Source organism: Gottfriedia sp. ABJ_BB2_2 (assembly GCF_055484705.1).
Map to the genome: position 1 here is coordinate 57,672 of NZ_JBVFKR010000005.1, position 57,671 is coordinate 115,342.

47 protein-coding genes (2 of these 47 cut by a window edge) are annotated in these 57,671 nt (G+C 33.6%); 27 read left to right on the forward strand and 20 right to left on the reverse strand.

From position 1 onward, the window contains the following. Together ACX6U0_RS12850 and ACX6U0_RS12855 are read left to right on the forward strand one after the other, a co-directional pair. Positions 1-498: the 3' portion of a sensor histidine kinase gene (locus ACX6U0_RS12850; protein WP_464960320.1), read on the forward strand. 978 nt of this gene lie to the left of the window's left edge; 498 of the gene's 1,476 nt are visible here — the last part of the coding sequence; its start codon lies off the left edge, out of view; its stop codon occupies positions 496-498. Next, positions 495-1,184, forward strand: coding sequence for a response regulator transcription factor (locus ACX6U0_RS12855; RefSeq protein ID WP_464960321.1), 690 nt, complete (start codon positions 495-497; stop codon positions 1,182-1,184). Before ACX6U0_RS12850 ends, ACX6U0_RS12855 begins: the two co-directional genes overlap by 4 nt. Positions 1,185-1,299: 115 nt before the next feature. Here ACX6U0_RS12855 and ACX6U0_RS12860 read toward each other — a convergent pair whose 3' ends face one another. Further along, positions 1,300-2,208 (reverse strand): Gfo/Idh/MocA family protein, encoded by a 909-nt coding sequence (locus ACX6U0_RS12860; protein WP_464960322.1) that lies wholly within the window; start codon positions 2,206-2,208, stop codon positions 1,300-1,302. Positions 2,209-2,378: 170 nt separating this feature from the next. On the opposite strand from ACX6U0_RS12860, the gene ACX6U0_RS12865 reads away from it, so the two are divergent. The 5 genes from ACX6U0_RS12865 (at position 2,379) to ACX6U0_RS12885 (ending at position 7,891) form a co-directional block, all read left to right on the forward strand. Next, positions 2,379-3,365, forward strand: a complete 987-nt coding sequence (locus ACX6U0_RS12865) for a LacI family DNA-binding transcriptional regulator (RefSeq protein WP_464960323.1) — start codon at positions 2,379-2,381, stop codon at positions 3,363-3,365. Between the two features lie 130 nt (positions 3,366-3,495). Next, positions 3,496-4,782 (forward strand): histidinol dehydrogenase, encoded by a 1,287-nt coding sequence (hisD, locus tag ACX6U0_RS12870; protein ID WP_464960324.1) that lies wholly within the window; start codon positions 3,496-3,498, stop codon positions 4,780-4,782. A 7-nt stretch (positions 4,783-4,789) separates the two neighbouring features. Further along, a complete protein-coding gene (locus tag ACX6U0_RS12875) occupies positions 4,790-6,103 on the forward strand; it encodes a GntP family permease (RefSeq protein ID WP_464960523.1) in 1,314 nt (437 codons plus the stop codon). Between the two features lie 70 nt (positions 6,104-6,173). Beyond that, complete coding sequence (locus tag ACX6U0_RS12880) at positions 6,174-7,127, forward strand: 3-hydroxyacyl-CoA dehydrogenase family protein (protein ID WP_464960325.1); 954 nt, start codon at positions 6,174-6,176, stop codon at positions 7,125-7,127. Beyond that, positions 7,124-7,891 (forward strand): SDR family NAD(P)-dependent oxidoreductase, encoded by a 768-nt coding sequence (locus ACX6U0_RS12885; RefSeq protein WP_464960326.1) that lies wholly within the window; start codon positions 7,124-7,126, stop codon positions 7,889-7,891. Before ACX6U0_RS12880 ends, ACX6U0_RS12885 begins: the two co-directional genes overlap by 4 nt. A gap of 94 nt (positions 7,892-7,985) precedes the next feature. Here ACX6U0_RS12885 and ACX6U0_RS12890 read toward each other — a convergent pair whose 3' ends face one another. Beyond that, a complete protein-coding gene (locus tag ACX6U0_RS12890; RefSeq protein WP_464960327.1) occupies positions 7,986-9,503 on the reverse strand; it encodes a DHA2 family efflux MFS transporter permease subunit in 1,518 nt (505 codons plus the stop codon). 183 nt (positions 9,504-9,686) lie between these two features. On the opposite strand from ACX6U0_RS12890, the gene ACX6U0_RS12895 reads away from it, so the two are divergent. Further along, positions 9,687-10,589 (forward strand): TetR/AcrR family transcriptional regulator, encoded by a 903-nt coding sequence (locus ACX6U0_RS12895; protein ID WP_464960328.1) that lies wholly within the window; start codon positions 9,687-9,689, stop codon positions 10,587-10,589. 123 nt (positions 10,590-10,712) lie between these two features. Here the strand turns inward: ACX6U0_RS12895 and ACX6U0_RS12900 are convergent, their stop codons facing one another. Further along, positions 10,713-11,381 (reverse strand): YdeI/OmpD-associated family protein, encoded by a 669-nt coding sequence (locus ACX6U0_RS12900; RefSeq protein ID WP_464960329.1) that lies wholly within the window; start codon positions 11,379-11,381, stop codon positions 10,713-10,715. Between the two features lie 233 nt (positions 11,382-11,614). On the opposite strand from ACX6U0_RS12900, the gene ACX6U0_RS12905 reads away from it, so the two are divergent. The 4 genes from ACX6U0_RS12905 (at position 11,615) to pdxA (ending at position 16,821) form a co-directional block, all read left to right on the forward strand. Beyond that, on the forward strand, positions 11,615-13,381 hold the full coding sequence (locus ACX6U0_RS12905; RefSeq protein ID WP_464960330.1) for a PrpR N-terminal domain-containing protein: 1,767 nt from the start codon (positions 11,615-11,617) through the stop codon (positions 13,379-13,381). 122 nt (positions 13,382-13,503) lie between these two features. Further along, positions 13,504-14,466, forward strand: coding sequence for a 2-keto-3-deoxygluconate permease (locus ACX6U0_RS12910; protein WP_464960331.1), 963 nt, complete (start codon positions 13,504-13,506; stop codon positions 14,464-14,466). A 52-nt stretch (positions 14,467-14,518) separates the two neighbouring features. Beyond that, positions 14,519-15,823, forward strand: a complete 1,305-nt coding sequence (locus ACX6U0_RS12915) for a four-carbon acid sugar kinase family protein (RefSeq protein WP_464960332.1) — start codon at positions 14,519-14,521, stop codon at positions 15,821-15,823. Beyond that, entirely contained in the window at positions 15,823-16,821 is a 999-nt protein-coding gene (gene pdxA, locus ACX6U0_RS12920) for a 4-hydroxythreonine-4-phosphate dehydrogenase PdxA (protein ID WP_464960333.1), read from the forward strand. The genes ACX6U0_RS12915 and pdxA overlap by 1 nt, the downstream gene beginning before the upstream one ends. A 42-nt stretch (positions 16,822-16,863) precedes the next feature. Here the strand turns inward: pdxA and ACX6U0_RS12925 are convergent, their stop codons facing one another. From ACX6U0_RS12925 to ACX6U0_RS12940, 4 genes are all read right to left on the reverse strand, one after another. Then, positions 16,864-18,810 (reverse strand): FtsX-like permease family protein, encoded by a 1,947-nt coding sequence (locus ACX6U0_RS12925; protein ID WP_464960334.1) that lies wholly within the window; start codon positions 18,808-18,810, stop codon positions 16,864-16,866. After that, a complete protein-coding gene (locus tag ACX6U0_RS12930) occupies positions 18,800-19,561 on the reverse strand; it encodes an ABC transporter ATP-binding protein (RefSeq protein ID WP_088001575.1) in 762 nt (253 codons plus the stop codon). Before ACX6U0_RS12930 ends, ACX6U0_RS12925 begins: the two co-directional genes overlap by 11 nt. 103 nt (positions 19,562-19,664) lie before the next feature. Beyond that, positions 19,665-20,669 (reverse strand): sensor histidine kinase, encoded by a 1,005-nt coding sequence (locus ACX6U0_RS12935; protein ID WP_464960335.1) that lies wholly within the window; start codon positions 20,667-20,669, stop codon positions 19,665-19,667. Then, complete coding sequence (locus tag ACX6U0_RS12940; protein WP_464960336.1) at positions 20,666-21,355, reverse strand: response regulator; 690 nt, start codon at positions 21,353-21,355, stop codon at positions 20,666-20,668. Before ACX6U0_RS12940 ends, ACX6U0_RS12935 begins: the two co-directional genes overlap by 4 nt. Positions 21,356-21,838: 483 nt before the next feature. Here ACX6U0_RS12940 and ACX6U0_RS12945 point away from each other — a divergent pair, with 483 nt between their 5' ends. Further along, positions 21,839-24,937 carry an Ig-like domain-containing protein gene (locus ACX6U0_RS12945; protein ID WP_464960337.1) on the forward strand — a complete coding sequence of 1,033 codons (3,099 nt, stop codon included), beginning with the start codon at positions 21,839-21,841 and terminating at the stop codon, positions 24,935-24,937. A gap of 123 nt (positions 24,938-25,060) precedes the next feature. On the opposite strand, the gene queF is transcribed toward ACX6U0_RS12945, so the two are convergent. Genes queF through queC form a run of 4 tightly spaced genes read right to left on the reverse strand, consistent with a single transcriptional unit; the run spans position 25,061 to position 27,407 of the window. Further along, the gene (gene queF, locus ACX6U0_RS12950) at positions 25,061-25,558 is read right to left on the reverse strand and encodes a preQ(1) synthase (RefSeq protein WP_088001569.1); all 498 of its coding nucleotides are present in this window, start codon (positions 25,556-25,558) and stop codon (positions 25,061-25,063) included. A 5-nt stretch (positions 25,559-25,563) separates the two neighbouring features. Next, positions 25,564-26,280, reverse strand: a complete 717-nt coding sequence (gene queE / locus ACX6U0_RS12955; RefSeq protein WP_464960338.1) for a 7-carboxy-7-deazaguanine synthase QueE — start codon at positions 26,278-26,280, stop codon at positions 25,564-25,566. Then, positions 26,273-26,749, reverse strand: a complete 477-nt coding sequence (queD, locus tag ACX6U0_RS12960) for a 6-carboxytetrahydropterin synthase QueD (protein ID WP_464960339.1) — start codon at positions 26,747-26,749, stop codon at positions 26,273-26,275. The genes queE and queD overlap by 8 nt, the downstream gene beginning before the upstream one ends. Then, the gene (queC, locus tag ACX6U0_RS12965; RefSeq protein WP_464960340.1) at positions 26,742-27,407 is read right to left on the reverse strand and encodes a 7-cyano-7-deazaguanine synthase QueC; all 666 of its coding nucleotides are present in this window, start codon (positions 27,405-27,407) and stop codon (positions 26,742-26,744) included. Before queC ends, queD begins: the two co-directional genes overlap by 8 nt. 850 nt (positions 27,408-28,257) lie before the next feature. On the opposite strand from queC, the gene ACX6U0_RS12970 reads away from it, so the two are divergent. After that, positions 28,258-29,439 carry an Alp7A family actin-like protein gene (locus ACX6U0_RS12970; RefSeq protein WP_464960341.1) on the forward strand — a complete coding sequence of 394 codons (1,182 nt, stop codon included), beginning with the start codon at positions 28,258-28,260 and terminating at the stop codon, positions 29,437-29,439. 9 nt (positions 29,440-29,448) lie between these two features. Beyond that, positions 29,449-30,012: a hypothetical protein gene (locus ACX6U0_RS12975; RefSeq protein ID WP_464960342.1), complete on the forward strand. Its 564-nt coding sequence runs from the start codon at positions 29,449-29,451 to the stop codon at positions 30,010-30,012. A 60-nt stretch (positions 30,013-30,072) separates the two neighbouring features. Here ACX6U0_RS12975 and ACX6U0_RS12980 read toward each other — a convergent pair whose 3' ends face one another. The 3 genes from ACX6U0_RS12980 to ACX6U0_RS12990 all read right to left on the reverse strand — a co-directional run bounded on the left by ACX6U0_RS12980 (position 30,073) and on the right by ACX6U0_RS12990 (position 32,500). After that, positions 30,073-30,486, reverse strand: a complete 414-nt coding sequence (locus ACX6U0_RS12980; protein ID WP_088001558.1) for a CBS domain-containing protein — start codon at positions 30,484-30,486, stop codon at positions 30,073-30,075. Between the two features lie 218 nt (positions 30,487-30,704). Beyond that, positions 30,705-31,613 (reverse strand): EamA family transporter, encoded by a 909-nt coding sequence (locus ACX6U0_RS12985; protein WP_464960343.1) that lies wholly within the window; start codon positions 31,611-31,613, stop codon positions 30,705-30,707. Positions 31,614-31,678: 65 nt separating this feature from the next. Continuing rightward, on the reverse strand, positions 31,679-32,500 hold the full coding sequence (locus ACX6U0_RS12990; protein WP_464960344.1) for a purine-nucleoside phosphorylase: 822 nt from the start codon (positions 32,498-32,500) through the stop codon (positions 31,679-31,681). Positions 32,501-32,803: 303 nt separating this feature from the next. Here ACX6U0_RS12990 and ACX6U0_RS12995 point away from each other — a divergent pair, with 303 nt between their 5' ends. The 5 genes from ACX6U0_RS12995 to ACX6U0_RS13015 all read left to right on the forward strand — a co-directional run bounded on the left by ACX6U0_RS12995 (position 32,804) and on the right by ACX6U0_RS13015 (position 39,663). Beyond that, on the forward strand, positions 32,804-34,021 hold the full coding sequence (locus ACX6U0_RS12995; RefSeq protein WP_464960345.1) for an ROK family protein: 1,218 nt from the start codon (positions 32,804-32,806) through the stop codon (positions 34,019-34,021). A 298-nt stretch (positions 34,022-34,319) separates the two neighbouring features. Next, positions 34,320-35,738, forward strand: a complete 1,419-nt coding sequence (gene treP / locus ACX6U0_RS13000) for a PTS system trehalose-specific EIIBC component (RefSeq protein ID WP_464960346.1) — start codon at positions 34,320-34,322, stop codon at positions 35,736-35,738. Between the two features lie 68 nt (positions 35,739-35,806). Further along, positions 35,807-37,468: an alpha,alpha-phosphotrehalase gene (treC, locus tag ACX6U0_RS13005; protein WP_464960347.1), complete on the forward strand. Its 1,662-nt coding sequence runs from the start codon at positions 35,807-35,809 to the stop codon at positions 37,466-37,468. Between the two features lie 35 nt (positions 37,469-37,503). Next, on the forward strand, positions 37,504-38,226 hold the full coding sequence (gene treR, locus ACX6U0_RS13010; protein WP_464960348.1) for a trehalose operon repressor: 723 nt from the start codon (positions 37,504-37,506) through the stop codon (positions 38,224-38,226). Positions 38,227-38,463: 237 nt separating this feature from the next. Then, positions 38,464-39,663 carry a class I SAM-dependent rRNA methyltransferase gene (locus ACX6U0_RS13015; RefSeq protein WP_464960349.1) on the forward strand — a complete coding sequence of 400 codons (1,200 nt, stop codon included), beginning with the start codon at positions 38,464-38,466 and terminating at the stop codon, positions 39,661-39,663. A 265-nt stretch (positions 39,664-39,928) separates the two neighbouring features. On the opposite strand, the gene pepT is transcribed toward ACX6U0_RS13015, so the two are convergent. The 4 genes from pepT to ACX6U0_RS13035 form a co-directional block, all read right to left on the reverse strand. Further along, positions 39,929-41,161, reverse strand: a complete 1,233-nt coding sequence (gene pepT / locus ACX6U0_RS13020; protein ID WP_464960350.1) for a peptidase T — start codon at positions 41,159-41,161, stop codon at positions 39,929-39,931. Positions 41,162-41,265: 104 nt separating this feature from the next. After that, positions 41,266-41,901, reverse strand: a complete 636-nt coding sequence (locus ACX6U0_RS13025) for a lysoplasmalogenase (protein WP_464960351.1) — start codon at positions 41,899-41,901, stop codon at positions 41,266-41,268. 179 nt (positions 41,902-42,080) lie between these two features. Continuing rightward, positions 42,081-43,661: a L,D-transpeptidase gene (locus ACX6U0_RS13030; RefSeq protein WP_464960352.1), complete on the reverse strand. Its 1,581-nt coding sequence runs from the start codon at positions 43,659-43,661 to the stop codon at positions 42,081-42,083. A 357-nt stretch (positions 43,662-44,018) separates the two neighbouring features. Next, positions 44,019-45,203, reverse strand: coding sequence for a NupC/NupG family nucleoside CNT transporter (locus ACX6U0_RS13035; protein WP_464960353.1), 1,185 nt, complete (start codon positions 45,201-45,203; stop codon positions 44,019-44,021). 274 nt (positions 45,204-45,477) lie between these two features. Between ACX6U0_RS13035 and ACX6U0_RS13040 the strand changes: the two genes are divergently transcribed. Continuing rightward, the gene (locus tag ACX6U0_RS13040) at positions 45,478-47,658 is read left to right on the forward strand and encodes a DNA topoisomerase III (protein ID WP_464960354.1); all 2,181 of its coding nucleotides are present in this window, start codon (positions 45,478-45,480) and stop codon (positions 47,656-47,658) included. A 28-nt stretch (positions 47,659-47,686) separates the two neighbouring features. On the opposite strand, the gene ACX6U0_RS13045 is transcribed toward ACX6U0_RS13040, so the two are convergent. Next, positions 47,687-48,184: a precorrin-2 dehydrogenase/sirohydrochlorin ferrochelatase family protein gene (locus tag ACX6U0_RS13045; RefSeq protein ID WP_464960355.1), complete on the reverse strand. Its 498-nt coding sequence runs from the start codon at positions 48,182-48,184 to the stop codon at positions 47,687-47,689. 312 nt (positions 48,185-48,496) lie between these two features. Between ACX6U0_RS13045 and ACX6U0_RS13050 the strand changes: the two genes are divergently transcribed. From ACX6U0_RS13050 to ACX6U0_RS13060, 3 genes are all read left to right on the forward strand, one after another. Beyond that, positions 48,497-50,800, forward strand: coding sequence for a glycoside hydrolase family 65 protein (locus ACX6U0_RS13050; RefSeq protein ID WP_464960356.1), 2,304 nt, complete (start codon positions 48,497-48,499; stop codon positions 50,798-50,800). Positions 50,801-50,886: 86 nt separating this feature from the next. Beyond that, entirely contained in the window at positions 50,887-51,555 is a 669-nt protein-coding gene (gene pgmB / locus ACX6U0_RS13055) for a beta-phosphoglucomutase (RefSeq protein ID WP_464960357.1), read from the forward strand. 467 nt (positions 51,556-52,022) lie between these two features. Continuing rightward, positions 52,023-52,562 carry a PTS sugar transporter subunit IIA gene (locus ACX6U0_RS13060; RefSeq protein WP_464960358.1) on the forward strand — a complete coding sequence of 180 codons (540 nt, stop codon included), beginning with the start codon at positions 52,023-52,025 and terminating at the stop codon, positions 52,560-52,562. Between the two features lie 78 nt (positions 52,563-52,640). Here the strand turns inward: ACX6U0_RS13060 and ACX6U0_RS13065 are convergent, their stop codons facing one another. After that, the gene (locus ACX6U0_RS13065; RefSeq protein WP_464960359.1) at positions 52,641-53,693 is read right to left on the reverse strand and encodes an acyltransferase family protein; all 1,053 of its coding nucleotides are present in this window, start codon (positions 53,691-53,693) and stop codon (positions 52,641-52,643) included. 309 nt (positions 53,694-54,002) lie between these two features. On the opposite strand from ACX6U0_RS13065, the gene ACX6U0_RS13070 reads away from it, so the two are divergent. The 3 genes from ACX6U0_RS13070 to ACX6U0_RS13080 all read left to right on the forward strand — a co-directional run. Then, positions 54,003-54,932 carry an ABC transporter ATP-binding protein gene (locus tag ACX6U0_RS13070; RefSeq protein ID WP_464960360.1) on the forward strand — a complete coding sequence of 310 codons (930 nt, stop codon included), beginning with the start codon at positions 54,003-54,005 and terminating at the stop codon, positions 54,930-54,932. After that, a complete protein-coding gene (locus ACX6U0_RS13075; RefSeq protein WP_464960361.1) occupies positions 54,929-56,023 on the forward strand; it encodes an ABC transporter permease in 1,095 nt (364 codons plus the stop codon). Before ACX6U0_RS13070 ends, ACX6U0_RS13075 begins: the two co-directional genes overlap by 4 nt. Positions 56,024-56,185: 162 nt before the next feature. Beyond that, on the forward strand, positions 56,186-57,671 hold the 5' portion of the coding sequence (locus ACX6U0_RS13080; protein ID WP_464960362.1) for a YhgE/Pip family protein. 659 nt of this gene lie beyond the right edge of the window; 1,486 of the gene's 2,145 nt are visible here — the first part of the coding sequence; its start codon is at positions 56,186-56,188; the stop codon falls past the right edge of the window.

Consider the following 57,671-nt stretch of genomic DNA (forward strand, 5'->3'; position numbering starts at 1 on the left):
ATACAATTTAATTTTGAAGAAATAGATATGGTACGATACATTAACTATTTTATGGATGAACTTAGCTGGGATTTTGAAGAACAGGGTATCGAAGTACGGTTTCATGTGAATGAATACAACTACGAGTTTGTGATAGCAGATAGAGAGAAACTAAAGAGAGTATTTGTTAATATCATTCAGAATTCGATTAAGCATATGAAAAATCATGAGAAAATTATAGAATTCTCAATAGAGAATCTGAAAGAATTTATGAAAATTGAAATAAGGGATAATGGAAATGGAATAGAACCTACTGCTCTACCGCATATATTTGATCGATTCTTTCGGGCAGATAATGCTAGAAATGCTTTAACAGGTGGAAGTGGACTAGGATTAGCTATCTCTAAACAAATCATTCATGAACATGGTGGAGATATCTGGGTAGAAAGTGAATTAGGGAAAGGAACGAGCATATTTTTCACACTTCAATATGCAAAAAAAGTGAGGGAAGTTAATTGAAAAAGATATTAATTATTGAGGACGATCCAAGTATCGGAGAACTTCAAAGAGACTATCTTGTGATAAATGGATTTAACGTAGAATTGGTTGCATCAGGAAAGGAAGGGCTTAACAAAGCTCTTTCGGAAGATTACGATTTAATCATTTTAGATTTAATGTTACCTCACGTAGATGGATTTGAGATTTGTCGTCAAGTTCGAGCTGTAAAAGAAATTCCTATATTAATCGTATCTGCTAAAAAAGAAGACATCGATAAAATCAGAGGTCTAGGACTTGGAGCTGATGACTATATCATTAAGCCCTTTAGTCCAAGTGAACTTGTTGCAAGGGCAAAAGCACATCTTTCACGTTATGAAAGATTGAGCGGCAACAAGCCAGTCGAAAAAAAAGAAATTCGGATTAGAGGACTAATTATAGAGGAAGCATCAAGGAGAGTTTATGTTAATAATAAGGAAGTTAATCTAACTGCAAAAGAGTTTGAACTATTAACCTTTCTTGCAAAGCATCCTAATCGGGTTTTTAGTAAGGAAGAATTGTTTGAACTAATTTGGGGATTCGACTTAGCGGGTGACATCTCTACTGTTACAGTACACATTCGAAAGATTCGTGGGAAAATCGAAATAATTCCTGCTAATCCACAATATATTGAAACAGTTTGGGGTGCTGGATATCGTTTTACTATTTAAAAGTAAAAAAATTGAAATTCTTGTGGGGCGGGATTGGCAAGACCACGCAAGGCACAATCGCGCGAAAGGTGCCTCCTTTAATAGCCCCACAGAATCCATCTACATTGTCCCAAACTTAAACGCGAGCTTCAATATACTCAACAATTTTTTCGCAGATATCATGTGTAATCAATGAGTCATCAATAGAAGGATAAGGTGTTTTATTATGACTTATACTATCAATAAAATGGTCGACTATTTGATAAAATCCACGCTTATAAAGGGTAGGTTCCCAATCTCCAAATTTCGTTATATTTACATCTTTGTGATGAAAATGTGTTGTTTCCACAAGGCTGTTTACAACAAATTTATGCTGATTGGACATATACTCAATTGTTTCTTCTGTTACTCCGCTATTTCTATTCATAATTCCGATAGCAGTACATTGTTCTCCGATTAGTTGAAGTACGACATGCTCAAGCTTTTCGTCATTTTTTAGATACTCAATTTTTATATCTTTCACTGGTGTATCCATCAAATATCTAAGTGTGTCCACAACATGAATAAAGTCCTCTACAATAAATCTTCTAGTATAGTCAGGGGATGCAAATCTATTTTTTTGCATAATAACTAAGCTTGGTTTTCCATGCTCTTTCAGCTCTTTGACCCTAGGTATGAATCTTCTGTTAAAACCGACCATTGCGATTTTACCTACTTTTTTTGAAAGCTCGACTATTTGTGTAGTTTCATCATAGTTCATCGAAATAGGTTTATCTATGTATACATGAATACCATTTTTAAGTAATGTCTGAGCTAACTCAAAATGAGCATCTGTAGCGGTACTGATAAATGCAGCATTGATATTTTTTGTAAGTAACTCTTCAACTGTCTGGGCTGTTTCCTGAATTCGGTATTTTTTTGCTAATTGGTTTAACGTTTCCGCATTTCTAGTACAAAGCACCAACTCTAGATCCTCTCTTTCAGTTAGAACAGGTAAGTAAGCTTTTTTAGAAATATCGCCTAACCCAATGACGCCAATTTTCATTTTTTCACCCCACATAATATGTAATGAAACTATTTTACTATAAGTACAGTTACTTTACTAAAAGGAAGAAAGAGTCAGTAAATAAGTAGTCTGAACACTCTATTATTTTAGCCCTTTATGATAGTATAATGAATAATTATATGTAATTTAAGATAAGGTTGGGAATAATCATGATAAATGGGGTTAATGCAAAAGATGTTGCTAAACTGGCAGGTGTTTCACAATCTTCTGTTTCAAGAGTGTTTTTTGGCGGAACACCGGTTTCTGAGAAAACCCGTAAAAAGGTTTTATCTGCAGCAGAAGAATTAGGATATAATCCAAATGAATTTGCACGTAGTTTAATCACAAAGAAAACTAGAATTATTGGTCTTGTCATGAAGGGTGTAGAAAATCCTTTTTACCCACAGGTTTTAAAAGAGTTTACGACAGCTTTTAAAAAGTTAGGTTATAGCATTCTATTTGTTCAAACAAATAATGAAGAAATTCAAAAAGAAGATATAGATATGCTATTAAACTATAATGTTGCAGGTATCATTATTACAGATGCGATGCTTTCTTTAACGGTGACAAACGATATTAAGAAAAATAAAATTCCACTAGTATTGTTTAATCGAAAAGCAGAAAAAAATGATTTCTTGTCTGTTTGTACAAATAATTTAGATGCAAGTCGCCAAATAGCTAATTTTTTACAACAAAAAGGCTGCTCAAACATGGTGTATATTTCAGGAGACAGAAACACATCAACAAGCAGGGATCGTGAGCAAGGTTTTACTGAAACGTTGGATAAGCTGCAAGTAGAATATAAAATATATGAATCTGATTATTCTTATGAAGGTGGTTATCAAACAGCGAATAGTATTGTACAAAAAGGTGAGATCCCTTCAGCATTTTTCGTTGCGAACGATATCATGGCTATGGGTGTATTAGATGCGCTCCGTAAGCATTCTATCGAGGTTCCTTTAGCAACGAAAGTAGTTGGTTTTGATAATATAGCGATGGCAAATTGGCCAATTTATAATTTAACAACGTGGGAACAACCAATTTCTAAAATGGTTGAAGAAACGGTAAATTATGTGATGGAGGAAATTGATAATTATACTGGCATAGCTGGAAATATAGAAATTGAAGGTCAATTAATTGAAAGAAGTACAACATAAAGTGTTGACTTTTTGTTATTTTTAGAATATTCTCTACATATAGTTTTTGCATACGTATTCAAAAATGAATGCGTTTTCTTTTATCGAAAAATGAATACGTATGCAAAGAATAATAAAGGGGGTATTTGTAATGGTAAAGGTAATTAAAGCTGGTAAATCAAAAGAGGAAGTATCAAAAAATGATTTGGAAGTTTCTAGAATAGTAGCAGAAGCAATCAAAGAGATTGAAACGCGTGGTGATGAAGCAGTTCGTGAGTTTTCGATTAAATTTGATAACTGGTCACCAGAATACTTCCGTTTATCGAGTAAACAAATTGAAGAGATTATCTCTGAAGTACCACAAGCAGTAATTGACGATATAAAATTTGCACAAAAAAATATTCGCGAATTTGCTGAGGCACAATTGGCATCACTGCATGATGTTGAAGTTGAAAATATTCCAGGCGTTATTTTGGGACATAAAAATATTCCTGTTAATAGTGTTGGGTGTTATATTCCTGGCGGACGATACCCGATGGTGGCATCAGCACATATGAGTGTATTAACGGCAAAGGTTGCTGGGGTGAAACGAGTGATTGCATGTACACCACCAATAAATGGAGAAATCCCACATGCGACAATTGCAGCAATGTATTTAGCAGGTGCAGATGAAATCTATTTACTAGGTGGAATTCAGGCAATGGCTGCTATGGCAATTGGTACTGAAACAATTGATGCAGTAGATATGATTGTAGGACCAGGCAATGCATTTGTTGCAGAGGCCAAACGTCAATTATATGGACGTGTAGGGATTGATTTATTTGCTGGACCTACTGAAACATTAGTGATTGCAGATGAAACTTCAGACGGGGAGATCATTGCAACTGACCTTCTTGGTCAAGGTGAACATGGCCCAACTTCACCATGCGCTTTAATTACGACTTCAGAAAGAATTGCATATGAAACTCTTGAAGAAATTGAAAAACAGCTTAAAACTCTACCAACTGCTGATGTAGCGAGTGTTTCATGGCGAGATTATGGTCAAATTTTATTAGTTAATAGCATTCAAGAGGCTGTAATTGAAGCAGATAAACTTGCATTTGAACATGTTGAGGTATTAACAGAGGATCCAAATTATTTCTTAGAAAATATGACGAATTATGGTTGCTTGTTTTTAGGTCCTGAAACTAATGTTGCATATGGAGATAAAGTAATTGGAACAAACCATACCCTTCCAACAAAAGGCGCTGCTCGTTATACAGGTGGACTGTGGGTAGGGAAATTTATCAAAACAGTAACTTATCAAAAGGTGAGCCCTGAAGCGACTGCTTATATTGGGGAATACGCTGCACGATTATGTATGATTGAAAACTTTGCAGGTCACGCAGAGCAAGCATTACTCCGCGTACGAAGATATGGAAACGGTGGGGAGAAGTGATGAAATGATTCTTGGATTTATTGGTTTGTTTGGTGGATTAGGTTTGCTAATCTATTTAACAATGAAAGGCATGAATCTGCTGATAGTAGCACCTCTTTCTGCAGTATTTGTATCAATTTTAAGTGGTCTTCCGCTGCTTCCCCAACTTGCTGAGGAAGGTACTGCCAACTTTGTGACAAATTATATGAATGGTTTTGCAGGATTTATAACCTCTTGGTATCTCATGTTCTTAACTGGAGCTATTTTCGGCAAGGTAATGGAAGATAGCGGTGCAGCAGACAGTATATCAAAATGGATTGTTGATAAAATTGGGATGAAAAGAGCCGCTTTAGCAGTTGTATTGGCATGTGCTGTATTAACATATGGTGGAGTCAGCTTGTTTGTAGTAGCATTCTCAGTTTATCCAATGGCGATTAGTCTATTTAAGGAAGCTAATTTACCTAGGAGATTCATTCCAGCGGTACTAGGCTTTGGATCAACTACTTTTACAATGACATCAGCTGGGTCACCTGAAATTCAAAACTGGATTCCAATTGAATTTTTAGGAACAAATGCATATGCAGGATGGGAAGTAAGCTTAATCGTTGCAGCGTTTATGATGATCTTTGGTTACTGGTGGCTGATGAAAGCTATTAAAAAAGCTATTCACAATGGTGAAGAATTTATTGAAAGAGAATCAGATCATCGAGATCACCGAGAGAATTTACCAAACCCAATTTTAAGTTTAATTCCATTACTAGTTGTTTTAGTAATTTCGTATATTTTCCACGATTCGTTAAAACAATCAGCTTTAATTATTTCTTTAACAAGTGGAATCATAGCAACGTATCTCATTAATCGCAAATATTTTGTAAATATCGGAAAAGCCATTACAGAAGGGGCAGCTGGAGCTGTTATTGCTATAGCAAATACTGCAGCAGTAGTAGGATTTGGTGGTGTCGTAAAAGCTACTCCAGCATTTGAAAAAGCAGTAGGCTTTATGACAGACATCCCTGGCAGCCCTTTAATAGGTGGCGCATTAGCCGTAGCGATCATTGCTGGACTGACTGGTTCATCTTCTGGCGGTCAAGCCATTGCATTACCTTTACTTGCTCCACATTATTTAGATTTAGGTGTAAACCCAGAGGCATTACACCGTGTTGTTTCGATCTCATCAGGCTCACTTGATTCTTTACCACAGGGTGGATATGTTGTAACAACTATTCGTTCGATTGCTGGTGAAACGCATAAAGATGCTTATCCAATGTTTGGAGCGTTAACAGTAATCGTACCTGCTCTCGGTACGATTTTAGCGGTTATTTTATTTTCATTAGGACTGTAACGCAGAAAATACCCAACGAACATATCAGTTGTTGGGTATTTTCTACATATTCAATTAAGGGGTGTACAAAATGGAGAATCTATCAATCATTGGTTGTGGAACGATGGGACATTCAATTGCACTATCAGCAGCCTGGGCAGGAATGAATGTTAAAGTTTCTGGGATAAATGAGCGTGACATTGCCATAGCAGATAAAGGTTTAGAAGATAAAATAAATGTCATGATTGAGAATGATTTGTTTAGTGAAGCAGAAGGTAGAAACATTAGAGGTCGAATCACACTGGTCACTTCCATCAAAGAGGTTGTAAAAAATACGACATTTATTATAGAAGCGATTCCTGAAGTCATTGAATTGAAGCGGAATTTGTATCAAGAACTTGAACGAATAATAAGTGAGGATGTCATTATTGCTAGCAATACATCAGGATTTACCCCTTCATTATTAGCGGAAGAAGCGATCCATCCACATCGTTTTATTGTGACTCATTTTTGGAACCCAGGTCATCTAATTCCACTAGTTGAGATTGTAAAAGGGACGAAAACAAATGAAGATACAATAAATCGTTCAATGAACCTAATTAAACTGATGAATAAAAAACCTATTTTAATTCAAAAAGAAATTTTAGGTTTTATCGGTAATCGTTTGCAGTACGCATTATTCCGTGAAGCACAAGCACTGTTAGATTTAGGTGTCGCGACGAAAGAAGATATTGATGCAGCGGTAACATATAGTATTGGTCGAAGATTACCGGTTACAGGGCCTTTAATGACAGCGGATATGGGTGGACTTGATGTATTCTCTGCAATTTCGAACTATTTATTTGGAGATTTAAGTTCAGAGAAAAAATCTGGAAGTACGTTAACAGAATTAGTTGAAGCGGGAAAGCTTGGACATAAAAATGGAGAGGGCTTTTACGTCTGGGATGAAGAAAATTCTAAGAAATTAAATGAAGAACGTGAAGAAACGCTTATACATTTTCTTAAGCTCGATCAAAAACGAGAAGATAAGGTATTGAATAAATGAACACATACTTTGCAGATCTTCAAAATAAAACAGTAATAGTGACAGGTGGAAGCAAAGGAATTGGAAAAGAAATTGCTCTTTCATTTGCTAGACTAAATGCAAATGTCATTATATTAGGTCGCAATCAAAAAGCTCTTGACCACGCTCTCAATGACTTACAAGCAATACATAAAAATAACAAAGCATTTCAAGTGGATGTAAATGATCTCAAAAATGTTAAAAATATAGTTGCAGAGGTCATAGATTATTATGGAACTGTAGATGTGCTAGTAAACAATGCTGGTATCAATATTCCAAAGCCGGCAATTGAAGTGACAGAAGAGGAGTGGGATCAAGTAATTGATACAAATTTGAAATCTTTATTTTTTATTAGCCAGGCTGTGGCAAAACAGATAATCAAACAAGAAAGTGGTGGAAGAATCATTAATATTGCTTCTCAAATGTCTTTTGTGGGCTATTATAAAAGGGCAGCATACTGTTCGAGTAAAGGTGGAGTTGTACAGCTCACAAAAGCTTTAGCAGTGGAGTGGGCAGCTCATAAAATAAATGTGAATGCTGTTGCTCCCACGTTTATTGAAACTGAATTAACATCAAAAATGTTTGAAGATGAGGATTTTAAAAAGGATGTAGAGAGTAGGATTTTATTAGGAAAGCTTCCAAAGGCAGAAGACATATCTGGTGCTGTTCTATATTTAGCTTCTAACTTAGCTAATTTTGTAACGGGAGAAACAATTAAAGTTGATGGTGGTTGGACTGCGATTTGATTCAAGGGAACGCCAGTATACTGATATGCTTCGAAAAAAGCTGCTAATAGAACCAAAAAAAGTTCAACCATATATTGGTTGAACTTTTTTCTTTTTAATTTTCAGCTAGTTTTTTATTTAATGTTGTATTGGGCTGTTCGATTATCTCTTCAGCTGGCGTTGCTCGCTTAATAAAGAACGCAAGAACAAATGCGACAAGAGCAACAAATACTGTTACATAAAATGAGAAGTTAATTCCTTCTAACATTGCTTTCGCTGTAATTTCTTGTTTTATTTGAGCTAACATTTCAGGTGAAGGTTTACCTGTTACATTTTTCATTGCATCGGCTGCTAAATCCTTAGCATATGATTCAGTACGGTTAGACATAATTGTAACTAATAACGCAGTACCAATTGCACCAGATACTTGCTGAAGTGTATTATTCATTGCAGTACCATGCGGATAAAATTGTTTTGGTAATTGATTTAATCCGTTCGTTGAAACAGGCATCATTACCATAGACATACCAAACATACGTAAAGAGTATAGGATGATTAAGTGTGTATAAGTTGTATCCAGTGTTAATTTGCTTAAGAAGTAAGTTGTTACGGTCATAATAGCTAAACCAATAACAGCGAGTATTCTACCACCAATTTTATCAAATAACTTACCTGTGATTGGTGACATAATTGCCATTAAAAGAGCACCTGGTAGAAGCATTAAACCAGCGTCAAATGGCTTAATTCCACGAAGTGTTTGAGTGTAGATTGGTAAAAGCATCATTGCAGAGAACATTGCCATCGTAACAACAATCGAAATCGCTGAAGATAAGGCAAACATTGGATACCGATAAATCTTAAAGTTTAGCATTGGTTTATCAAGTTTTAATTGGCGAACGATAAATAAAACTAATGAAATTGCTCCGACGATTAACGTTACATATACATACGGACTATCCCAGCCTTTACTACCAGCAGAGCTAAATCCATACAGTAATCCACCAAACCCTAAACTTGATAGCAATACAGATAAAAGATCTAAGTGACTAACCACTTTTTCTTTTTTATCTTTTAGTAAGAAAAAGCCAATAATTAGTATGACTAGGGCAATAGGTGTTACGAAATGGAATAACATTCTCCAATCATAATGCTCAATTAACCAACCCGATAATGTTGGACCAATTGCTGGTGCACCCATCATAACTAGCCCGAAGAATCCCATTGCCGTTCCTCTTTTTTCAATAGGGAAACTTGTTAACATAACATTCATTAACAAAGGCATTAAAATTGCTGAACCTGATGCTTGAATCATACGCCCAGCTAATAATAGAGGGAAAATATGTGCAAATCCTGCAGCAAGTGTTCCAATATTAAATAAAAGTAATGCTACAAGAAATAAATGTCTAACAGAGTATTTATGAATTAAAAATGCTGTAGTTGGAATTAAAATTCCGTTCACTAACATGTATCCAGTAGATAGCCATTGAACTGTCGAAGGCTCTACATCTAAGTCCTTCATAATTGAAGGTAATGCGATATTCAGTAAAGTATTATTTAAAAATGCGATAAAAGCACCAATCATCAAGATTGTTATAATCCCGTATGGTGGACGTTTTTCCATGGACTGTACCATGAATTCCCCTCCTTTGTACCTCTAGTATATTTTTTTGAACTGTATTTCCATTTAAGTTTATATGATATACCATTGTTACAAATGTTTCAATTAAAAATCTCTAATGTTTCTACTAGTTTAATTTGAAAAAATAATGTACTATGTGTCTTAAACAGAAATTTATTGGGAATTAAAGGTGATTAAATGAACGATAGAAAGCAACGTGTCGTAAAAATAGCCCATGAATTATTTATTGAAAAAGGATACCAAGCAACATCGATACAGGACATTTTAGAATACAGCGGTATTTCAAAAGGAACTTTTTATAACTATTTTTCTTCTAAAAGTGATTTATTAATCGCGCTTTTTCAAATGATTTACTCAAAGCTTGAACAAGAAAGAAATGAATTGTTGATTGGTCAAGAGCCTTCAAATATTAATATTTTCATTAAACAAATGGAATTAATCCTGCAGACAAATAGAAATAATAAATTATTTACTCTTTTTGAAGAAGTAATCTTTATTAACGATATAGATTTAAAGCATTTTATTAAACAAGGTAATTTTAAAATGCTGAACTGGTTGTACTCTCGATTTTTAGATATTTTTGGTGAAAGTAAGGAGCCATATCTATTAGATTGTGCAATTATGTTTATCGGGATTTTACATCACAATATAAAGTACTATGATTTAGCTGAAGAGTTAGATTTAAGTGTTCACGAAGTAGTAAAATATAGCGTTGAGCGAGTAGTGAATATCGTTGAAGAAGTCTCATTGTCTGGGGTGCAGTTAATTAAGCCTGAAGTACTAAAAAATTGGGTTCCTGCTTGTAAGACAAGTGTTACAATTCAACAGGAATTAAATGACTGCATTTGCACAATGAAAAAGAAGCTCATACAGTGTGAGGAGCAGGCAAAATATCAGGAGCTATTGGACTTTATTCATAATGAATGTAACCATACAAAAATTCCACGTAAATTTTTGATTGAAAGTACACTGTCTACTTTAAATAAAGCACAATCGTTCTTTGGAGAAAAGGAACTTCAAAAATTGCATCAATTGGTAGCTTTAAATATAAAAAGTAAAAATCCAAATCCATCAGAATAGTCTAATCTTGAATTTGAACTGCTGGTACAAAATTAAGGTAATACAGTAATAAAGGGTGTCCCTTGGTCAATTATGTTGACTAAGAGACACCCTTTATATGTTTTAAGAAATTTTTACTCTTGTTTATTTATTACGTTTATACAAGTCCACACTTTTGAAACCAAAGCCTAAAATCATTTTCATTTCTTCACGTCTTTTAGCTTTAGTACTTTCTTGTTTCGCGCTATAAACATATCTAGCCCAATCTTTTTGATAACCAGGAGTAAGAGTTTGGAAAAATGTAAGTAAATCTGGTCTTACTTGTAGATCTTTTTCAATAAAAGGAATCATTTCAATATAATCATCTACACATTGACTTGGCTTTGTAGAAGCCTGGACTTTAGTACGAGAATCTTCTTTAAAACCTACAACAGTAAAGATTTCATCCAATCCTACCATTCGGGCAAATTTAATATTACTTGTCCCTATAAAACCAGCTTCGTCTGCTCCCAAACCTTCAAATAAATCATCTCGATGTATGTATGTTGGATATACTTTATTGCCTTTTTTAGGATAAGCACAATATAAATAGCTATTTTTATGTAAGTAATTATGTTCAATAACTTCTGTTACGAGTGCCTTCAAAGACTCCATATCAAATACAAATGCAAAAATTAAGTCATAGGATTCTTCAGTTAAGCTTGTGTCATAATCTGCTAATTGTTCGAAATAATTTGCTCCGCTAGGTAATTGTAATACAGCTATTTTTTTATATTTTTGCAAGTTTAATTTTTCTACTATTGTTTTGTTCACCAGTATCCACCTCGTATTGGTCCGCGTCATTTTCATTCTTCATAAAACTATTATAAAGCTGTTATTAGATTTAATGTATCGGTATATTTACATTTTTTGTAGAGAAGAATCATATTAGATTAGAAATGGTTCAATTTTATCCAATTGTTATCTGTTATTTTGTTAATTTATAGCGATTATTGTATAATTTTCACATACTGTTTCAAATAGAAACACTTTTGGAGGAAGCCTGAATGAAAATTAAAGTGAAAGGGATTGCGCCTTATCCTGGACTTCGTGATCTATTATTACAAGTTGTTGGTGAAGATAATAGATTTGAAATAGATGTGGAAGTTGCAGATTTAGAAGCTGCTCTCCCAATTGTATTAAGTGCTCAAGAACAGAATTATGATGTCATTATTAGTCGAGGTGGTACGGCTTCTTTTATTAGGAAACACGTTTCGATTCCTGTTGTGGATATACCTGTTTCAGGATATGACATTTTAAGAGTTTTAACATTAATAAAGGACTCTAATAGTAAGTTGGCAATTATCGGTTTCCCTAATATTTGTCAGGGTGCACTAACAGTTTCTAGTTTATTAGATTTTGAAATTCCAATTTACTCGATTAACCATGAAGCGGAAGTGAGAGTAAAGCTTGAAAAGGCAGTCAAAGAGGGAGCACAAATCGTACTTGGTGATGTGGTAACGGTCAAGACAGCCCAAGAAATGGGACTTCATGGAATCCTTATTACATCAGGTGTTGAATCGATACAGGATATGTTATCAGAAGTGAAATCTGTACATGATATATATTTAAAGAGTCATCAAGAAGCTTCTTTTTTCCAGCATATACTTCAGAACTTTCCAACTGGTACTTTAGTATGCGATCCAAAAGGGAAGGTTCTTTATTTAAATGACACATGTCAGCAGTTATTGGGAGAAGTAACGATGTTGCCTAATGACTTAACATTTCTACTGAAAGTTAATGGGATTCATTCAGATAAAATTCATTTTGAACATGTACTGATTCAGAAAAAATCATACAATCTTAAAACTGTGCCTTACGGTGACGATGTTTTCATTTATATAGAGCCTAATAAAACACCGTATATGTCGGAGTTAGATATTGTTCAGATGCCTGCACAAATTGCTTCTTTCGCTCAAATTATTGGTTCGAGTTACGAGATAACAAAAACAATTAAACGTGCTATTGCATATGCAAAAACGGACAATCAAGTATGGATATCTGGTGAAGTTGGAACAGGCAAAGCTGTGTTTGCAGAAGCTATTCATTCAGCTAGTTCACGTAATAGAGGAAGATTTTATCATGTAGCTTGTCACTCAATTAATGAATCAAAATTAGCAACAGAACTTTTTGGAACTGATTCAAAGGTAGGTCTACTTCAAATTCCATCTAATGACACCTTATATCTAGAGTATATTGAAAACCTTTCAATTCAAATGCAGGAACGATTGGCAAATGAACTTCGAAAAGGAACTAATTTGAGAGTGATTAGTTCATCTAAATTTACATTTAAACATCTATTGAAAGATCCAAATATACATCAAGAGCTACTTCACTTACTTGGGGAATATCAGCTAGTTATACCACCTCTTCGCGATCGAACTGAGGATATAGAGGAGATCGCTAGAGTATTAATTGCAAATCACAATTCAATATACGGTAAGCAGTTTGTAGGAATGAGAGAAGAGGTTCTAAATCGATTAATGGAGTACAATTGGCCAGGTAACTTAAAGGAATTAGAAAATATCGTTAGTGAATTACTAGCACTAGCAAAAGGTCATTATATTGGGATAGAAGAATGGGATCTAGTTTGGGAAAGATATAGCTTTACTGAAGTGAGTTCTTCTGCTCAAAGAATTGATTTGAATAAAACATGGGTTGAAATCGAAAGACAAATTTTAGAGGAAGTATTAAAAGATGAAGGAATGAACCAATCAAAGGCTGCTAAAAGATTGGGAATTAGTAGAGCAACTCTTTGGAGGAAAATGCAATAATTGTTTCATATTTAAACAATACCAGTGTTGTATTTAGAATTTTCTAGAAGTATAATCAAAATTGTAAACGCTTTTAAAATTTAATGTTTCAAAATAAAACACATACAAGGGGGATTATTTTTATGAAAATCAAAGCAACACTGGACCGTATTCCAGGTGGAATGATGATTGTTCCATTATTATTAGGTGCTATTATTAATACACTTTTTCCAACTGCAGGAGCGACATTTGGATCATTTACAGGAGCGTTAATGACGGGGGCATTACCAATCCTGGCGGTGTTTTATGTATGTATGGGAGCAACAATTGATTTCAAAGCAACTCCTTATATTATGAAAAAAGGCGGATCATTACTTGCAACTAAAGTAGGTATCGCAGCATTAGTAGGATTTATTGGAGCAAAAGTATTTGGCGACGGTATGGTTGAAAGCGGATTCTTTTTAGGCTTATCAGTTCTAGCAGTAGTTGCTTCAATGAATGATACAAACGGTGGATTATATATGGCCTTAATGGGTCAATTTGGGAAAAAAGAAGATGTTGGTGCTTACTCAATTATGAGTTTAGAATCTGGACCTTTCTTAACGATGGTTACACTAGGGGTTGCAGGGCTTGCAGCGTTTCCTTGGCAGACATTAGTAGGTGCAATTATTCCGCTAATCGTTGGTATGGTTCTAGGAAACCTAGATAAAGATATGCGAGATTATTTAAGCAAAGCAGTGCCAGTATTAGTACCATTCTTTGCATTTGCATTAGGTGCTGGTATGAGTTTACAAAACGTTTGGAAAGCAGGTATCCTAGGAATTTTACTAGGGGTTGCTGTAGTAGCAATTACAGGTACAGCGTTATTTATCGTTGATAAATTAATTGGTGGAAATGGTATTGCAGGATTATCAGCTGCTTCAACAGCGGGTAATGCAGTAGGTGTACCAGCGGCTGTTGCTTCGGCAAACGCAGTGTATGCACCTTTTGTACCATCTGCAACAGCTCTAGTTGCTTCTTCTGTTATCGTAACATCTATTTTAGTTCCGATTGTGGTTGCATGGTATGCAAAACGAATCGGTGTAAAAGGAAATACGGTCGAATAAATACTAATTACCAGATTAGTATCATCGATAGGAAGAAGGGATAGGGTACATCATGAATAAAATCGGAATGATTGCAGATGATTTAACAGGAGCTAATGATAGTGGTGTACAGCTAGTAAAACAAGGATTACGTTCATCTGTCATCTTAGATATAAATGCATTAGCACCCGAACAAATTACAAGCGACGCCATTATCATTGATACCGATAGTCGCGCAATAAGTAAAAATGAAGCATATGAGGCTGTACGAAGGGCTTCAATCTTTTTAAAAGACAATCAATATACTCATATTTTTAAAAAAGTTGATTCAACGTTAAGAGGAAATCTTGGTGTTGAAATAAAAGCAGTAACGGATCATTTCGAATATGATTTTTGTATTATTGCTCCAGCATTTCCACGTATCGGAAGAACGACTGATAAGGGAGTTCATTACCTAAATGGGAGGCCTCTTTCAGAAACAGAAATTTCAAGAGATCCAAAATGTCCTGTTACAGAGTCGTCTATTAGTAAGTTAATTGAAAACCAGACAGGTGTGACTGTTGGACTTGTAAGTACTGCTGCATTAGGTACAGATTTAAGTATATGGAAAGCTGAGTTACAAAAATGGCAAGAAACAGGTATTAAATGGTTAGTATTTGATGCAACGACGGATAATCATCTTGAACAAATAGCTAAGAATATCTCGCAAATTACGAAGCATGTCATTTGGATTGGTTCAGCAGGTTTAGCGGAATTCTTACCGAAAGAACTAGGGCTTACGAAAGTAACTGAAAGTCAAAAACAGATTGCAATAAGAAATAAGAGTGTTTTAGCTGTTTCAGGTAGTCTCTCAAGTGTGACGAGACAGCAAGTAAAGAGATTAATAGAGATGGATGGAATGAAAGCTGTTGAGGTTAATCCTTTGGAGATGTTTGAAACGTGTGAGCAATGGGAGAAGCAAAAAAATCACTATATCAACCAGCTTGTATCAACGTATGAACAAGGATTTAATGCGGTACTATATGTAGATTCAAGTACTGAAAATCGTGAAAATACAGCTAAAGCTGGAAAGCAGTTAGGTTTAACACCTTCTGAAGTTAGTAACCGCATTTCAAAAGGGTTAGGTGAAATTGCAAGTGAGCTTGTAAAAAATTATTCTTTTGTTTCAGGACTTGTATTAACGGGTGGAGATACCGCAAAGGATGTTTGCCTTCAAATTGGAGCAAGTGGCTTAGAGTTGTTGAAGGAAGTTGAAGCAGGTATTCCATTAGGAAAATTAGTAGGGGAACACGAGTTGTTCGCAATTACGAAAGCAGGCGCTTTTGGAAATGAATTTTCCTTAGTTAATGCAGTGAGAGAATTAAAAGGAGGACAATAATGAGTACATTACCAGTAGTTGGCATTACAATGGGTGATCCCGCAGGAGTAGGGCCAGAAATTATTCTAAAGAGCTTAAACAATAAAGAAGTTTACCAACAATGCAGACCAATTGTCATTGGGGATGCTAAAATTTTAAATCGTGCTCAACAATTTGTGAATACGAACTTAGAGATTATCACGATTGAAGATATCGAGGAAGCAACGTATGAAGCAGGTAAAGTATATTGTTTAGATATGAACCTTGTGCCGGCTGATTTACCAATAGGTCAAGTTTCAGCAGAAGCAGGGCATGCTGCATTTGAATTTTTAAGAAAAGCAATAGAGTTAGCAAATGAAGGAAAAATTGATGCGATTTGTACTGCACCTTTAAATAAAGAGGCATTGCATAAAGGTGGTCACATTTACCCTGGACATACTGAAATTCTAGCAGAATTAACGAACACAAATGACTTCTCAATGATGCTATCAGCACCTAATTTAAAAGTTATTCATGTAACTACTCATGTCGGAATTATTGATGCAGTGAAAATGATTAACCCAGAGAGAGTTTATAAAGTCATTAAACTTGCCGATGAAACACTTAAAAAAGCAGGCTATACAAGTCCAAAAATAGCTGTATGCGGTATTAATCCTCATGCAGGAGAAAATGGATTGTTTGGCTATGGTGAAGAGGAAGAAAAAGTAATTCCAGGAGTAGAAAAAGCAGCATTAGAAGGAATTAATGTAGTAGGTCCATTACCAGCGGATACACTATTTTTCCGTACGGTTCGTGGAGATTTTGATATCGTTGTAGCCATGTACCACGATCAGGGTCATGGTCCAGTTAAAGTACTAGGATTAGATGCAGGTGTAAATATTACAGTTGGATTGCCGATCATTCGTACTAGTGTTGACCATGGAACTGCATTTGATATCGCAGGAAAAGGCATCGCTGACGAAAAGAGTTTACAAGAAGCAATTCGTCAAGCAATAGAGTTAGCACCAAAAAGAGCGTAAAAAGTAAAAGCTCCAGTCATTTTTATGACTGGAGCTTTTTATTTATAAAGCATCTTTTATGACTTTTTTATAGTAAAACACTGATAAGATACCAAAGATTGAGTATAACACTGTATAGAGTACCATAACGATAATCATAGGTGTCCAAACTTCCGTTCCAAATAGGAACCAACCAGATTGAACTGCAAAGTAGCTATGAAGTAAGCCAACGACTAATGGAATACCAAAGTTAAACACTTGCTTTGAGCGAATACCTTTAATTAAGTCTGAACGTGAGAATCCAAGCTTTCTTAAAATCGTATAGTTTGGTTTCTCATCAACACTTTCGTCCATTTGTTTAAAGTATAAAATACAACCAGAAGTGATTAAGAATGCTAAACCTAAAAACCCAACGATAAACATAATTAATCCCATTGTTTGTTTTTGCTGATTACTTATTTCAAGTCGTGAGCTATTTAAATAACCATCATTTATCTTATTTTCATTAAAGATTTCGTTTGCTTTAACGAGATTTTTTTCATCCTTAATATCAATACCGATATAGATTGTCGATTCTCTTTGAATAGATGGATCGATATCTGCTTTTAATTTGTTAAAAACCTTCTCATCAACGATTGCTGTTGGAAACCCACCACTCGTAAAATAATTAGAGATAATATAGTCTTTCTTTAATCCAATATATGTTTGTGGAATCTCTTCATGTTGAGTATTAAATGTAATGTGACCACTTTCTTTTAACGACATAAATCGTTGTAATAAATCATTGTAGCCTGTAAAAACTGTTTCATCTTCAGATAAGTTCATTTTAACCGATCTTTCACTAATGACTGGAATTGGTAAAGCATCTGAACTTTTCATAGCAGATGCATCAAGCTTAGATTCTAAAATGCTATCTAAATTTGCATTAACTTGAATGACTTCAATCTTCTTTTCATTAAATTTAATATTATTTTTTGATAAAGCGTCCGTGAATTGATCAGCGTCCTTTATAGAAGTAATAGAGAAATTATTAGGTACATTGTTTTCTGCAGTTTTTTCGGCAGAATAATAAGAAATATAACTCAGAGATAATAAACCGATTGCTAATCCAGAAACAGTCGTGATAATTGTTAACAATAGTGCATTTGATTTCATTCTGAACATAATTGACGATAGTGACAATACATTGTTGATCGTTAAATATCCATTCTTACTCTTACGGATAATATTTAAAATAAATCGTACTGAACCTTTGTAAAATAAATACGTTCCGATAATTACAGAAGCTAATATAAAAATCATTGCTAAAAATAGCTCTGCTGTTGAAGAAAAGTCCCCGCCAAATAACTTCGAGGAAACAAAATAGCCTGAGATGATTGAGATAATTCCAACAATTCCAATGATAATTTCAAAAACAGAAATTTTCTTTACTTTACCTTCAGTTAAAGAAATCACTCTGAATAAAGATAAAATGGTTTGTCTTTTAATAAAGGTATAGTTCATTAACATAATAAATAAATAGATAACCAAAAAGACAATAATAGTTTGGATTAATGCGCGACCCGAAAAGTGAAGTGTTGCAATCGCATTTATGCCTGTAACTTTAAATAAAATCATAATAATTATTTTTGAAACTGAAAAACCTAGAAGAACCCCTAAAATTAATGAAGTAAAATATAGGATGAAGTTTTCAATTGTTAAAATTCGAAAAATCCTATCTTTTGTCATACCAATTAACTGAAATAGCCCAATTTCTTTACTTCTTCTTTTAATAAAAATGTTGTTAGCATATAGAAGGAAAATAGATACAATTGCTACTAACAAAACTGATGCTGATTTAATTGCCGCAGCACCTTTAATTGATCCCTTTGTTTCATTCATTGAAGGATCATATTGCAAAGTAACAAATGCAAAATATAGTGCTGCACTAAATATCAAAGCAAATACATATAAGTAGTAGTTTTTAAGGTTTTTCTTTAAGTTACGGAATATGAGTTGATTAATGCTCATTTTGCACCCCACCTAACACACCTTGCGTTTTCATGATGTCTTTGAAGAAGTTTTGTCTTGTATCATTGCCTTTGTGTAATTGAGTATAAATTTGTCCATCTTTTATAAAGATGACTCTGTGACAATAACTTGCAGCTACAGGGTCATGGGTAACCATAACGATTGTTGCTTTTCGTTTTTCATTAAGTTCACTTAGTTTATTTAGTAAATCTGATGCAGATTTCGAATCTAGTGCACCTGTTGGTTCATCGGCAAAGATGATACTAGGCTCATGAATAAATGCTCTTGCAGCAGAAGTACGTTGTTTTTGTCCTCCAGAAATCTCATTAGGATATTTATCTTTTAACTCAAAAATACCTAATTCTTTTGCAACTGCTTCAAATTTTTGATCGGCTTCAGCTGGTGTTGCTTTTGTAATAGTTAAAGGTAACAGTATGTTTTCTTTGACTGTTAATGTATCAAGTAAGTTATATTCTTGAAATATAAATCCTAAATAATTTTTACGAAATTCTGCTAATTGTTTTTCTTTCATTCCAGAAATTTCTGTACCTTCGATCGTAATTGTTCCTCCATTTATTTTATCAATCGAAGAGAGAACATTTAGTAAAGTCGTTTTACCTGAACCAGATGCTCCCATGATACTGACGAATTCACCTTTTTCAATCGTAATATCTAAACTCTTTAATACTTCTTGTTTATTAAATTTATTTCCGTAACTTTTATGGATTTTCTTAGCTTCTAAAATACTCATTCATCTCCACACTCCTTTTATATCGATAAACCTAGTATAGAAGTTTTTTTAAGTTGTTTCCTTTGATTAAGCGAACAATCAATAAAAGCATGTGACAATTTTGTCACATGCTTTTAATATTTACAAATTCATTTTGCTTTGGAAACGATAAAGTGAAAACTGTTCCTTTTTCCAATTCCGAACTTACATCAATTTGAATTAATAATGATTGTGCAGCTTTCTTCGCCAAATATAATCCCATTCCTGTAGCAGCATTGTCTTGATGCCTAGTAGTAGAAGTAAAACCTCTATCAAAAATTCTTGGTAAATCTTTAGGATCAATCCCACGACCAAAGTCTTTAACCGTAAGAATCATATGATCATTTTTTAGTTTGCTACTAATCATAATATCTGATGCATTACTATATTTAACCGCGTTAGTTACTAGTTGTCTAATTATGAAAGAAAGCCATTTTACATCACTTAGCACTTCAGTTTCTTCAAGTTGGATATCAAATCCGATTCCTTTTTGAATACACCATGATTGTAATGTCTTTATCTCAGTAAATATGACAGGCTCTAACTGTATTTTTTCAATATATAAGTCATTTTCTATAAAAGGAATTCTTTTTTGATGTAGCTGTTGATCTAGTAAATAATGAATACGGAGCCACTCATAAGTTATATGTGTTTTTAATTTTTCGTCTTGTAATCGATCAATCATTAAATGCATTGCAGTTAATGGCGTTTTTACTTCATGAATCCAAGACAAAAGCTCATCCTTTTCTTGCTCTAATGCAGTTTGATTGTATAATGCAACTTTTTTTAGCTGTTCAGTTTGATTCGTAATACTTGTCTCAACCAAATGCTCAAAAGGACTATCAGGTTCAGCTAACCCTGTTAAATCAAGATTATCCTCGCGTTCTACAAGACTTCTATAGAATCTTGTTTCTCTTGGATATCGTATAAACAAAAAAAAGATGAAAATAACAATTGATAAAAAGACTATATAAAGAATTGGGGTAAATGGAATAGCTGTATCAATAAATGCAACAAATAGTAAAAAAAGCTGAAGAAAAACGAATAAAGCAATCCAACTAATTCTTTCTAAGAGAAAGTTCTTAATCATTGGTAGTCCTCTTCAAGAGCGATATAGCCCTGTCCTACCTTGGTTTCAATAAATCGCCCTAAACCAATTTCATCCAATCTTTTTCTTAATCGGTTTACATTCACAGTAAGTGTATTATCACTAATAAATCGCTTATCGTCCCATAAGTCATTGATAATGTCTTCACGGCTAACGATTTTATTCTTTTGCTCAATTAACAGCTTTAAAATAAATATCTCATTTTTTGTTAGCTCAATTAACCCTGTTTCATTTGAAATAGTATTCTTCTCATAGTCAACAGTGGCACCACACCATGTTTTTAATGCAACTTTCTCAGTATTATAGTTATATACTCGTCTAAGTGTCGCTTGTATTTTTGCAATTAAAACATCAAAATGAAACGGTTTCTGCATAAAATCATCCGCACCTAATTGCATAGACATCACCATATCAGACGGATGATCCCGAGAAGATAAAAAGATAATTGGAATCTTTGAATGAGATCGAATCATTCGACACCAGTGGAATCCATCATATTTAGGTAATTGAATATCAATGATGACTAAATCTGGTTTAATTTCAGTAAACTCTTGAAACACTTTACTAAAATCAGATATTCCGTGTACTTCATATGACCATTGAGATAATCGATCTTTTATTTCATTAAAAAGAGACGAGTCATCTTCGATTAATAAAAGTTTAAACAAAAGGTTCACCACACTTTTTAAATCTTTTCCATTAATTGTAAAGTAAAACCAATTTGATTGCCATAAACGGTTAGTATTTATGGTGAGGTAGACAACTAAATGTGAATGACTAAATTGAGGTGGAAATAATAAAATCTAGTTATTATTTATCATTATTCAAATTAAGTAGGAGAAAAGCAATATGCTCATTTTTATATGTGAATATCATTTATCCTCAAAAATGGGATAAATATCATCCTATCTACCTAAATACCCTCGATCCATCTACTAATTAAATCATAACAATCTAAAATCCTGTATTGTTAATATTTCTGAATACTCATAATATTAAGTCGTTGAACTTGTCAATCATGTACTTATTAAAAAGTTTAAGCTGATTCTAATTGTTTGTAAGATCGATAATTCTCTAAAGTACTAGTAATTTGATATTAACTAGCCTAAATATCGGCTTGGTTTAATATAACAAAATTAGGAGGAGAACGGATGAGGATTCAGAGTATTAATCGGGTATTTACATTAACAGTCATCTTTACACTATTTATCTCTCTATTTAGTAATTTGGCTTTTGCGTCAACGAAATTGTTAGAAACGAAGAAAATGTCAGATAAGAAAATTGTCAAAATCACACCTAGTGAATCGACAGTTGCGTTTGCAATATCTGAAAAAAGCTATGAATTGGCAATTGAGGCAGAATACGAAGATGGTACGACAAAAGATGTCTCAAAAGAGGGGCAATGGGTCTCAGCCGATAAAAGCGTTGTAACTGTAACAAAAGGAATATTAAAAGCTGTTTCAACAGGAACTACACAAGTACAGTTTAAGCTTGGAACAACTGTATCAAGCATTGATGTTTCGGTAACTGAACAGAATGAAAAGCCGAAACCTCCAAAAGGACCAAAAATTGTAACATTAATGTTATCAGCTTATCGTACTACTTATGTAAATAAAGGAGAAAAGAAATCCATCGAATTAAAAGCGCTTTATAGTGATGGTTCTGTAAAAAATGTAACGAAGTCAGCTACTTGGAAATCGAGAGATACTTCTATTGTAAAAGTGTCTGATGGGGAAATAAAAGGTATTTCTGTTGGAGATGCTTCCTTAAATGTTCAATATAAAACATTTCCGGAGATTAACTTTTTTGTTTCTGTTAAAGAGGTACTTGTTGATACGAAATCACTTTTACTATCTGCTGGACAGTTAAGATTAGAGGCAACTGATCAGCCAGTCCAAGTGGAAGCTTATATTCAAAGTACAATAAATGAAGGTAAAGATGTAACATCTATTGGAAAATGGGAAACGACAAATTCTAATGTCGCAACTGTAAATGGTAGCGGTCTCATTACACCAGTTGGCGTAGGAGAAGCATATATTTATTTTAAATATGATAAATTTGTAGATGCTGTGCGTGTCAACGTTGTTAAGCCAAAAGAACTTGTAACAGATACACCTAATATTGAAATTTTACCTCATGCATCATTCGAGGCTACATTAAATGAAGTATTTAATGATGGTAACTCTGAGGATGTAAAAAGTAAGGCAACTTGGACTAGTGACGATGCTAGCATTGCGACGGTAACTGACAGTGGTTTAATCATTGCGGGAAGTAAGACAGGAAAAACAAAAATTAGAGCTTCATATCGTTCTGAGCTACATCCACCTGTTGAAATGAATGTCGTCATTACAAATAAATTAACTGTACCAAGACCAATTGGCTTAGCAGCTACACCATCTAACTTCATATTAAAAGACGAGGAAGAAGAGAAGGTTTCAATTAAGGCAATATATAGTGATGGGACGACAAAGGATGTAACTACTTCTGTAGATTGGCAGTCTAGTAATCCTTTTGTAGCAATGGTTGATTATGATAAAGTTAAGAGTTATTCGAAGGGGACAGCTGTATTAACTGCTATTTATGAACGACAAACAGTTAATATTCCAGTCATTGTATCTGGACCAAATGATTCAGCACCTCCTCTTTCAAAAAAATTGACCGTTACCCCTAATGTAACGAGTATGATTGTAAACGAGCAACAACAATTAAACGTAAAAGTAGATTATACTGATGGGACTGAATTGGATGTAACTTCTTATGCGACCTATACTTCTACTAATCCAAATATTATTTCTATCGATAAGAATGGTCTGATTACCGCTAATGGTACTGGGACAGCAAAAGTTACCGTATATAGTATGGACTACACAGAAAGATTTGAAATTGTTGTATCAGATAAAAAAACAATCAGCCGAATAATTGATTTAGAACCAAGTGAAAAGGACATTACATTTAAATTAAGTGAACGTACTCATTCGTTCACTGTTGATGCAAAATATCAAGATGGTTCAAGAGCGGATGTTACCTCACTAGGAAGATGTACATCATTAGATCCGGAAATTGTTACAGTAGAAAATGGAGCACTAACTGCAGTTGCACCAGGTACTACCCAAGTGCTATTACATCACGGTACAAGTATAGAGATACTTGATGTAACAATTCTACCTGAGAATCAGCAGCCAGATCAGGATTTAAAACTTGAGTCAATACTAGTCAATACATTCAATGTTGAAGTTCAGAAAGATAAGCTTTATCCTTTTCAAATTTCAGGGCAATATAATGATGGTGCTCAAAGAGAAATTAAAGAATTAGTAAAATGGAAAACAAAGAATCCAACAATTGCTGTCGTTTCAGACGGAAAGATAATAGGTAAAAATATTGGGAAAACAACCATGATTGCCAAAATAGATGGATTCCCTGAAATTGAAATTCCTGTTAATGTAACTGAAAAGAGTGGACCAATGGGCGTTGTAGGAATCAGATTAAGTCAAGGCTTCCTATTAATGCAGCCAGGAGATGAGCCTGTAGATATCATGGCATTTGCCGAATATCCAAATGATAATGTTGTAGAAGTCGATCAAGAAGGAAAATGGGAGTCTACAGATGAGAGTGTAGCTACTGTTGATCAAAACGGAGTGATTACGGCAGTAGGTTCTGGTGAAGCATATGTCTACTTCCGCTATCATAATGGCTTAAATGATGCAGTTTGGGTAAGAACATTTAAACCGACAATCCAGACAAGTGACGAAAATTTAGTTTTAGAATCAAATGAAATTACACATGTAAGTTTAACTGCAATATATGGATCTGGCCCGAGAAATATATTTGACGTAACCGATAATGCAGAATGGAGTGTAGCAGATAAATCAATTGCAACAATTTCTGATACTGGACGAGTTGTTGCTCATTCTCCTGGGAAAACAACAATTTCGGTAACCTATTTAGGAGTGACAAGGGAAATAAGTGTTGAAGTAGTCGAAAAACACGTTGCTAGAGTAATAGGTATACTTGCAACACCGGACTTCGTTGTTGAATCAGTAGGAACGAAAAAGAAAGTAATAATAAATGCATTATATAGCGATGGTTCCATAAAAAATATTACGGAGGAAGTCGCTTGGAGAATGTCAAATTCCGATGTCGCATATGTTTCAAATGATCATTATATCATAGCAGCTTCTGAAGGTGCTGCGGTCGTAATGGCAGAGTATGAAGGATTTCATTACATTATCCCAATTGTAATAAAAAACTAATCAAATTTGCTCCCCAATTAAACTTAATATAAAAAAAGCTCATTTCTTCTTAGAAATGAGCTTTTTTACTAAACTTAAAACAAAACTATTATTCTAGTTTTATAAAGAAAGAGATGAATCTGATTAGCGATTATCAATCTTTTCAGGATATAAATCATGGTTCATCATACGATGTTCAGCCATTTTTTCATATTTTGTACCAGGACGACCATAGTTACAATAAGGGTCAATTGAGATTCCACCACGAGGTGTGAACTTGCCCCAAACTTCGATATATCGAGGGTCCATTAGTTTAATTAAGTCATCCATAATGATATTCATACAATCTTCGTGGAAATCACCATGATTACGGAAGCTAAAGAAATAAAGTTTTAATGATTTACTTTCTACCATTTTTTGCTCTGGAATATAGCTAATATAAATTGTTGCAAAATCAGGTTGACCAGTTTTTGGGCAAAGTGAAGTAAATTCTGGGAAATTAAACTTAACGAAATAATCACGGTCAGGGTGAGTATTATCAAATGTTTCTAAAATACCTGGGTCATATTCGAATAAATATTTAGTATTATTGCTTCCTAGTAATGATACGTCTTCTAGTGTACCTTTTGATCTTCCTACCATTTTTGTTAAACTCCTCTCTTATTTCCCCATACAAATGCATGTAATTGAGGTAGAACCTTTACATTTTTAAACACTTTTGATTTCATTGTTTCATCTATAAGCCACTCATAACGATTTAACATGTGTTGTAATAATGATTCATCATCTGCATGTAACCAGCTATTTCCTACTTGAAGGAAAAACGGAATTTGAGGAAACTTTTGATGAACAGTTTCTGCAAATGCTAAATCTTTTTCATCAAAAATAACTACTTTTAAACAAGTTTTTGGATGATGTTCAAGTTGTTGAATAATGCTTGTTAATATATCAAAATCAGTATTCATACCACTACTTGGTGGTTTCGGTGATAACGTTACTTCGTCTATTAAAGGTAACCATGTTTGCCATTTGCTCCCTTGTGTTTCAAGAGCCAATGTCATCTGCTTATCTTTTAGGAAGTCAACTATCGGTCCTAGAGAAGGAAGCAGAGCAGGGTTACCGCCTGAAATCGTAATATGAGAAAATGTGTCTCCACCTAACTCTACTAAACGATCCCAAACTTCCTCAGCAGTCATCCAATTAATATTCTCTTTCTCACTTCCATCCCAAGTGAATGAAGAGTCACACCAGCTACATGAATAATCACATCCGGCTGTACGAATGAACATTGTTTTTTGTCCAATTGCCATACCTTCACCTTGTACAGTAGGGCCAAATACTTCAAGTACAGGAATTTTACTCATTCATCATCCACTCCCTACGAGCTTCTGCATAGCTTGTAGGCGTTTCATATAAACGAACAAACTCTACTCTAATATCTTGTGCTGGATTCGTTTCATCTTTTAATGCATTTTCCATTTGCTCAAAAATCCAAACAACCATGTTTTCAGCCGTTGTATTCATTGGAGGAAGCATTTCATTTAAATAACGATGATCTAAATAAATTTCGATTTTTTCTTTCCAAATCTCTTTAATATCACCAAAATCAATCACTAATCCTATATCATCGACAAAACCACTAATACCAAAAATAACTTTATATGTGTGACCGTGTAAGTTTTTACATTTTCCTTCATAGCAATGTAAGTGATGTGCAGCATCAAAAGTAAATTCTTTATTTACAAGTACACGTTTATGATGGTATTTTAAATCTTCTTTTTTTATATGTTCATCTATTTTATGGAGTCTCTCTACTATGCGAAAATCAAACATGGCTAGAGGCCCCTTTCATTTCTATATAACGATCTAATCCAGCTTTGCGAAGCTCGCATGCAGGACATTCACCACAACCATCAGAAATAATGCCATTATAACAAGTTAATGTTTTATTTCTAACGAATTCAAATGCGTTCAAGTCATCAGCTAATTTCCATGTCTCCGCTTTATCAATCCACATAAGTGGTGTATGGATAACAAATGGATAATCCATAGATAGATTAAGCGTTACATTTAATGACTTAACAAAGATATCACGGCAGTCTGGATATCCGCTAAAGTCAGTCTCACAAACACCTGTGATGATGTGTCTTGCGCCTTTTTGTTTTGCTAGAACAGCTGCAAAAGACAAGAATAAAAGATTACGACCATCAACAAATGTCGAAGGTAATTCGCCTTCTTCATGAGTAATATCGATATCTGATCTTGTTAGAGCATTTGGAGCAAGTTGATTTAATAAAGACATATCAAGTATATGGTGGGGAATGTTTAATTCCTTGCAAATATCTGCAGCGACATCTAACTCTAATTTATGACGTTGATTATAGTTAAATGTAACAGCCTCAACTTCCTTGAATTGTTGCATTGCCCAAAATAAACAAGTCGTACTATCCTGGCCACCGCTAAATACAACGATTGCTTTTTCATTTTTCATATTTCTTCTCTCCTTTACATGTTTAAAAAGAAGAGGGCATCCCGAATAACAAAAATAAAAACAATACGACAAATATTGTTTTTCGCCTTATTTTTTTGTAGAGGGGAGTTTGCGACCTCTACCATAAGTAAATTACTTATGGATTTGTATTAAATTATCTATTAACAATTGTACGTAAAAAGTACAATCGTAATTACTATTATAATAGTTTAAAGAGAAAAGAACAAAAACTTTTCTAGAAAAGTAAAAAATTACAAAATGAAACTAAGTGCTTTTTTCTAAAGTAAATGCTTTTAAAGTTGGGTTCATAAAGTACAGAAGTTAATAACGGAAGGTGCGAGACTCGACTCCTTTAGGAGATGAGGGAATGCTAAAAATCCCGTAGAAGGCCCACATGATGTGTGGCAGGCATGAGTTACGACAGGACGTCGTGGTCTTAGCATGCCTTCTTTTTTCCAGGAGGCATAAGCTAAGTCCAAAGGAAAGGGGCGACCTGGAGTTGTAATCAACTAAGTATTAATAAATACCAACGATTAAGAAGTACTTTTCAATAGACTAATATTCTTTGTATACGTTTTTGTAAACATGTATGCATTTTTGTAAACATGTTTACAGATTGTAGACAATTGTACACATAAACGTGTGCATGTTTACAAGTATACAAATTTATATACATCCTTACATTTAAATGAGTTTACGGTTTTGTATACAAGATGACAAATAAATCGTCTAGTTTACATTTTCATGTTAGTTAAGAGAGTATGATTGACCCTTAAAATAAACTCAGATAACCTTTTAGTCAGAATTAAAATAATTATCTGTGAAAAAGATAATGAAAGGGATGATTTATTTGGTAAACGCTCGTATTGCTGCAATTGATGTAGGGAATGATTCACTTAAAGGCATATTCGGTAAGATGGAACATGAAATCAATATTCCTAATATTGTTGCGAGAGATATTGAAGATCGCCCAATTATAGGAGTAGAGGAATTGAACAATCAAGATCCAAACGATGGTATACATATTCGAGTACATTCACCAACTCTAAAAGAGAATAATTCTATTTATCGTGTTGGATACTTAGCAACAAAAAGTAATAATGCGACTGAGCTAGATCCTGGGAGTAATAAATCAGAAGAAGATCAAACTTTAATCATGTTATTCGCAGCACTAGCATTAGATGCTGCTAGAGATGAGAATAAACAAAATTTTAAACGGTCAAATCAAGTAATTGAAGCTACCTATACATTAGGGACTGGTCTTCCATTAAGAGAAGTGAAGGAAGGAAAGGACGTTGCATATCGTTCCCGTTTACTAAGCTCTGTCCATCAAGTTGAGTTCCTAGTAACACCTAAGTACCAAGGGTTGAAAATTAATATCAAGTTTGAAGAAGTGAAAATCTATCCTGAAGGATTTGCTGCTTATATTAATTTAGTAATGGACCAGCATTTAAATATTATTAATAAAGAACTAATTGATAAGAGAATCCTCATTCAAGATATCGGAGGACTATCAACTGATATCGCAGTCATAAAAAATAGGAAAGTAGATGATGATAAAGCACAAGGTTTTAACCTAGGTGTTTCAGAATCTCTTGAGCAGATTCGTGAAGAAATACGTTCAAAATATGGCATAGAGTTAGATAGTAGAAGAGATGTTGTCGAAATCATAACGAAGAAAAGTGACCGAAACCATATTATGGTGAAGGGAAGTAGGACAAGTGTTCATGATATTGTTGACCGAATTCTATTAGAATTAGCAAAAAAACAATACCGTCATTTACGAAATATGTGGCAGAGGAACTCTCAAACCGAAATTTGCTATTTTATTGGCGGGGGATCAATTATTTTAAAAGATTATTTAGTCGCGTTAAATAATAACCTCGATGGCTATCAGATTGATTTCTTTGAAGATGAAAAAGAAAGTATTTGGATGATGGTTAATGCCTATTACAAGCTAATAGCTGATTTTTCAAGAAGAAATCAGAGGGAAAAGCAGAGTGAAGAACATAAAATGGCAAAGTCAAAGTAAGGTGAATTTATGAAGAAGGAAAAAGAATTAACGAGAGGACAACCCATTACATTTCGTATCCCTTCTGATACACCTAATCACATTTTGAAACATTTACAAAGCTTAAAGGAAAGTGAAAGACGAAATTTCTCGAGTAAAATTGCCGAGTTCACTTTGAGAGGAGTGAATGATGAAATTTCGATACAAAAGGAGACAATAACAATCCCACTTCCAAATCGCTTAAATAAAGCTCAAAGAGACTGGTTGAAGCACGAACAGTCTGAAGCATTATTAGGAAGTATCGTCTATCAACTATTATCAGATCCAATCAGAACTGTATCATTGCTAACCTCACTAAATAGTGGCTCGACATATAGTTATGAACAGAATGATGAAATAGCAGCTGCTGAATTAGACTGGGAGACAAGCACAGGTGATAATTTATTGGATGAAATAAAAGATGTTCGAAGTACTGACTTAGAAGACTTTACTTGGGATAGTAAACAGGAGATAGAGCAGACAGCTTATAAAAATGAGAAAGAAGAAGATTTGGATGATCTTCTTGGTGACTTTCTTGCACAAATGAATAAATAATCAATACAAAAGGAACCGGCAGTAGTCATACTACGGTTCCTTTTGCTTTTTCAACTGAACTTATTGCACATCATTTTGAGAAATTTGTGATAAAGCTTCTCCAGCACTTTCATCTGATTGATCTTGAACGGCTAAGTCCCCTAGAGAAAGCATGCCCACAAGATTTCCGTTTTCAACAACAGGTAATCTTCTAATTTGGTGTTGGGCCATTAAGCTAGAAGCTTCTTGAAGATTAGCATCTGCATCAATTGTTACGATATTATTAGACATAACTTGGGATGCATGTCCATTTCCATTGTGTCCAATACCTCTTAGTGCCAAGTCTCGGTCTGTAATCATACCAACTACTTGACCGTTCTCGACAACTGGTATTGCACCTACATTTAAAGATTCCATTTTGCTCGCCACTGCTTGTAATGAATCTTGGTTAGAGCAGCTTTCTACATTGCTTGACATAACGTCTCTGACTTTCATTTTAAAACACCTCCGTTAAGACTGTAACAAAGATATTATTTGGGAAAATGATAGAAATATACTAAAAAAATTAAAACGTGCGGCTAAAATTTATTACTTAACAAAAATAAAAACACTCGGAATGGAAGTGCAGCCTGCTCGACAAACGTTTTCAAGCTGTCTGATGATCTAATTTTTGTACTTTGTCTACAAAAAAACACTCCCAAAGGAAGTGTCTTTTAAGGTGTCTGATATGATTTTTTCTTTAATAATTCTGGAAGGGCAATACCAGCCAATATTAAGAATACGCCTATATATTGTGCAGTACCAATTGATTCTTTTAACACAAGTGCTGACATCAAAACAGCGGTTGGAAGTTCTGCTGCTCCTAAAATAGATGCTAAGCCAGAACCCGTTAATGGTACTCCTTTTGAAAACATAAATGTAGAAAAGAAGGGACCTAAAAATCCAAGAATGATGCCATATTTTAAAGTAATTTCAATAAATAATTTTCCGTCGCTAAAAAAGTTAGGAGGAAGAAAAAGGGCACATATAATAAAACCACCGGTAATCATAAGAGCAGTTTTTGTAACAGGGTTCGTTTGTAATGCAACTCTTCCACTTAAAAGAACGAATATAGAATATGAAATTGCAGATAACAAACCAAAAAATAAGCCTAGCAAGTGTAATTGCTGGATACCGGTCGAAAAAACATTTGTTGCAAAAAGAGTTCCGATTATTAATGGAATTAGTGAGATTACCTTTCCTTTCTCGGGAAATTTTCGGTTAAGTAGAGCTTCTAATAAAACGCCGATCCAAGTAAATTGAAAAAGTAATACGATTGCGAATGAGGCTGAGATATATTGAAGAGACAGATAATAAAACATTCCTGTTAATCCAGTAGTTGACCCTAATACAGTTAATAACAATATATCTTTTTTAGAAGGCTTTAAAAATGTCTGAGCCTCTGACTTCTTATTAAATATCTTATTTATCACTACAATAGACCATAATAAAACAGCTCCAATAAACATTTGAATCCCCACAACATCATTTACAATAAATCCATCATCATATGCTAGTTTCACAAATGTAGACAAAACACCATAACATGCAGAGCCAATAATGATATACAATATTCCTTTCAATATGACACCTCATTTACGAATTAAAAAAGTAAAGAGGGTATAGACCCTCTTTACTTCCACTTTTATTAATTAATTTCTTCTAAGATACCTTTTACAAGGCCTACAAATTTCGTGCGTACCATGCTCGCAACTTCAATTACTTCTTCATGGTTTAGGGGTTGATCTAGAATGCCACATGCCATATTTGTTAGGCAAGAGATACCAAGAACTTTCATACTACTGTGAACAGCAACGATTGCTTCTGGTACTGTTGACATACCAACAGCATCAGCACCTAACGTACGGATCATACGGATTTCAGCAGGCGTTTCATATGAAGGGCCACTCCACCATGCGTAAACACCTTGTTGTAACTGAACGTCTTGTTTTTCAGCAACTTTTGATGCAAGTGCACGTAGTTCTTTATTATAAACTTCTGATACATCTGGGAAACGAGTACCTAGTTCAGGATTGTTTGGTCCAATCAATGGATTGTTTCCAACTAGATTAATATGGTCAGTAATTAACATTAAATCACCAGGATTAAAGCTTGTGTTTACTGCTCCACATGCATTTGTCACAATTAGTTTTTCAACTCCAAGCGCTTTCATAACACGTACTGGGAACGTTACTTCATCTAAGGTAAAGCCTTCATAATAATGGAAACGGCCTTTCATTGCGACTACAGCTTGTCCTTTTAATTCTCCGATTACTAATTCATTAGCATGTCCGACAGCCTCAGATTTAGCGAAGTGTGGTATTTCACTATAAGGAATTGTTACTGAATTTTCAATTTCATCTGCAAGTGTTCCTAATCCTGAGCCTAAGATTAACCCAACTGTTGGGCGGTAGTTAGTTTTGTTTAAGATAAATTCTTTTGTTTCTAGAATATGTTCTGTTTTATGCATTTTTATTTCCTCCTTGAATGAGTTAATAATTTTTATTTATCAATTTAATGTAAAAAGTATGGTGAAAGAAACGAGTACTATATGATTTCTTTCAATATTAGTCTAAATGATTTTATTCTAATTGTAAATGGACTAAATACCATTTTGGTAAAAAGTTAACCTTGTTGAGAAATAATACTATTATCAAAAGAAAAAAATCGCTATACTTATTTCATAAAATAAAAAAAGTCGATTAGATGTAAGTGTTGCTTGCAGAATAAATCGGGTAAGATATTGATAATGAAAAAGCTTTGGAGGAAAATTATGCTAAGGCAATTCGTAGGAGTACATTCGCCAAAATTAAAAAGTTTAAAGCTTTTATATAGCTTAATTCGAAAACTAGGACCAATAAAAGTAAGCTCATTAACAGAGCTAACTGGTTATAAACATACAACTTGTGTGAGGTTGTTAGACGAATTAGTACAGGCCGGACTGATTATAGACAATGGGTTAGGTGTATCAAGTGGTGGACGAAAGCCAGTAATGTACGTAATAAATCCTACGTCGAACTATATTATTGGCGTAGAGATTACAAACTTATTTACAACTGTCTTACTGTTAGATTTACATTTAAATATAATAGAAACCAAAAAACTAAAAATGGATCAGGAAAGTACTGGCGAGTTTACATTACATTTTGTAACGAACTGTGTTGATCAATTACTAAGACAAAAGAATATAAGTAAAGAAAAATTACTGGGAATTGGAATTGGGCTACTCGATCCAATCGACTCAGAAAAAGGCACAATCATAAATTCAGACTCATTTATTGCTGGCGGATGGGAAGATTTAAATATCATAAAGTACCTAGAAAATGCGAATCATTGTCCAGTCTTCATTAACAATGGAACAAATTTAGCTGCATTAGCTGAATTTCGATTAAAGTATGGTAAGGAAACAGATAATATTATGTTTGTTTCAAGTGATATGAGTATACGATGTGGTGTTGTTCAACAAGGAAGATTACTTAGTCATAAGAATGAAATGGATGATGCATTTGGTCATATGATCATTGACGTCCATGGACAACGTTGCTCATGCGGCTCTTATGGATGTCTGCAAGCTTATAGTAGTTTACCAGCCATTCGTGAAGAGGTAATTAAACGTATAAAGCGTGGAGAGACCTCATATCTTCAAGAATGGGTTAAAAATATAGAAGATATTAGTTTGCACCAAATTCTAGAAGCATTAGAACAAGAAGACCAATTATGTTTAGAAGTGATAAAGGAAGCAGCTTACTATTTTGGAATAGGCCTTGCCAATCTTATTTTTCTACTTAGACCAGATATTGTCATTTGTGGGGGTACATTAGTACCAAAACCATTATTTTTTGATATTGCTTCTGATATTGCTAGAACTAGAATGCAACTATACCCAAATAGTCCAATTCAAATCGTTAAATCAACTACAGCTTACAATATCGTTGCTCAAGGTGCAGGATGTATGGTGATTGATTTTTATACAGAAGAAAGTTTTTCATAAAACAAAGCTCGGTTCCTCAATGAAAATGGGAAATCGGGCTTTTTTTGTTACTCAATGGGATATTAATGGAATGTTGTATTTTTGGAATGATAGATAGTAATAAAACTCACATGAATCATTACTAATGACACTTTACTAAATTTTCACATTAAAAACTGGAGTACACTTTTTGTTGTATAAAAAAAGTTATTGTGAGCGTTTTCAAAAAAACGCTTGCTTTCCTGTACGTACAGGAATATACTTATCTTGTACGTACAGGATATAGATAAAAGAGAAATAAAAGGGGAGGGGTATTGAAATGGGTCGTTATAGTGATGATGCAAAACAATTACTTCAACATATCGGTGGCAAAGAGAATATCGCAACAGTTACACATTGTGCAACACGTATGCGTTTTGTATTAAAAGATGTTAAAAAAGCTGATGAGAAAAAGATACAAGAACTTAAATTAGTTAAGGGAACATTTACACAGGCAGGGCAATTCCAAGTTATTATTGGGAACGAAGTATCAATGTTTTACAATGATTTTGTAGAATTAGCTGGTGTTGATGAATCATCTAAGGAAGACGCAAAAGTTGCAGCAAGACAAAACATGACTTGGTTACAGCGTGTACTTGCGCATTTAGCAGAAATTTTTTCTCCATTAATTCCTGCAATTGTTGTTGGGGGTCTAATTTTAGGATTCCGAAATATTATTGGTGATATTAAGTTATTAGAAGATGGAACAAAAACGATTGTAGAAACTTCACAATTTTGGGCTGGTGTGCATTCATTTTTATGGTTAATAGGTGAAGCAATCTTCCACTTCTTACCTGTTGGTATCACATGGTCGATTACAAAGAAAATGGGTACGACTCAAATTTTAGGTATTGTCCTGGGGATTACACTTGTTTCTCCACAATTACTAAATGCTTATGCAGTATCTGGTGGGGCAGAGGCACCATTCTGGGACTTTGGTTTCGCAAAAATTGACATGATTGGTTATCAAGCTCAAGTTATTCCAGCTATTTTAGCAGGTTTTACATTAGCATTTTTAGAGAGAAGTATTAGAAAAGTTGTTCCAAGTGCAATTTCAATGATCGTTGTACCATTTTTAGCACTTGTACCAACAGTATTAATTGCGCATATAGTTTTAGGACCACTAGGTTGGAAAGTTGGTTCAGCAATTTCTCATGTTGTTTATTCTGGGTTAACATCATCATTTGGTTGGTTATTTGCTTTAGTATTTGGATTCTTCTATGCTCCATTAGTAATTACAGGCTTACACCATATGACGAACGCAATTGATTTACAATTAATGAGTGAGCTTGGCGGTACGAACCTATGGCCAATGATTGCATTATCAAATATTGCTCAAGGTTCTGCAGTATTAGCAATTATTTATTTAAATAGAAAAAATGAAGAAGAAAAACAAATTTCAATTCCAGCGGCGATCTCATGTTATTTAGGTGTAACAGAACCCGCAATGTTTGGGATTAACTTAAAATACGCTTATCCATTCTTGGCAGCAATGATTGGATCTGGAATCGCTGGTATTATTTCAGTTGGATCTGGCGTTATGGCTAACTCTATTGGAGTAGGTGGACTACCTGGTATTCTATCTATTCAACCAAAACATATGGGAATGTTTGCAGTAGCAATGTTAGTTGCAATTGTCATTCCATTTATATTAACAATTATCTTTAATAAGAAAAAACTGCTAGTAAAAAATTCATAATTATTTAAGAGGAAGGAAAAGTTATTTTTCCTTCCTTTCAAAGTTTACAATCAAGGAGATTATTAAAAATGAAGGATTTTAAGAACAGTGTTGTATACCAAATTTATCCGAAGTCTTTTTATGATTCAAATGGAGATGGCTTTGGAGACTTAAATGGCGTTACAAAAAAACTAGATTATTTAAAAGAATTAGGTGTCGACTACATTTGGCTTACCCCATTTTATGTATCTCCGCAAAATGATAATGGTTATGACGTTGCAGATTATCGTAATATTGATCCTGCCTATGGGTCAATGAACGATTTTGAGGAATTAGTAAAAGCTGCAAAAGAAAGAAATATAGAGATCATGCTAGATATGGTTTTTAATCATACATCATCAGAGCATGAGTGGTTTCAAAAGGCACTAGCAGGAGATAAAAAGTATAAAGAATACTATCTATTTAAAGAAAGCAATAATGGAGAACCAACGAATTGGATCTCAAAGTTTGGTGGTTCTGCATGGGAGAAAATTGAAGGTTCAAATGAATATTATCTACATCTTTTTGATAAGACACAACCAGACTTAAATTGGGAAAATGTCCAAGTTCAAAAGGAAGTATTTGATATTGTGAATTTTTGGATAGATAAAGGCGTCAAAGGCTTTAGATTAGATGTAATTAACTTGATTTCAAAGCCAGACCAATTAGAAGATGATGAAATTGGCGATGGAAGAAGATTCTATACAGACGGGCCGAGAATTCATGAATATCTAAAAAAATTAAATAAAGAAACCTTCGGACAAAGTGAAGATATTATTACAGTTGGAGAAATGTCTTCTACTTCAATTGAACACTGTATTCAATACTCGAATCCAGAAGAAAAAGAATTATCAATGGTATTTAATTTCCACCATCTTAAGATTGATTATAAGGATGGAGAAAAATGGTCTGTAATGGATTTCGATTTTAAGTCATTAAAGAACATTCTTGATTCATGGCAAAAAGGAATGCAAGAGGGGAATGGTTGGAATGCATTATTTTGGTGCAATCATGATCAACCACGAATTGTTTCACGTATTGGAAATGATGAGGAGTACCACAAAGAATCTGCTAAAATGCTAGCAACAGCAATGCATTTATTAAGAGGAACTCCTTATATTTATCAAGGCGAAGAAATAGGCATGCCAAATCCAAAATTCGATCAAATCGAGCAATACAGGGACGTAGAAAGTTTAAATTACTATGAAATATTAAAATCAGAAGGTGTATCAGAGTCAGACATAATCAATATTCTTCAAAGTAAATCAAGAGATAATTCTCGTACACCAATGCAGTGGGATAACTCAAATCATGCTGGTTTCACAACAGGAACACCTTGGATTCCTACCGGTAAGGATTTTAACGAAATAAATGTAGAAAATGCGCTAAGTGATCAGCATTCAGTTTTTTATCATTATAAAAAGCTTGTCCAACTACGAAAACAGTATGACATTATTTCAGAAGGTGATTATGAATCACTTATGATGGATCATGAAAATATTTTTGCTTATGCACGTAATTTAGGAAATCAAAAACTAATCGTCATTAATAATTTCTATGCTGAAGAGACAATTTTTAACTTACCTGACAACATTGATATTACCAACTATAAACGAAGCATTTTGATTTCAAATTATGATGATTCTAGTTTAGATTTACATGAAATTCGTTTACGTCCATACGAGTCAGTCTGTTACCTTCTTGAGAAATAAGGAAGATTATAATAAAATTTTCCTAGGTGATGAATATGAATGCGAAATATATTTCTATCTACCATAAATTAATTGAGCAGATAGAAAAAGGCATTTATTCAGTTGGAAGTAAAATACCTTCTGAAAAATGTTTAATGGAACAATTTGATGTATCTAGAGATACAATTAGAAAATCATTGCAAATGCTCGAACAAAATGGCTATATCAATAAGGTTAAAGGTAAAGGCTCGTTTATTTTAGATACTGCAAAGTTTAATTTTCCAGTTACTGGACTAATTAGCTTTAAAGAGCTATCAGCGCAAATAGGCAGAACAGCTGAAACGATTGTTGAAAGGCTAGAATTGAAGAAACCTAGCAAATTTATCAAAGAACAATTACTTATTGATGACGAGATATCTATCTGGAAAGTAATCAGATCTCGAAAAATTGATGGGAAAAAAATTATTCTTGATAAAGAATACTATAACGGTGAATATGTAGAGAAACTTTCAAAAGAAATTTGTGAAGGCTCAATCTTTGATTATATAGAAAATACCCTATCATTAAATATTGGCTTTGCTAAAAAAGAAATCGTTGTACAAACTTGTAATGAAGATGATCGAAAGTACTTGGACCTAGATGGCTATGATATGGTTGTAGTTGTGAATACATTCGTTTATTTAGATGACGGATCACTATTACAGTATGGACAATCTCGTCATAGGCCAGATAAATTTAAATTTGTCGATTTCGCTAGACGTATCCAACAGAATATTTAATGTAAATAATACTTAAACCTTGTCTGTTCAGACAAGGTTTTTTCTTTAGGAGATAAATAGGATTCACTTAAAAGGATTAATGGGAATAAATTGCCTTTCCGTAATGTGTATACTATGCTTAATAAAGCGATGAAAAGGCTAAGGGAAACGATGATTATCAAATGTTTTCACTATCTATTTTAATTAAAAATGATTATGGAAATACTGAGATAAAATATAAGAATGACTGGTGAAAGCATGAAAAATGAACTGCAATTAAAGGTGAAACAAAAATATGTAAAAGATTATAAGAATGGATATCCACTTATTTCGAAGGAATCCATTATGAATAGTAAAGATTTAACGAATGAAGGAACAGTTGTTAAGCTTGTTGATGAACGTAACCAATTTTTAGGAAAAGGCTATTACGGTAAGCAAAATAAAGGCCTTGGTTGGTTACTAAGCTTTGATTCAAATGAAGAAATTGGTCCAAGATTTTTTAAAGATAAGATTCAAACTGCAATTAGTACTCGTGGCGCTTTTTATAATAACCCAGATACGACTGCTTTTAGAGTATTTAATGGCGAAGGTGACGGTATTGGCGGTTTAATTATTGATTATTATGATGGCTATTATGTCATTAGTTGGTATAGTGAAGGCATTTACCAATTTAGAGACTATATCATTGATGCTTTAACAAAAATAGTTGAATTTAAAGGGATTTATCAGAAGAAACGTTTTGATTCAAAAGGTCAGTACATTGAAGAAGATGATTTTGTAACGGGTGAAAAAGGCGAATTTCCAATTATCGTAAAGGAAAATGGCGTTCATTTTGCAATCTATTTAAATGATGGTGCGATGGTAGGGGTATTTCTAGATCAGCGTGAAGTCCGTAAGTTAATTCGTGATAAATACGCTTATGGAAAAAGAGTACTAAATACGTTCTCATACACAGGCGCATTTTCTGTATTTGCTGCGATGGGTGGAGCAGTTAAAACAACAAGTGTTGACCTAGCGAATAGAAGTTTACAGAAGACAAAAGAGCAATTTAGTATAAATAACATCGATCCAAGTACACAAGACATTATAGTGGAAGATGTATTCCATTATTTCAAATACGCAGTTAAGAAAAACCTTTTATTTGATATGGTTATCTTAGACCCGCCAAGCTTTGCAAGATCAAAAAAACATACATTCAGTGCGGAAAAGGATTATAAGGATCTTCTTAAAGAAGCAATTACAATTACGGAAGACAATGGTGTGATTGTAGCCTCAACAAATTGTAGTTCATTTGGAATGAATAAATTTAAAACCTTCATAGATAGTGCATTTAAAGAATTAGGTGGTCAATATAAATTAATGGAGGAATACTCACTTCCAGATGATTTTAAAACGAATCAGCACTTTAAAGAAGGAAACTATTTAAAGGTAGTATTTATTAAAAAGTTAAAGGCATAATCTATTAGGTTAATATTTTTAAACAAGTTATCTAAAGTCATAAAGATTCATTAAGAAGTTGATTGGAACGGAAGGTGCTCGACTCCTGTGGGAGTAGCGGGATAGGTGAGACCCCGCAGGTGCGTAGCGCCGAGGAGGCTAAAGCGCACGCCCACGGAAAGCGAGCATCCTGGAGTGAAATCAACAACTTTTTTTAACCGAGCCAACAATGAAAAAACGCATAGTACTAACTAATGCGTTTTTTCTCATTTTTATAGGATTTGCCTTAAGCTTTTGACTCATATAATTTAATGACTTCTATCATGACATTTGTTGCTTTGACCATGTTGTCTACAGAGATATACTCAAACTTTCCATGGTAGTTTTCTCCGCCAGTGAAAATATTTGGAGTTGGAAGACCCATGTATGAAAGCTGAGATCCGTCAGTACCTCCACGAATTGGTTCGACAATAGGTGAAATATCTAAGTTTTTCATCGCGTCATAAGCAATATCGACTACGTGTTTAACTGGTTCGATTTTTTCTCTCATATTGTAGTACTGATCGTTCATTTCTATTAGGATACTGTTTTCACCGTAAGATTCTTTTAAGCGATTAACAATATTGTTTAATGTTTCTTTTCGTTGCTGAAATTTTTCTTTATCGAAATCTCTGATAATGTATTGTAATTTTGTTTCCTCAACATCACCTTCAATTGAGATTAAGTGATAGAATCCATCATATCCATCTGTATATTCTGGCGCTTCTTCAACTGGTAATGATTGATTAATTTCCATGGCAATTTTTGTTGAATTAATCATTTTGCCTTTTGCAGTACCTGGATGAACGCTTTTACCTTTTACGGTAATGGTCGCACCAGCGGCATTAAAGCTTTCATACTGAAGCTCTCCTAATGGACCACCATCCATTGTGTATGCATACTTTGCATCAAATGCTTTCACATCGAATTTATGTGGACCTCTGCCAATCTCTTCATCAGGTGTAAAAGCAACTCGAATTCGACCATGCTTTATTTCGGGGTGTTGTACTAAATAGGCCATTGCTGTCATGATTTCAGCAATACCAGCTTTATTATCTGCGCCGAGAAGTGTTGTGCCATCAGTTGTTATTAACGTATGTCCTTTATACTTGCTAAGCTCAGGAGATTGTTTTGGAGATAAGATAATATTTAGTGAATCATTTAAAACGATATCTTCACCATCATAACTTTCAACAATCTGAGGATTAACATTCTTACCGGTGAAGTCAGTAGCAGTATCAACGTGAGCTAGAAACCCGATTGTAGGAATGTCCTTTTCAGAGTTAGCTGGTAAAGTAGCCATAACATATCCGTTTTCATCCATCGTAACTTCAACTAATCCAATTTCTTTTAACTCTTCAACTAGCATACGTCCCAACGTTAATTGACCCGGTGTAGAAGGGCATGTATTGCTGCTTGCGTTTGATTGTGTATCTACTTTAGCATAACTAATTAAACGATTTATTAATTCATTTTTCATTTGAATAACTCCTTTTCTACAAATAAAAATGCGCTTACATTTGCTAGTTTAACGATTCAGCTTACTCTTTTATTTTAGTTTGTTCTGTATTTGAAAGTAAAATATTAAGCAATAGATTTTAGAGATAATATACTTCTAGCGATTAAAAATTGTGCACTATAGTATGTAATCATGATCAATTGATGACTGTAACTAACGGTTTGTACAAATAGATCCCACGAAAGAATAGAGTCAGATATGATAAATAAAACGCTGCCTATAATGGCCCATTTATTCCCAGTCATGATCGCAGTAAATACCATCGTAGAAATGGCAATTGTATATGCAATCACAGGAAGTATTAAACCACGATCACCTTTGTCAATTAGCGCTGCCGTTATATTAGAGCACATTAAAAATGCGTATATGGCTATAGGGATAATTGATAACATACGTTTATGAGAGTAATTCCAGCTTGAAATAAAACCAGCAGTGTAAAATAGATGCCCAATTAAAAAAGCACTTAGACCAACTACAAACCAAATTAAGGTACCATCTCCAACCATACAAAAAAATAATCCAATAAGGACAAGCATACGATATTTCGGTGACTGAACAGGCTTCAGAGAAAAAGCAAAATACAAAATTAACAGCATCGGAATTAACTTAAATAAAATTTTTAAACCAATTGGTTCAGAAGGTATGAAAAAAATATAAAGAATGCTAAATGCGAGTATCAATAACGGTAAAAATTTTTTCAAAACAAACCAGTCCCTTTCTAGAATTTTCCTTTTTACTTATTATTATTAATGAAAAATGAATAGAATGCTATCAGAAAATATGTTGGTTACAGTGCTATAAAGAGTAAGAGGAATATTTATTTCTTATACAAAAAAAGACTGCCGAGACATACCCGGACAGTCTAGATGTTATGACTAACTTATGATGCAATCGAAATACCATGTGAATGAGCAATTTTCCCATTTGAGTTGGAGGATTTAGCAATAATGACAGTTGTACCTGTTTGAATTTGTTCAAAAAGCCACGCAATCTCGCTGTTGTGCATACGAATACAACCATTGCTTACCGATTGTCCAATTGAGCTTTCTTTATTATTTCCGTGGATCCCATAAGAGTTTCCAGGAGAATTGCCCACACTTAATCCCATCCAACGCTTTCCAAGAGGGTTTCTTGGGTCACCACCAGGGATATTTTCCTTATACCATGGTCGATTTTTAATTTTGTTTAAGATTTTAAATTTACCAGTTGGTGTAGGAGTTGATGATTTACCAGTTGCAACACTAAATGTTTTAACAAGTTTTCCCTTATTGTAATATGATAGTTTATTAGATTGTGTGTTAATAATAATTAATTGGCCATTTGCAAGAGGCTGCTTGCTTTGCACCTCAATGGTAGCAGGCTTACTTTGGTTTCCAGCTAAGTCTTGAGAAGTAATTTTAATGCTGGCATAAGCTTTTAATTTGCTTACTCTAAATGAATACGTACCGATACTATTTGATGTAGTTTTTGCGATGTAACCATTATTAATGTAAAGCTTTACAGTTGCTTTTGGTTCTGTTTTCCCTGTAATAATTGTTGCGTTCTCTTTAAGAGACTTAATAGTAGGCGCTGATGGTGCCGTACGGTCTAATACACGAACTGACATAGGTTTACTTTGATTGTTACTTTTATCAATTGTAATGACTTCAAGTACGGCATTTGCTTTTTGTTTAGCGATTTTTACGTTAAATTTTCCATATGAAGTCACGACACCCTTGCCGATTAGCTTGTTCGCGTTATAAACCTTAACACTTGCATACGCTTCAGACTTACCAGATATAGATTGTGATTGATCAGAAACAGCAGAAATAGACGACACAGATGGTGCAATTAAATCAGAGACTGAAATTGTAGTAGATTGACTTTTTATGTCATTACTTAAACCGACCACAGTTATTTTTGTTCCAGCTTTAATCGGTTTAACGACATAAGAATATTCACCCTTAGAATTTGTAGGTAAAGTTTTTAATAGAATATTATTTTTTAAAACCTGAACCTCGCTATTTGGAAGAAATCCTCCTTTAATCGTCGTAGATTTATTTGACATATTTTCAATAGTTGGTGCAGGTAGCTCTACAATTGAAAACTTAATATCTTTATCTGTAATTGATAAATCTTGTTCATCTAGCTTAATAGATGAAAGTTGGTAAACTCCTTTTTCAAAATTGCTTGTAATATTTATTTTTCCGGAATAGTAATTATTAGAAGTTTTTGCTAACGATACTTCATTCTTTTTTGTTCCATTTGAAAAGAATAAAGATATATGTCCAAAGCTTTTTTTCGTTGTTAGCCCAATATCAATTGTTTGTCCATATGCAGCTTCAGTTGTATTCAATGTTAGATTATCTATATAGTTAGCGAACTCATTATCTGTAAAACTTGAAGTTAAAGAAGTAGCATTAGCCGTCGGTAAAAGGAATAAAAACATTCCGAGAAGTACAGATACGATCTTATTTGTCATTGTCTCTCTCCTTAAAATTGGAATTACTTACTAAATTTGCTCTTAATCTATTTAAATCCTTTATTTTTTTAGAATTATAAAACGTCAAATTTCTGCAAAAAAAATAATCAACTAAAAATGACCATCATGTATTCTCTTCATTATGATCTTCACAATAGGATCAATTCTTTTTTCCAGATCACTCTCCTAAAATCTTGATGTTTGTATCATATGATTTAAATGTTTCTAATTTCGTCATAGGATGTTTCCATGTTGTAAACTTTTTAACGCGATTTTAAAAATGAATGATAAAATTCCAACAAAAAAGCATAAAGGGAAATTTCCCTTTATGCTTGTCGCATAAAAACATCTTTTTTCTTATGTCAGAACTAAACTGACAATAATTCCAGATAAAACACTGACTAAAGTAGCACCGTAAAGTAACTTCAATCCGAATCGTGCAACGACATTACCTTGTTTTTCGTTTAATCCTTTAACTGCTCCTGCGATAATACCAATTGAAGAAAAATTAGCAAAGGAAACAAGGAAAACTGATATAATCCCAATCGTTTTCGGAGAAAATCCTTTGGCCACTTTTGATAAAGCATCCATTGCAACGAATTCATTTGTAACCAATTTGGTAGCCATGACTCCACCAGCTTTGATGATATCTGATGCTGGTATACCCATCAAAAATGCAATTGGTGCAAAAACATAGCCTAGAATCGCTTGGAATGTAATTCCGAATATTAAATCAAAAACATTATTAATTAAAGAGATCAGAGCAACAAAACCGATTAACATCGCAGCTACAATAATAGCAACTTTAAATCCATCTAAAATGTATTCTCCAATCATTTCAAAAAAAGTTTGTTTTTCTTCATCTTGAACAACTAATATATCCTCTTCGTCTGATACTTTATACGGATTAATGATTGATGAAATAATAAAACCACCGAATAAGTTCAATATAATTGCAGTTACAACATAACGTGGTTCAATCATTGTCATATATGCACCGACAATAGACATTGAAACAGTCGACATAGCTGAAGCACACAATGTATAGAGACGATGTGGTGCTAATTGACCTAGTTGTTTTTTGACTGTAATAAATACTTCAGATTGTCCTACTATCGCAGAGGCTATGGCATTATATGATTCCAATTTTCCCATGCCGTTTATTTTACTTAAAAGTAAACCGATGCCTTTCATGATAAAAGGTAATATTCTCGTGTATTGTAGAATTCCAATTAATACAGAAATGAAAACAATTGGTAATAGTACATTTAAGAAGAAAACAAAAGCCCCTTCATTCGCGACCCCACCGAAAACAAAGTTAATCCCGTCGGCCGCATACAGTAGTAATTTATCGAAGACTTTCGCAATCCCTTGAATAATTTTGATACCAATAACAGTTTTTAATAAAAGGTACGCCAAAATAATTTGAAGAACAATCATCATGATAATCGGACGAATTTTGATGATTTTCCGATTGGTACTAGCAATATATGCAAGAGCTAGCGTAACGACCAACCCTATTAACGCAATTAAATAGCTCATATAAATCCTCCTGGAGATATTAATAGACATGACATTTTGACATGATGGATTGGAATGTCCAAAAATATCATATACGTTAATATGTGCTAGAAGGGACAAAGTTATGAAGATGAACTGTAAAATACGGATAACGTAAAAATATATTTCTTTATATCATTAGTTAAAGCATTTAGTATGGGTAGATTCTAAATAGCAATCCGCTTGAGTTTGGAATAATCTTTTTAGAAGTGATAAAGTTAGTAAAAGAGAAAATGTAAATAGTAAGGAGTAGTGTATGAGTAAAACAGTTGTTTTAGCTGAAAAACCTTCAGTTGCAAGAGATATTGCCAAGGTATTGGATTGTCACCGCAAAGGAAATGGTTATTTAGAAGGTAATAAGTATATAGTAACGTGGGCATTGGGCCACCTCGTTACATTAGCTGATCCTGAAGGTTATGATCATAAATATAAAACATGGAATTTAGAAGACTTACCAATGATTCCAGAAAAATTAAAACTAATTGTCATTAAAAAAACAAGTAAACAGTTTCAAGCTGTAAAAACACAATTATTGAGAAAAGATGTAGCAGATATTGTAATCGCAACAGATGCGGGGCGCGAAGGTGAACTAGTTGCTAGATGGATTTTACAATTAGCTAAAGTCAATAAACCAATTAAAAGACTGTGGATTTCTTCTGCGACAGATAAAGCGGTTAAAAAGGGATTTAGTAACTTAAGAAGTGGAAAAGAATATGAAAATTTATTTCAATCTGCAGTAGCAAGAGCAGAAGCAGATTGGATTGTTGGTATAAATGCTACCCGTGCTCTAACGTGTAAGCACAATGCTCAGCTTTCTTGTGGGAGGGTACAATCTCCAACCCTTTCAATGATTTTTGAAAGAGAAAAAGAAATTAAAGCATTTAAACCGCAAACATATTATGGACTTCAAGTAATTGCAAATAATGTAACGTTTACGTGGCAAGACAGAAAAACGAAAGATACAAAAATAAAAACAAATGAAGAGTTGCAAAAATTAGTAGAGAAATTAAAAGGAAAACGACTATCAGTCCAAGAGGTATCGACTAGTCAGAAAAAAACATTTGCACCTGGGTTGTATGATTTAACAGAGCTTCAACGAGAAGCGAATAAAAGATATAATTTTTCTCCTAAAGAAACTTTATCAATCATGCAAAAACTATATGAACACCATAAAATAGTCACTTATCCACGTACAGACTCTCGCTACTTGTCTTCAGATTTAGTTGACACATTAAAAGAACGATTACTTGCGTGTAATATGAAGCCTTATGGAAAAATAATAATGAAGCTTACAAATCAGCCGATTAAAGTAAATAAATCATTTGTAGATGATACTAAGGTTTCTGACCATCATGCAATCATTCCAACGGAAGAAGCACCAATACTAAGTGAGCTTTCTTCAAAAGAGTATAAAATTTATGAATTAATTGTCAGTAGATTTTTAGCTGTATTGCTTCCTCCATTTGAATATGAACAAACAAATATTATAGCTGAGTCTGAACAAGAAACGTTTATTGCGAAAGGGAAAAGAGTACTATCACTTGGTTGGAAAGAAGTTTTTCAAGATCAAGAAGAGCAGGATCAGAAAGATGAGCAAAAGCTTCCGGTCATTCATCAAAAAGAAACTTATGAAATGTCTCGATTTATTGAAGCAAAAGGCCAAACGAAACCACCTGCATTTTTTAATGAGGCTACTTTATTAAGTGCAATGGAGAATCCAGTTCAATTCATGTCCGGGGAAAGTAATGAGTTGAAGAAGACTATCGGAGAAACTGGTGGATTAGGTACTGTTGCAACGCGAGCAGATATTATTGAAAAACTATTTAGTAGTTTCCTAATTGAGAAAAAGGGTAAGGATATTTTTATTACCAATAAGGGTAAACAACTTTTAAATTTAGTGCCTGAGGAGTTAAAATCTCCTGCATTAACTGCAGAGTGGGAACAAAAACTCCAAGCAATCTCTAAAGGAACTTTATCTAAAAATAAATTTATGAATGACATGATCGCATTTGCATCTAAAGCTGTGAAAGAAATTAAGCAAACAGAGCAAACATTCAAGCATGATAATATGAGCAGTACGAAATGTCCTGATTGTGGAAAACTAATGCTCGAGGTCAATGGAAAAAGAGGAAAGATGCTTGTTTGCCAAGATAGAGAATGTGGCCATAGAAAAACTATTTCACAATCGACAAATAGTAGATGCCCTAATTGTTTCAAACGATTAGAGCTAAGAGGTGAGGGTGAAGGACAAATATTTGTTTGTTCATGTGGTCATCGCGAAAAACTCTCTACATTTAAAGAAAGAAGATCGAAAGAAAAAAATAGTAAGGTTTCGAAAAAAGATGTACAAAAATATTTAAAACAGCAAAATAAACAAGATGAAGAACCGTTTAACAATCCATTCGCAGAAGCGTTAGCCAAATTAAAAAAACAGTAGTTTAATGACAAAAAACCAGGTAGATGAATTACTCAGTACCTGGTTTTCTTCTATTTTCTGCATAAGTGTTCACTATTTCGACATAATGTTCATCAAAATAACTCTCTAGCTCACTTTTTAACTTTTTTGACAGAATCGGGCTTTTCCCCGAGGTTGAAACAGAGACGACTAGATCGCCTCTTCTCACTACAGCTGGTGTATGAAAGTCACTATTTTTTTGATCACTCACATCGTTAAACCATTGGAAATCTGTTGTACATTCTTTAATGTATTGATTAATCTCTTTATCATTAGTCGCAGCAATAACAATATGAGCTTCTTTGATGTCATCTTTTTCAAAGCGTTTATTGATGCATGTTATATTGGAGAACTCCTTAAAATCCTCAATTATTTGTGAGCTAATAATGGTAATCGCTGCGCCGCTATTTATGAATGTCTTTGCTTTACGGAATGCGATTTTCCCTCCACCTATGATGACAATCTTTTTATTCAATAAAGTAAATACTAAAGGAACCATTTCCATCATTAGATCGCCCCTCAAAAATGTAAATTCAGTTTAAAATGTACGAATATCAATTAATTTTATCATAGACCAACTAAATATTTAGACTTTTTTGAGTTTATATAGAATAAAATAAAGCATTCGCTAGATTCCTAAATAATATATGAATCTATGAAAACGTTTCGACAGATTCTGTATAAGTATTTCTTTTTTTCAAAAATGCTATATAATAGGATTTGTAGCAGAGTAATCAAAAAAATTTTTTCTATTTTACGAAAGCGGTTGCATAAAAATGAAACCGTTAACAACAAATAAAAATTTATATAGGTGAAAATAATGAAAAGACTATTTGATGTAAACGAATGGAAAATTGTAGAAACAGAATTGCATAAAGAAGAGTTTCGTCTTGCAGAAAGTATGGTTAGTTTAGGAAACGGTCACATGGGGATGAGAGGAAATTTTGAAGAGAAGTATTCGGGCGATTTCCATCGTGGATCATACGTGGCTGGAGTTTGGTTCCCAGATAAAACGCGCGTAGGCTGGTGGAAGAATGGGTATCCAAATTATTTTGGAAAAGTAATCAACTCAACAAATTTTATTGGTATTAATGTATTTATCAATGGTGAAGAACTGGATTTAAATACTGCCAATGTAAAAGAGTTTTATAGAGAATTAGATATGCAGCATGGTGTATTAACGCGTAAGTTTACAGTCGTTCACGGAGAAAAAGAAACAGACATTGAGGTTATTCGCTTCCTATCTGTTGCTAAGAAGGAATTAGCAGTCATTAAATATACAGTTACGGCTAAAAACTACACTGGTGAAATTACATTTGTACCTTACTTAGATGGCGACATCCGTAATGAAGATTCGAATTACGATGAAGATTTCTGGGTAGAAGTTAATAGAGATGTAGAAGACTATTTTGGCAGTCTTCAAATGAAAACAAAAGACAATCCGTTTGGTTCGCCTACATTCCAAGTAGCAACTACGATGGGAATCACAGTACAAACTGAAAATGCAAAAATCGCATCGATTTTAAAAAGTGAAAAAGATGAATATGTTGATAATACAATTGTTATCAATATTCCAACAGGAGAATCTGTCAGTCTTGTTAAATATGTTGCAGTAACGACAGACCGAGACTATGATGCAAGTGAATTAGTTTCTAAAGGAAAACTAGTAGTAGATCAAGCTATTTCAAATGGTTTTGAATCTGAACTAGCAGACCATAAAAAAGGATGGTTAGATCGTTGGGATATAGCAGATGTAATGATTAGTGGTGATGCTGAAGCGCAACAAGGTATACGTTTTAATTTATTTCAGTTATTTGCTACCTATTACGGTGAAGATGAACGATTAAATATCGGTCCAAAAGGATTCACAGGAGAAAAATATGGTGGAGCAACTTATTGGGATACTGAAGCTTATGCAATACCGTTGTATTTATCAACTGCGAAACAGGAAGTCTCACGGAACTTATTAGTTTACCGTCATAACCAATTAGAAGGCGCTTATCATAATGCCAAACAGCAAGGACTAAAAGGCGCATTATATCCAATGGTTACGTTTACCGGTATTGAATGTCACAATGAATGGGAAATTACGTTTGAAGAAATTCATCGTAATGGAGCAATTGCATATGGTGTATATAATTATGTAAATTATACAGGTGATAAAGCATATTTACATGAATATGGGATCGACGTATTAGCTGGCATCTCTAGATTTTGGGCGGATCGAGTACATTTCAATAAAAAGAAAAATGTATATATGATGCATGGTGTAACTGGTCCAAATGAATATGAAAATAATGTGAATAATAACTGGTATACTAATCGAATTGCTAGCTGGACATTGGAGTATACTTTAGAAGTCATTCAATACTTAAAGAGCAATGGGTTTGAAAACCGTGTTAATGGATTGAATATTACGAAAGAAGAAGTTGAAAAGTGGCAAGATATAATCAACAAAATGTACTACCCGTATGATGAGGAATTGAATGTTTTCGTTCAACATGATACGTTCCTTGATAAAGATTTAATGACAGTAGACCAGTTAGCACAAGAACATCGTCCATTAAACCAAAACTGGTCATGGGATCGCATCCTTCGTAGTTGCTTTATTAAACAAGCTGACGTATTACAAGGGATGTACTTCCTAAATGATCAATATTCAATGGATGAAAAACGCCGAAACTTTGAATTTTACGAGCCAATGACAGTACATGAATCATCGCTATCTCCATGTGTACATTCTATTTTAGCCGCAGAATTAGGTATGGAAGAAAAAGCGTATGAAATGTATAATCGAACTGCAAGGCTTGATCTTGATAATTACAATAACGATACTGAAGATGGACTCCATATTACTAGTATGACTGGTTCATGGTTGGCGATTGTACAGGGCTTTGCTGGAATGCGTACTGCAAATGAAGAATTATCTTTTACGCCATTTATTCCAAGCACTTGGACGGATTACTCATTTAAAATTGTCTATCGTAAACATCGTTTAACAATTGAAATTAATCAATCGAATGTAGTTATTACACAAACTGGACCTACTTTACAATTAAAACTTTATGGCAATGAAGTGATTATTCCGGAAAATGGAATATTAACAGTAGCGATTCAAAAGTAGTAACAATTCGTTCAGAGAGAGAACTCAATATTCTCTTTCTGAATTTTTTTAATGAAGCTAAAAGCGATTTAAAGGAGATGCAGAAAATGACGAAGGAATTACAAGCAATAATTTTTGACTTAGATGGTGTAATTACAGATACTGCTGAATATCATTACTTAGCTTGGAAGCAACTAGGTGAAGATGTAGGAGTACCTTTTACTCGCGAATTTAATGAAGAATTAAAAGGTGTCTCTCGCATGGATTCACTAGAAAAAATTCTTGCATTAGGCAATAAACATAATGATTTTACAGCAGATGAGAAAATGTCATTAGCTGAAAAGAAAAACGAACATTATGTTTCATTAATTCAAAATATTTCTCCTACAGATATCCTACCAAAGATTGAAGAATTAATAGCGGATATTAAAACGATGGGCCTAAAATTAGGACTAGCTTCTGTTAGTAAAAATGCGTTAGCAGTTATGTCATCTCTAGGTTTAAAAGAGCAATTTGATGTAATTGTAGATGCTTCAACAATTAAAAAAGGCAAACCTGACCCAGAAATCTTCTTAACAGCGGCAGAGTTATTAAATGTAGATCCAAAAGCTTGTATTGGTATTGAAGATGCAGCAGCTGGAGTTGACTCTATTAAAGGTGCAGGAATGTTTGCTGTAGGTGTTGGCTCAGAGCAGTCATTATCAAAAGCTGATATTGTATACTCATCTACTTCAGAATTGTCATTAGAAAAAATCATCGAAGAATATAACAAATAAAATATATGTAACGAAGAGAGAGGTGAATGTTTTATTCATCTCTTTTTTATTTTTAAGGCTCTGTTACTATTAATTGTTTTTGACAAAAAACATTTTCGAAAAAATTTTATGGAATCATCTTAGTATAGAATATTTAAAGAGATTGATTGGAGTGGAAGGTGCGAGGCTCCTATGGGATTAGCGTGAAGGCGCAGCTCACGCCCCATGGAAAGCAGCATCCTGAAACGGAAATCAACCTTCTTTTTTACCAGAGTTATTTTTAAAGAATTGATGTCTCTTTGCACACCAATAAAATTCAAAATAATTATGAGCAAACCAACAATTAAAAACCGTTTTATTAAATTTCACGATATCTACATATAATTACTATGCATTACACTACTATTTCTGTTAGGATAATTAGTATTATTTTTATTGAAAAGATAATGATAAGAGTGGAATGAATAATATTAGAAAAGGTGAGTAATATGTTTAACAAATTAAAGAAATTATTTGGTACAGGTGAAAATGAAAATCAATCAACTGTTGAATCAACAACATCATTATCGAAGGAAGTTGCCATTAAAGCACCATTAACTGGCGAATTCAATGATTTATCAGAAGTACCAGATCCAGTCTTTGCTGAAAAGATGATGGGAGATGGTTTTGCCATTACACCAAGTGAAGGTGTTGTTGTATCACCTGTGGATGGAGAAATCGTTCAAGTTTTCCATACAAAACACGCAGTTGGTATCCGTTCAAATGAAGGTGTGGAAGTTTTAATTCATGTAGGATTAGAAACGGTTAAACTAGAAGGTCAAGGATTTGAAGCTCATGTGACTGAAGGCCAAAAAGTAAAAGCGGGAGATCAGTTACTTACATTTGATCTAAACTACATAAAAGAAAATGCAAAAAGTACGATCACTCCTGTTATATTCACAAATGGAGACATTGCTGAAAATATTGAAATAAATGCGTCTGGGTCAATTCAAGCTGGCTCTACAGTTGCAAACGTTACATTAAAATAAAAAAAGCCTAAAATGAAATACACCTCCAATTGTTAGTTGAGTCTAACAATTGGGGTGCACTTCAAAAAGGGCTTTTTTTTATGCAGTTCTTACTTTAAATTGACGTTTGCGCTTCACACTTAAACCGATAAAAAGTGGTTTTATGGTTGGTTGATTTTCAATGATGAATCTTTTTATTAGTAATGGTACTGTTATCCCAATAATGGTGAAGAATACTGGACCATAATCGAAAAACTGTGAAAACACCGCGTTTGCAAACAAGTGAATATACATAATCGTTAATGATTCTTTACCGCAGATTGTACATGGCTTAATGATTTTTACCTTCGCCGTGATTTGGCATAAATACAGTAAGCCTATACTCATCGTGATTGGAATAATTGCGTCTAAATATAAGTGGTCGTATCGTAAATATTTTAAGCTTAAATGGTAATCCAACTTATTCATATGATATAGACTCATAAAGATTATGCTACTGATAATGCTTAATACACCAACATAGTCTGGAATTGATGAGATGAGTCTTTTTGCAAAGTAACCAAAGCCTAAAAAGAAAATCGCTAAAAATGCAACGTCGATATTCCAAGGAATGAAAATATTATTAAAAGTTGATTTTCCGATTAAAGGTACTAAATTAATTGTCTCAAAGTGTGCGATTAAGTAACAAGATATAACGATTAATAAACGAGTAAGATTTTTCTTGAAAACTAGGCATGTGATTGCAAATAATATTTGAGTGATAAATAAACATGTTACATACCAAAAGACACCATGTATACCAGTAATAAATCTTCCGCCAATTAGCAAAGATATTCCTTCGTTAATAAGTGTTGATAAATGAATTGAACCCTCTTGAGCTTGTAAAATTAGTTTATACATACTAAATAAAACTAAATACGTACAGTATGGTACAAGTAATCTGAAGGCTAGTTTTTTTATATAAAATTTTAGCTCACTAAATGAATTAACAGGTTTAAATAAATATCCACTAATCATAAAAAATAGTGGCATATGAAACCAATAAATAAATGTTATTGATTGCGGACCACCTTCAGAAGAATGACCATAAACAACTAATAAGATCCCGATCATTTTGGCCACATCTAACCATTGTTCTCGTTCTTTTTTCATATGATCACCTAATTATTTTTTTAATTGCCACCATATTGTAACCAAAAATTATTACAGAGCTAAAACATTGCCATTACAATAAAGTTATAAAAGGTAACATTTTTATGTGGAATGTTAAGAAGTTAGCTGTGGTCAGAAAAAATTAAAATTTCCATTATTAATTAATAAATTATTTTAAAAGCATTAAAAATTGCTAATAATTGGAAATTTCGACACAAAAAAAGTATGTTGAAGGTTATACTGAAACAGGCTTAGCGTTGCGATTTTACTCAGTAATAAGATAAATACTAATTCGAGTCATTAGATGAGGTGAAAAAAGTGGATTCAATCATTGAAGTAAAAAACTTACAAAAACGTTACGGGGACTTTTATGCAGTTAATGGAATCAGTTTTGAAGTTGTTAAGGGAGAAGTTTTTGGTTTGCTTGGCCCAAACGGAGCAGGTAAATCGACTACAATGGAAATGCTTGTTGGATTAAGAAAACCGGATGGCGGGACAGCTACAATTGCTGGGCACACAATCGGTAAGGATGCAAGTAAAATAAAGCAAGAGATTGGAATACAGCTTCAATCTACATCTTTATTTGAGCTATTAAAGGTTAAAGAAATTATTGAATTATATGCGAGTTTTTATCCTAGTCATATACCGATACAACCACTTATTGATGAGATGTTATTAACAGAAAAACAAAATAGTTTAGTTAAAGGTTTATCAGGTGGTCAAAAACAGAGGTTGGCAATTGCATTAGCACTTATACATGATCCACAAATTATATTTTTAGATGAACCGACTACTGGACTTGATCCACAAGCACGTCGGACTTTATGGGATATCATTCTTACTTTAAAAGAACGTGGGAAAACAGTTGTTTTATCTACACATTATATGGATGAGGCACATGTTTTAGCGGATCGAATTGGTATTATGGATCAAGGTAAACTGATTGCGTTGGATACGCCAAATAATTTAGTCAGTTCAATTGAAGCTGAAAGTGCAATTGAATTTAAAACGAAATCACCTGAAAGAGTGGATGAATTAAATCATTTGGAAAGTGTAACGAATATTGTGGTCAACCATGATTTTGTTACATTGTATACACGTAATCTCCAACTATCATTAGTTTCATTATTAGAGTATACAAAAGAAAAGGATATTTCTATTTCAGATTTATCTACAAGATCTGCGACTCTCGAAGATGTATTCTTAAGCATGACTGGAAGGGGGTTACGTGAAGAATGAGAGCTTATTACCAACTGACTTTAGCTCAGCTCAGAATTTATGTACGTAATCGTCAAGCTTTAATATGGACATTATTATTTCCTTTTTTCTTTATGATCATTTTTGGTCTAATGTTTAATGATGGCAATACAACTACTTATTCAGTGAACTTAATTGATCATGATAAAACGCAGGCAAGTAAACAAATTGTATCGATACTTGATAAGCAGAACTCACTTAAAATTCATCAAAATAGTGATGAAAAGAAAGCGAAAAAGTCTTTATCTGATGGGAAAACAGATTTTGTCATCTTAATTAAAAAAGGCTTCCAGGATCAAGTTACTTCTAAGAAAAATGTCCCTGCCCAAATTCAAGTTCTTTATAATGAAAGTAAAATGGGTCAATTACAAGGTGGAATTGCTACTATTACCGCTAATATAGATGGTGCAAGTAAGCAAATGGCTGGATATACACCGAAAGTAGTAACAACATTAAAAGGAGTAGAGGGAATTACTCTTTCATATTTAGATTTTCTTGTACCTGGAATTATCGCGATGCAAATCATGAACAATAATATGAATGGGGTTGCAGGGCAAATTGCGTCTTGGAGAGAACGTGGTGTGTTAAGACGAATGCAAGGAACAACCTTAAAGGCTTCAACGTTTATCGCAGCCCAAATTACAGCAAGGTTAATCCTGAATAGTTTGCAAGCGATTTTAACCATTTTAATAGGTTATTATGGTTTTGATGTAAGCATTAGAGGATCATTTCTTTTAGTTGTTCTATTTGTTGTTTTAGGGACTTTAACATTTATGAGTATTGGTTTTATTATCGCTAGTTTAGCTAAAAGTCCAGAAAGTGCAGGACCAATTGCCGGATTCATTTCATTTCCGCTCATGTTTTTAGGAGGAGTATTTTTCCCTGTAAACAATATGCCAGAATACTTGCAACCTATTATCAAAACAATACCAATCACCCATCTATCCACTGCAATGCGAGATATTATGAATATCGGAGCAACCTTTGGTGATTTAGCAAGCGATTTCGGCTGGTTATGTGTATGGATGGTTGTCAGCTTTTTAATTGCTGCAAAAACCTTTAGATGGGAATAAGGATAAACAATTTATAATTAGCAATATACTTAGAAAAAAAGACCTTCAATTTCGATTTGAGATTGAAGGTCTTTTTTTGTCTTCCAGTTTACTAATATACCGCATAGTTTTTAATTATATATTGCATACTACAAAAAAATGAAGATATTAGGTGAGTTGTCAGTGAATGCAATTCTTGAGATTTATAGACGTGATTTAAGACGAATCGTAACGAATTGGGCTGCTTTAATGATTATTATAGGACTAATTTTTTTACCATCTATGTATGCATGGTTTAATATTAAGTCTGCTTGGAATCCATATGGAAATACAAAAGGCTTAAAAGTAGCAATTGTTAATGAGGATCGTGGAGCAACGGTTTTAAATAAAAATATCAACATTGGTAAAGAGGTCGTTCATGCTTTAAAGAAACAACCAACACTAGGGTGGATATTTACCAATCAAAAAGATGCAGATCAGGGAGTTAAGCACGGGAAATATTATGCTAGTATAATCATTCCAAGCGATTTTTCAGATAAAATAAGTACAGTCATAACAGATAATCCTCAAAAACCTGAACTATTATACAGTGTAAATGAAAAGCTAAACATTATTGCACCTAAATATACAGAAAAGGGTGCAAGTGGAATTGCTAACGAAATCACTAAAAATTTCGAGAAAACAGTGAGTACTGAAGTGCTAAGTGTATTTAATAAAATCGGCATTGATTTACAGTCAAATCTTCCTTTGCTTAAGAAAACTGAGAAGACCATATTTTTACTAGAAAAGGATCTGCCAAAAATCGAGCAAGGTGTGAAGAAAGCACTCGTTCATATGAATAACATTCAATCTGTTATTCAAACGGCAAATCAAGATTTACAGTTAATTAGTGACCTAGCTTCCAATGCGGAAAAATTTACAAATGATATCGCAAATTTTCTAGAAAATATTCATAAAACAATACAGACTGTAACACCATTTATAAAACAAGCGCTCTTTCTACTCCAAAATCAATCATCTATGATTCAAAATCTAGTGTATCAAATTCAAAATAATGATATTAGTAACGTTGATGCGTTAAAAATTACACGCGAATTAGAAGAGCGATTGGCTAATTCAAGCGAGACGTTGAACTCATTAATTCAATTTCTTTCTACATATAACAAGAATAACTCTATAAATTTAAGTAACGAAATAGCTTCGTTAAAACTAGTCCAATCAAACGTAAGTAGGCTCCAAGACGAAAATAACAATGTAAAAAAGGCTCTCGAATCAGGGAGAGAAGTTCCAAAAGATGTACTGAGCAAAATGAACATGTATGCAAGTAACATTAATGACAGTATAGGTAATCTAACTAATAGATTTGATTCTGAATTTGCACCAAAACTAAATAATATCAGCAAGTTAGCAAATTCATCGATTAAGAATATAAGAACAGTTTTAAATGATACACAAAAAAGCATACCAACTATTAAAGCAGTCTTGAATGATACTTCAAATTTAATAACATTGAAAAAAGGTGAAGTACAACAATTAATAAATGATTTTCCTATGATAGAAGAAAAAGTGAAAAACCTCGCCAATAAAATTAGAGAGGCAAAAAAACAGGGTAGTTTAGAGGATTTAATTAATTTTCTTCGCACAGACATTGAAAAAACAAGTGATTTCT

Excerpts from the sequence above, each read along its gene's own strand:
- pgmB (WP_464960357.1), top strand. The coding sequence starts at position 50,887 with ATGACGAAGGAATTACAAGCAATAATTTTTGACTTAGATGGTGTAATT.
- ACX6U0_RS12905 (WP_464960330.1), top strand. The coding sequence starts at position 11,615 with ATGAAAATTAAAGTGAAAGGGATTGCGCCTTATCCTGGACTTCGTGAT.
- ACX6U0_RS12990 (WP_464960344.1), bottom strand. The coding sequence starts at position 32,500 with ATGCATAAAACAGAACATATTCTAGAAACAAAAGAATTTATCTTAAAC.
- queE (WP_464960338.1), bottom strand. The coding sequence starts at position 26,280 with ATGAGTAAAATTCCTGTACTTGAAGTATTTGGCCCTACTGTACAAGGT.
- ACX6U0_RS12910 (WP_464960331.1), top strand. The coding sequence starts at position 13,504 with ATGAAAATCAAAGCAACACTGGACCGTATTCCAGGTGGAATGATGATT.
- queC (WP_464960340.1), bottom strand. The coding sequence starts at position 27,407 with ATGAAAAATGAAAAAGCAATCGTTGTATTTAGCGGTGGCCAGGATAGT.
- ACX6U0_RS12945 (WP_464960337.1), top strand. The coding sequence starts at position 21,839 with ATGAGGATTCAGAGTATTAATCGGGTATTTACATTAACAGTCATCTTT.
- ACX6U0_RS13045 (WP_464960355.1), bottom strand. The coding sequence starts at position 48,184 with ATGATGGAAATGGTTCCTTTAGTATTTACTTTATTGAATAAAAAGATT.
- ACX6U0_RS12865 (WP_464960323.1), top strand. The coding sequence starts at position 2,379 with ATGATAAATGGGGTTAATGCAAAAGATGTTGCTAAACTGGCAGGTGTT.
- queD (WP_464960339.1), bottom strand. The coding sequence starts at position 26,749 with ATGTTTGATTTTCGCATAGTAGAGAGACTCCATAAAATAGATGAACAT.
- ACX6U0_RS13040 (WP_464960354.1), top strand. The coding sequence starts at position 45,478 with ATGAGTAAAACAGTTGTTTTAGCTGAAAAACCTTCAGTTGCAAGAGAT.
- ACX6U0_RS12995 (WP_464960345.1), top strand. The coding sequence starts at position 32,804 with ATGCTAAGGCAATTCGTAGGAGTACATTCGCCAAAATTAAAAAGTTTA.
- ACX6U0_RS12880 (WP_464960325.1), top strand. The coding sequence starts at position 6,174 with ATGGAGAATCTATCAATCATTGGTTGTGGAACGATGGGACATTCAATT.
- ACX6U0_RS12915 (WP_464960332.1), top strand. The coding sequence starts at position 14,519 with ATGAATAAAATCGGAATGATTGCAGATGATTTAACAGGAGCTAATGAT.
- ACX6U0_RS13035 (WP_464960353.1), bottom strand. The coding sequence starts at position 45,203 with ATGAGCTATTTAATTGCGTTAATAGGGTTGGTCGTTACGCTAGCTCTT.
- ACX6U0_RS13015 (WP_464960349.1), top strand. The coding sequence starts at position 38,464 with ATGAAAAATGAACTGCAATTAAAGGTGAAACAAAAATATGTAAAAGAT.
- treP (WP_464960346.1), top strand. The coding sequence starts at position 34,320 with ATGGGTCGTTATAGTGATGATGCAAAACAATTACTTCAACATATCGGT.
- ACX6U0_RS12860 (WP_464960322.1), bottom strand. The coding sequence starts at position 2,208 with ATGAAAATTGGCGTCATTGGGTTAGGCGATATTTCTAAAAAAGCTTAC.
- ACX6U0_RS13050 (WP_464960356.1), top strand. The coding sequence starts at position 48,497 with ATGAAAAGACTATTTGATGTAAACGAATGGAAAATTGTAGAAACAGAA.
- ACX6U0_RS13075 (WP_464960361.1), top strand. The coding sequence starts at position 54,929 with ATGAGAGCTTATTACCAACTGACTTTAGCTCAGCTCAGAATTTATGTA.
- pdxA (WP_464960333.1), top strand. The coding sequence starts at position 15,823 with ATGAGTACATTACCAGTAGTTGGCATTACAATGGGTGATCCCGCAGGA.
- ACX6U0_RS12935 (WP_464960335.1), bottom strand. The coding sequence starts at position 20,669 with ATGATTAAGAACTTTCTCTTAGAAAGAATTAGTTGGATTGCTTTATTC.
- treC (WP_464960347.1), top strand. The coding sequence starts at position 35,807 with ATGAAGGATTTTAAGAACAGTGTTGTATACCAAATTTATCCGAAGTCT.
- ACX6U0_RS12980 (WP_088001558.1), bottom strand. The coding sequence starts at position 30,486 with ATGAAAGTCAGAGACGTTATGTCAAGCAATGTAGAAAGCTGCTCTAAC.
- hisD (WP_464960324.1), top strand. The coding sequence starts at position 3,496 with ATGGTAAAGGTAATTAAAGCTGGTAAATCAAAAGAGGAAGTATCAAAA.
- ACX6U0_RS13030 (WP_464960352.1), bottom strand. The coding sequence starts at position 43,661 with ATGACAAATAAGATCGTATCTGTACTTCTCGGAATGTTTTTATTCCTT.
- ACX6U0_RS13060 (WP_464960358.1), top strand. The coding sequence starts at position 52,023 with ATGTTTAACAAATTAAAGAAATTATTTGGTACAGGTGAAAATGAAAAT.
- ACX6U0_RS12885 (WP_464960326.1), top strand. The coding sequence starts at position 7,124 with ATGAACACATACTTTGCAGATCTTCAAAATAAAACAGTAATAGTGACA.
- queF (WP_088001569.1), bottom strand. The coding sequence starts at position 25,558 with ATGGTAGGAAGATCAAAAGGTACACTAGAAGACGTATCATTACTAGGA.
- ACX6U0_RS12975 (WP_464960342.1), top strand. The coding sequence starts at position 29,449 with ATGAAGAAGGAAAAAGAATTAACGAGAGGACAACCCATTACATTTCGT.
- ACX6U0_RS12925 (WP_464960334.1), bottom strand. The coding sequence starts at position 18,810 with ATGAGCATTAATCAACTCATATTCCGTAACTTAAAGAAAAACCTTAAA.
- ACX6U0_RS12930 (WP_088001575.1), bottom strand. The coding sequence starts at position 19,561 with ATGAGTATTTTAGAAGCTAAGAAAATCCATAAAAGTTACGGAAATAAA.
- pepT (WP_464960350.1), bottom strand. The coding sequence starts at position 41,161 with ATGAAAAATGAATTAATAAATCGTTTAATTAGTTATGCTAAAGTAGAT.
- ACX6U0_RS12895 (WP_464960328.1), top strand. The coding sequence starts at position 9,687 with ATGAACGATAGAAAGCAACGTGTCGTAAAAATAGCCCATGAATTATTT.
- ACX6U0_RS13065 (WP_464960359.1), bottom strand. The coding sequence starts at position 53,693 with ATGAAAAAAGAACGAGAACAATGGTTAGATGTGGCCAAAATGATCGGG.
- treR (WP_464960348.1), top strand. The coding sequence starts at position 37,504 with ATGAATGCGAAATATATTTCTATCTACCATAAATTAATTGAGCAGATA.
- ACX6U0_RS12890 (WP_464960327.1), bottom strand. The coding sequence starts at position 9,503 with ATGGTACAGTCCATGGAAAAACGTCCACCATACGGGATTATAACAATC.